This is a genomic window from Lentzea sp. NPDC055074 (assembly GCF_053608005.1).
Map to the genome: position 1 here is coordinate 170,116 of NZ_JBSGUQ010000015.1, position 57,671 is coordinate 227,786.

Here is a 57,671-nt window from a genome sequence, read left to right on the forward strand (position 1 = left end):
TGTGGTCAGTCCGCGGTGGACGGTTCCACCCCTCGCGGAGCGTCCTGCCGGGTCCGGCGCCGGTTCCGCACCACGAGGAGGATCGCGCCGGTCAGGACGGCGGCGATCGACACGACGGTCAGCACGGCCGCCAGGTCGACGTTCTCGTTGTGGGAGTCCAGGTCGCTCTCGGCGTAGGAGACGTACCTCCCCGCCTTCTGCAGCTCCTCGTCCTTCCTCGGGTCGGACTCCTCGTACTGCGACGAGGCGCGGAGCGCGTCCTGCGCCATGGCCGCGTTGCGCTCGGACCGGTCCATGGCCTCCGCGGCGATGGAGTAGTGGCTGGTGCTGACCACGGCGGCGGCGACGCCGAGGACGATCGACAGGATGCCGGTGATCAGGAGGGTTCTCACGGGTGATCGCGCTCCGGGGTCGTGGCGAGGTGGTCGAGCAGGGCGAAGTGGCGGAACCGGTAGCGGGGGCCGTCCTGGTGCAGCACGCCGCGGCGGTGCGCGTCGGCGAGGAACGCCGGCAGCGCCCAGGGAAGCCTGCCGGTGAGCGGGTACCAGAGACGGGTCAGCACGAGCCACTGCGTCCACGCGGTCATGGCCAGTGCGTTGGGGCGCGACGCCATCAGCCACACCAGTGCCGCGACACCGGCGGCGATCCCCAGCGTCACCACCACCGCGGCCTCGGTGCCGAACCCGATCCAGACCTGGAACGCGAGCTGGCGGCCGGCGACGTAGACGAACGCCGTCGCGAGGGCGATCCAGCGCAGGAAGAACACCAGCACCGCCGACACCAGTGCGACGACCGGACGGTCCGGTGACACCGTCCACACGGCCAGCCCGGCCGCGGTGGCGAGGATCCAGCCCGTTCGCACGCTGCTCGCCCGGTCGGCTCGCAGGGCGGTCTCGGCGGTGATCGCGCTGTCCGGGTCCTTGTAGGTCACCGATCCGGCCAGCACACCGGCCGCGACGCCGACGGCCCCGCCGATCGCCACCCCGGCGAAGCTCCGGGTCACCCCTCCGGCCAGCACGCCCAGCCCGAGGCCGACCAGGACGAGCTCGAGCAGGCGCCGGTTGCATCCGAAGTGGACCTGCGCGAGCACCGGTTCCGGGCCGTGGCGCGGGATTCCGACGCCCAGCGCGCAGACCGCGGCGACGATCGCGACGAAGTCCGGGCTGAACACCGGGAGCAGGACGGCGGCGCAGGCCAGCGCCACGAGCGCGACCCGGACCGCGCGGGGCACCCGGTCACGCAGCTGCCACCAGGCGAGGTGCTTGGTGTCCGTCGCGGCGACCTGGGTCGCGAGGAACGACAGCCAGCGTTGCGCGGAGGCCGGTGACCACCGGCGTGCCGCGGGCCCGGCGGTGGGGATGTCGGCGCGGTAGGCGCCCTCGACGAACCCCTCGAGCAGAACGGCGCGGGGGTCGGCGGCGGCCACCAGGTCGCCGGGATCCTCCGGAGACCCGGGCCGGTAGACGGCCTGGGCGAGTCCGATCACGAGCGGGTTGCCGAGCGCGCGGGCCAGCGGTCCGTCCTCGTCGGCGGTGATCCTCTCGGCCACCCTGTGCCAGCGGTCCGTCTCCGCGCGGCCGCCGAGGAACGTCAGCGCCGTCTCGCGCGGCACGGGTTCCAGCTCCACCACCACGGCGCCGGACACCGTGTTCTCACAGGCTTTCACGGCCTGCGCGAACTCGTCGGCACGGCACGTGATCACGACGTGCGCACGGGAGTCCGCGAGTGCCTGGTTGATCTTCCGGAGCGCGTCGGCGCGGACGGCGGGCCCGAGCTCGTCGAGGCCGTCGAGGACCGGGAGGACCCGCTGCTCGTCCACGAGCCTCGCGACGACGTCCTGGCCGAACTTCTCGACCAGCGCCGGGTGGTCTTGCGCCAGATGCCTCTGCAACCACGTGTGCAGGTGAACGGCCGGATCCCACGACGCCAGCGGCACCAGGACCGGCACGGGTTCGGCGGGGTCGCGGTCCTCCACCAGCGCCTTCGTCAGCAGCATCGCCAGCACGCTCTTGCCCGACCCGGCCTCACCGAGCACGACGAGCCGCCGGGCCGGGATCGAGCGGAACGCGGCCAGCACCCCGGTGACGTCCCCGGTCAGCCGCGGACGCGCGTTCGCGGGCAGGGAGCGCAGGCTCTCGTCCCGGAGCACCGACGCGGGGTGGTCGCTGATCTCCGCGCGCCGGGTGACGTGGAACCGGACGGGCAGGGGCGCGGGGTCGAACACCCCGCGCCGCAACGCCTCGTCCGCCCACTCACGGCGCACGGCCACGGCCAGGAACTCCTCGGCCTCGCGCAACGAGCCGGCCGAGACCGACCGCCGCGCCTTCGCGACCTCCAGCGCCACGACGGACGCGGTGAGCACGCCCAGCACGACCCAGATCGCGACCGCCCTCCACGACTCCATGTCCGGCACGGTGTCGGTGGCGACGTTGGCCGCCAGCCCCACCATGACCGTCACGACGACCGAGAGCACGAGTACCGTGTTCTGCGAGGGCCGCCAGCCCATTCAGTTCCCCCTGTGGTTCCGGATACCGCCTCTCTCCTGTCGTTCGGGTCCATGTCGGCGTTTCACGCGGTTCGACCGGCCGGGATCACGAAGTCCGCGACCCGCCGCCCGCGAGCCATTCGGCGAGCGCGGTCAGCGTGGTCTCGGCGCTCGCGGCCATGTAGTCGCGCAACCCGGCCAGGTCGGCACCGAGGACGGGGTCGGTGCGCAGCAGCCGCCACGACTGCCGCGCCACGGTGCCGCGGCCCTGGGCGCGCAGGGTCCAGCTCCACTCGACGATGCCGTCCTCGGCACCGCCGACCACGAAGGCGAAGGCGGCGCCGGGGTCGGCTCTCACGACCTGAGAGCGGCTGGTCCACTCCTTGCCGTCCTTGCGGTTGTGGCCGCTGAACCACGCGCCGACCTCGGGGCCCGCGCCCTCGTCGTAGACGACGTCGCTCGCGTTCGGGCTCCAGCGGCCGATCGCGGACACGTCGCTGACGAGCCGGTAGACGTCGTCGGGAGCGGCGTCGACCCATGCCTGACGGGTGAAGGCCAACTCGGACAGGTTCATGGTGAGGTCCTCGGGGCAGAAGTTGTTCGGCAGCACCATCCGACCGGGCGTCCGGGGCCTGAGCCATCCCCGGCTCTGCGTATCCCCGGCAGGGGCAGGTAAGGCGTCCGGATCGGGCACATACTCGAATCCATGAACGACACCGCACGCCTCGGAGAGTTCCTCAGGACGCGGCGCTCGCAGCTCCGTCCCGAGGACGTCGGCGTGCGGACGTACGACGAACGCCGCCGCGTACCCGGTCTGCGCCGCGACGAACTGGCCCGGCTCGCCGGCGTGAGCAGCTCCTACTACACGAGGCTCGAACAGGGGCACTCGACGAGCGCCTCGCCCGAGGTGCTGGACGCGCTCGCCACGGCGTTGCGGCTGGACGAGTCCGAGCGGCAGCACCTCCACGTCCTGGCCACGCCGCCGAAGCGGGCACGGGTGCGCAGAGCGCCCGAACGCGTCGACGAGGCGACCGGCCAGCTGCTCGACGCGCTGGCGGGTGTTCCCGCCGTCGTGCTGGGCCGGCGCAGCGACGTGCTGGCGTGGAACGGACTCGGGCACGCGCTGTTCGCCGGTCACCTCGACCTCGCCGCCGTGCAGGAGAAGGCGGACCGGCCCAACATGGCGCGGCTGGTGTTCCTCGACCCGCACACCCGCGAGCTGTACGCGGACTGGCCGAGCAAGGCCAGGGCGGTGGTCGGGAACCTGCGCCTCGTCGTCGGCCTGCACCCGGACGACGCCACCCTGCACGAACTGGTCGGAGAACTGAGCGCGAAGAGCACCGAGTTCGCCTCGATGTGGGCCGACCACCGCGTCAAAGCCTGCGCCACGGCCGTCTACGAGATGCGGCACCCGCTCGTCGGTCCGCTGACCGTCACGCAGCAGACCCTGACCAACGGCCTGGGCCCGAGCGTCGTCGTGGCCACCGCGCGACCGGGCTCGTCGTCGCACACCGCACTCGCACTGCTCGCCCAGGCCACGGCCTGACCCCTCGAACGCACCCAGAAGGGCGCGGCGCTGCCGCATGCCCGAAAACAGTGAGGAAAGCATGTCCGCGAAGCACGCCCGCAAGACCCTCGTCGCCGCCGTCCTGGCCGCGACCACCCTCCTCCCGCTCCCGGCGTCCGCCGCCACGTACCCGTTGTGCGCGGCGCAGATCGTCCAGCACTTCGACCTGGGCAAGGGGCAGACGCCCGAGAGCATGGTGTTCGCCCCGGACGGCACGGCCTACGTGACGTTCGCCAAGGCCCGCCAGATCGCCGAGATCACGCCGGGTGGCCGCGTCAGGATCCTCGCCACGCTGCCCGCACCCGCGGACGGCGGGGTGAACACGCCCGCGCTCGGCTTCCCGCTGACCGTCGGCATCGACCGAGCCCCCGACGGCACCCTGTACTTCGCCTACGCCACCGGCACCGCGGACCTCACCGGCGTGTGGAGCCTGCGCCCCGGCGGCACCCCGCGACGCATCGCCGCACTGCCCGCCACCAGCCTCCCGAACGGCATCGCGCTCGACCACCGCACCCTCTACGTCGCGGACTCCAGCGGCGCGGTCTGGCAGGTGCCCACGGCCGGTGGCACCGCCACGGTCTGGTCGTCGGACCAGGAGCTCGCGCCCGCCGGGTTCCTCGGCGCGAACGGCCTGCGCCTGCGGGACGGCGCGGTGTGGGTGACCAACCTCGACCGCGGGACGATCGTGCGCATCCCGGTGCGGGGCAACGGAACCGCAGGTCGTCCGAAGGTGGTCGCCACCGGCCTGGCCGGCATCGACGACTTCGCCTTCACCGGCCGCGGCACCGAGATCATCGCCGCGCTGGACACCGTCAACCAGGTGGCGCTGGTCAGGCCCGACGGCACGCACACCGTCGTGCTGACCGAGACCGACGGCCTGCAGGGACCGACCACGGTCGTCCTGCGCGGCCGCGACGTCTACGTGCCGAGCGCCGCCTACCTCACGGCGAAGGACCCGAACCTGGTGCGCGCCCGCCTGAGGTGAGCGCCGCCAAGCCACCGGCCGCAGCCGACGACCACCACCACCGCTCCGACCAGTGCTTCCGAGGTCGCCGACCCGACCACCACGACCCCTCCGCCGGCCTCCCCGCTGCCCGCCGGCCTGGTGGGCGAGTGGAGCGCGCGCACGAGCAGGTCCGGCAAGCTGGAGCTCGTGCTGGCGGCAGACGGCGGGTTTCGCCAGTTGGGAGCCACGTTCGACTGGCGCGGCACGCGGCGGTGCGGGGGTCGCGGATCACGTTCACCGGCACCGACGGCAAGTCCGCGACGGAGGACTGGTCGATCAGCGGCGGCACGCTCACCCTGGCCGGCTCGTGGATGGGCCTGGACGACATCTTCGAGACGCTGACGTTCGACGAGAACGGCACGTACCGAAGTGAGCGGGACGGCGGAGCAACGGCGAGCGGCACTTTCAAGGTGCAGGGCGACCAGCTCACAACGCACCCGTCCGGTGGCTCGGCGACGAAGGCGACTTTCTCCGTCGCCGACGCGACCCTGACCCTCAGAACGAGCGCGGGGACCGTGCAGTACGTGCGATCGTCCTGATCGTGGCGAACGGTGTCGTGCTCGGCGAGGCGGAACTGGAGGCCCGCTGGGCGACCGCGTGGCACCCCGGCGAGATCGCTCGGCGGCTCGCCGGGGTGGGCACTCCCTGGTACGTCGCGGCGGGCTGGGCGCTGGACCTGTTCCGAGGGAAGCAGTCCCGCCCGCACGATGATCTGGAGATCGCCGTGCCCGCCGCGGGGTTCGCGGAGATCCGCGACCGCTTCCCCGGCCACGTCCTCGACGTCGCGTCGGCGGGCCGCGTCTGGTTCGACGCGGACGCCGCCGTGCTGGCGGCGACGCACCAGACGTGGCTGCGCGACCCGGCGACCGGCGGCTGGGTGTGCGACGTGTTCCGCGAGCCGCACGACGGTGGCACGTGGATCTGCCGGCGGGACGAGGGCATCCGGCTGCCGTACGACGCGATCGTCGAACGCACGGCGGACCGGATCCCGTTCCTCGCACCGGAGGTGGTGCTGCTCTTCAAAGCTGCGCACGTGCGGCCCAAGGACCAGCAGGACTTCGACGGCGTGCTGCCCCTGCTCGAACCGCGGCGGCGTGCGCGGCTGGGGGAGTGGCTGCAACGCGTGCACCCGGCCACGCCTGGCTGGAGGGCCTTTAGACCGTCACCAGCCGCGGTGGCGGGTCCAGACCTCGCCGCTCACGAGGTGGTACCGGTCGTGCTGCGCGGCCGTGGCACAGGCGTGGTTCGGCAGGATCCGCAGGCGGGTGCCGATCGGCAGGTCCGGCACCGGTTCGCCGTCCCGCGTGCTCAGCACGCCGTGTTCCTGGCTGGCGCCCGTCATGACGAGTCCGGGGACCAGCCGGCCGTCGACGTCCGCGACGAGGCCGTAGCCCTGGTCGACGGCCTGCGCCTGCGTGCCGCGGTCCCGCGAGGTGGCCATCCAGCCGCCGTCGGTGATCACCTGGTTCCTGTCGGGCTGGTGGCCGATCACCGTGACCGCCACGGTGAGGGCGAGGTCGTCGGTGGTGCAGACGCCGATGCCCGCCATGACGAGGTCGAAGAACACGTAGTTGCCCGCACGGACCTCGGTGACGCCGCTCAGGTCGGTCGCCGCGTGAGCCGTGGGAGTGGAGCCGACGCTCACGATCTCGCAGCGCAGACCGGCGGCGCGCAGCGCGGTGGCGGCTGCGACGGCGACGTCGCGTTCGTTCTGGGCGGCTTGCCGCAAAGCCTCTGGCGTGTAGGCGAAGTAGGACTCGCCCGCGTGGGTGAGGACACCGGCGAGGTTGTCGCCGAGCGCCCGTCCGATCTCCGCGAGGGCGGGATCGGTGGCCGCGACACCGCCGCGGTGGCGGTCGCAGTCGATCTCGACCAACGCCGGTACGCGGAGGTTCTCCTCGCGTGCGAAAGAGGTCACGGCCTCGGCTTGTGCGAGCGAGTCGAGCAGGACGGTCAGGGTCACGCCGCGGCGCAGGAGGGCGGCGACGCGCGGGAGCTTGTGCGGGGCGATGCCGACGGCGTAGAGGACGTCCCGGTAGCCCGCGCAGGCGAAGTGCTCGGCCTCGGCGAGCGTCGACACGGTGATCGGCCCGTCCTCGTGCACGCGCCGGGCGACCTCGACGGACTTGGACGTCTTGACGTGCAACCGAAGCGGCACACCGAGCGTGGCGAGGTGGTCGCGCAGCCGGGCCGCGTTGCGGTCGAGCCGGTCGGTGTCGAGCACGGCGAACGGCGTGTCCACAGTGGTCACTCGGAGACTCCTGACGTCTTGCGGCGCAGCAGGGCGGCGGCGAGGGTGAGGTCCTGCAGGGCGAAGCCGGAGCTGTCGAAGACCGTGATCTCCTCGGGCGACGTCCGGCCGGTGGCGTCCCCGGCCAGAACGGCTCCGAGTGCGACGGGCACGGTCGAGGCGTGCTGGAACTCGCCGATCGCGCGCGACTGCTCCGGCAGGTCGCAGAACAGCGAGGCGCGCTCGTACAACTCCACGGGCAGTTCCTGCTTGCCCGGGCCGTCGGCGCCCATCGCGGAGACGTGCGTGCCCGGCGCGACCCAGCCCGCGTCGAACAGCGGCGCGCGGGAGGTGGTGGCGGTGACGAGCACGTCCGCGGCGGCGACTCCGGCCTGCGCGTCGACGGGTTCGGCGGGCAGGCCGGTCCGCTCGGTCACGGCGGCGGCGAACTCCTGTGCCGCGTCGGCACGGCGACCGACGACGAGCACGCGTTCGACCGGTCGCACCCGGCTGACGGCGCGCACCTCGTGCAGGGCCTGGTGTCCGGTGCCGATGATGGTCAGCGTGCGGGAGTCCTCGCGGGCCAGCGCGCTGACGGCCAGCGCGTCGGCGGCGGCGGTGCGGTAGGCGTTGGCGGCCGCGGCCTCGACGACGGCGCTGAGCCGTCCGGTGGCCGGGTCGAGCAGCACGATCGTCGAGCTGTGGCGGGGCAGGTCCGTGTTGCCCGGCCAGAAGCTGCCGATCTTCACGCCGGCCAGGTCGCCCGCGGAACCGGACTTCAGGGTGAACCTGTTGTGCGGCACCGAGGAGTGCCCGATCACCACGGGGAACGTCGTTCCCGTCCCGGTGGCGAGGAACGCCTCCCTCGCGGCCTCCAGGGCCAGTTCGTCGTCGACGAGCCTCGCCGATTCGGCCTCACTGATGAACGTCGTCACGGTGTGTCCTTCTTCAGTTCGGCGAGGTCGTTGTAGAGGCCGGTGCGGGAGATGCCGAGGCGCTTCGCGATGCGGGCGGGCGCGCCGCGCAAGCTGAACACCCCGGCGTCGTTCAGCGAGCGCACGAGCACCAGCCGTTCGTCGCGGCCCAGCGCGGCCACGGGGACGGCGTGCGCGCGCTCGGCCCGTGCGATCAGCGACTCGACCACCTGGTCCAGGTCGCCGGAGAAGTTCGTCGTCGCGCTGATCTCCTCGACGGGAGTCAGCCCGAGGAGGTCGGAGAGCACGCCGGTGGCCCGGTTGATGGCCGACACGTCGATGTTGATGCAGAGCGCGCCGATCAGCGTGCCGTCGACGTCGCGCAACGGCAGCGTCGTGCACTTGAGCACCCGCCCGTCCTGCGCGCGGGTGAGGTAGCCGACCTCGTTGCGGGCGTCGGCACCCGCGCCGAGCACCCGCAGCCCGATCTCGCTCATCGCGTCGCCGGGCACGCGCCCGGTGACCGACCCGGCGACCGCGACGACGGACCGTTCCTGGTCGCGGTAGTCGTGCAGCACCACCTCGCAGCTGCGCCCGAACGTCGCCACGATGCCGTCGATCACGGGGGTGAGCGCGGCGAACACGGCGTCCGCGGTGTCATTCGGCACGCTGACCTCCAGTTCTGAACGAAGTGTCAACTTCTGGACGAACTGTCTCACGGCGGTCCCGTGTTTGTCAGGGCCGTGTGGGAGGCGCCACGCCCCAGCCCCACTTCGGCACCGGCGCCCGGTGGAACGGCCTGGCGTCCGGAGCGGAGTTCGCCACCGCGAGCCGGGTGCCCCACTCCAGGTAGGACACGAACGCGGCGCGGAACTCCGGGTCGTCCGGCAACCCCACGTCGTCGGCCGCGTCCATGATCAGATCGAGCCAGCGGCGGCGCTGCGGTTCGGTGATCGCCCGCCCGAGGTGCTGGGAGAGCATGAACTCGTAACCGCCGCGTTCCTCGCTGTACGCGGCCGGTCCGCCGAACACCTCGCCGAGCCACAGAGCCACGTACCGCGCGTGGCCGGGGTCCATGCCGGCGAACACCGGCGCGAGCAGTGCGTCGTCCGCGACCTTGCGGTAGAACGCCTCGGTCAGCCGTGACAGCGCCTCCGCGCCGCCGGCCCAGGTGTAGAGAGAAGGTGTCGACTGGTCGTCGTTGATCATGGCGTCCACTCCAGCAGCGCGCGAAAAGCCCGGCAAGTACGCACTTTTTGGTGAGGAGCACCCCATGTACCACTGTCCGGTCGAGCTGGCTCTCGACGTCATCGGCGGCAAGTGGCGCACGGTGATCCTGGCCCATCTCAAGGAACGTCCGCACCACTACGGCGAACTGCGCCGCAAGGTGCCGGGCATCAGCGAGAAGATGTTCGTGCAGCGGCTCCGTGAACTGCAGGACTCGGGCCTCGTGGCGAGGACCGAGATGCCGCCGCACGTCCAGTACTCGCTGACCGAGGAGGGCCGGAGCCTAGGCCCCGCGCTCCAGGCCCTGTACGACTGGGGTGTCGAGCGCGCCGCCCGCACAGGTGCGAGCATTGTGGGGACATGATCACGACACCTTTGACCGAGGCGCTCGTCCGCGGCGCCGCCGAACTGGAGGCCGTGGCGCGCGGCGTCCGGCCGCACCGCCTGCCCGCCTGGGTGCGGGAGCGCTTCCCCGACCCGCAGCTGATGGGCGCGGAGAGCAGGCCGTCCGGGGTGCGCGTGGTGATGGCGACCGAGGCCCGGGCGATCGAGCTGGTCCTGCGCCCCGGGTCCGTCTCCTACCGCGGCGTCGCACGGCCGCGGGGCAGCGTCGACCTGGTGGTCGACGGTGAGCTGGTCGCGAGCGAGCTTCTCGACGGCGGCGACCACGCCGAGCTCGACATGATGACCGGCGAACGCGAGTTCCACGAGGGGCCGGCGTTCACCGCGCGGTTCACGTTGGCGCCCGGCGACAAGCTCGTCGAGATCTGGTTGCCCCACAACGAGATGGTGGACCTGATCGCCCTGCGCACGGACGCCCCGGTGCGGCCGGCCGACCAGAACCGGCGGATCTGGCTGCACCACGGCAGTTCGATCAGCAACGGCTCCAACGCGGCCACCCCGGCCCGCACCTGGCCCGCCGTCGCCGCCCGCCGCGGCGGGGTCGACCTGCACAACCTCGGGTTCGGCGGCAGCGCGCTGGTCGACCCGTTCGTCGCGCGGGTGATGCGGGACCTCCCCGCCGACCTCGTCAGCGTCAAGTTCGGCATCAACGTCGTGAACTTCGACGTCATGCGGCTGCGGGCGTTCGTGCCTGCCGTGCACGGCTTCCTCGACACGATCCGCGACGGCCACCCCCGCACGCCGCTGGTGCTGATGTCGCCGATCTTCTGCGGCATCTACGAGGACACGCCGGGGCCGGGCGGGATGGACCTGGACGCACTCGCGGCGGGCGAGGTCGTCTTCACCGCCACCGGACCGCACGGGGACGCGCCGCAGCTGACGTTGCGGATCATCCGCGAGGCGCTGGCGTCGCTGGCCGAACGCCGCGCGGAGGACCCGAACCTCCACTTCCTGGACGGCATCCGCCTGTACGGCGAGCAGGACGCCTTGACGCACCCGCTGCCGGACGCGCTGCACCCGGACACGGCGACGCACGAGCTGATCGGTGAGCGCTTCGCCCGGTACGCGTTCCTGCCCGGCGGACCGTTCGAGGCCGGGCAGGCGGTCACGCGGTAGGCGTCGATCATGCCCACCGCCGGCCGTCGCAGAGCCTCTCCACCTCGTCGCGCTCACCGGCGAGCTTCGAGTCGGGCGGCCGGTCGCCGTACGGGAACACCGGATCGCTGACCTCGGCGAGCAGCCGATAGCGGATGAGCCGTGTGGCCACGTCGAGCCAGGGCCTGATCTGACTGGGTTCCCTCGGCGGGAACAGGCCGAGCGCGCTCTCGAACCACGGGGGAGGGACGAGGTCCTGGGCGAGTGCGGCGACGACGCGCTCGCGGATCACCGCGCAGGCGGCCGTGTCCGCCGCCTCGGACTTCGCCTCGGCCACCGTTGCCGCCTGGTGCGCTCGTCGCGCTTCGTAGTGCCGACGGCGTGCTTGCTCTTCCTTGTCCACGGGTCGCTCACCCGCGTCGCGGAACGCGAGCCACGTCCGCACCTCCCTGCGCCACAACCGTTCCGCGCCGGCGGGCAGTTCGGTCAGCGTGCGGACAGCCGCGATCGCGGCCTCCAGCGACTTGTCCCACTGCACGCGTTGCTCCCGAGCCTTCTCCTGCTGCTCGAGCAACCGCTCGATCTCGGTCTCGGACACCGGTGTCGCCGCGAGCCTCGTGCGGATCAGCTGGATCATCTCGGGTGTGATCTCCGGCCAGGAGTCGTAGTCGGATCGGGGCAGCCCGCTGTTGAGACGCACCGTTCTGTGCAGGATGTCGACGTCCCGGCGCAGCTTGACGACCCTCGCGGACGCCTCGGCCAGCCGTGTGTCCGTCTCGGCGGCTTGCGTGCCGATCTTCTTGATCTTCTTCTGCAGTTCACCGACCGAGTGGTCGCCGACCTTGCTCTCCAGCTTCCCCAGCCGCGTGACGATTCTGTCGAGTTTCTCCGCCTTGCTCTCCAGCAAGTCGATGCGCTGCTTCTGACGACTGGTGGTCTGCGTCAGTTCGTGGATCGGGTCGTTGTTGTTCACCTCACGTACCTCCAAGCCCACCAACCGATTCCGGCGAGAACCACCACCGCCGACCAGCCGCCCACGAGCGGCGTCAGCAGCACGCCCGCCATGGCCGCGGCCCCCGCCCACGTGCGAGCACGCGGCTCCCACACACCGCGCACGGCCGGGTTCGCCAGGAGCACGACGGCGACGGCGAGCGCCAGCCCCGCCGGGAGCACGTTCCACGCGCTGAAGAAGAAGACGAGCACCGCCACCGAGGCCACCGCCGCGACCACGCCGATCACGCGGTGGAGGAGCAGGAGTGCGTCCGCCTCGGTGTCGCGCCGTGCTCGGAGGACGGCCTCGACGCCCTTGTGCAGGTTCTCGGCGAGCTCGGGCCACCGGGGGTCGTCCGGGCCGGCCTCGGTCAGGGCGTTGAGTCTGGTGAGCAGCGCGCTCTTCTCCACCGCGAGCAGGGAGTCGGGGTCATCCGCCATGGCAGAAGATGGTCGGGCGCGCCGCGGTGCCGATCCAGGGCTACCGCGCGGAATAGGCCGCTTGCCGATCAACGTCACCCGTACAGCCGGAACGGATGTCCAGTTCCGCGAGGAGAAGTGGACATCCAGTCCATTGAGGACTCAGAGTCCGTGCAGCCACTCGGTGAGCGTGACGAGGTCGGCCTCGGTGATGCCCACCTGGGAGTCGACGCGCAGCAGCAGGGCCTCTCCGGGGTGCTGGGCCTCGACCCAGATGCGGTCGAGGTTGCCGATCTCGTCGTCCACCCAGGCGAACGGGCGTCCTGCCGCGGTGTTGACGAGAGCCCGCGTCTTCCAGTGCAGTGCGGCCGGGTCGTCCTCGTCGGGTGCGTCGGGCAGGTCGGCCACCGGCAGTTCCGGCAGGCCCAGGAGCGGTGCGATCACGTCGTTGGCGTCGTGCATCCACGCGGTGGCCCAGACCAGGTCGCACGGCAGGGCGAGCAGCCTCGGGCCGTGCGCGCGAGTGATCTTGGCCAGCTGCGGGTTGGACGTGTGCTGCCAGTCGGTCCAGCGGTCGGCGGTGGTCGGCAGCTGAACCCCGCCGTAGGGCAGGAGGGTTCCGTCGACGTCCAGGAAGAGCAGTGGGCGGTCGGCCATGGGGCCTACGGTAGCGGCGCGTCAGTCCGGCGGTGGCAGGTAGTAGAAGCGGCGGCGGCTCAGCAGCAGGGAGTCCTCCGACAACGTGAAGAAGTCGGCGAAATCGAATTCACGGGGTGTGGCGCCAGGCGGGGAGTAATGCCCGACCGCCACCACGCAATACCCTTCGCCGATCACCTTGAACAGTTCGTGCGTGCCTCCGGTGGTTCCCGCGAGGCGCACTGCGTCCGTGCGGTTGTGGCAGGCCGGGGCGTCGGGTGTCCGCACCTGCATGTCCTCGTGCAGCAGTGACGCGTAGGCGTCCAGATCGCCCTCGTCCAGGTACAGATACGACAACCGGACGTGGTCCACGCCCGCGGCCAGCGTCGCCGCGCTGGGTGGCGTGTGGCCGTCTCCCGTCATGGCGAACTCCTTCGGGCGCCTTCGAAATGCAATGCCCAGAGTTCCATCTGCCGATAACCCAGGCCTATCACGGCGCTTTCCCGCCACCGGCCACTCCGCAATCCTCCCGGATGACGGGATGATCGAGCATCCGCCGGATATACAAGTACATCCGGAGCTGCATACATTGAGGAAGTCGGTCGCTGGGGGATGCACAAGGAGGGGCGGCGGACGTGAGTGCTGTGCTGCGCAGGTCCGGGGATTCCGTGTTCCGGATCCTCGGGCCGATCGAGGTCGAGGGGCCGGCCGGGCCGGTGTGGGTGACGCCTGGCCGCCAGCAGGTCGTCCTCGCGCTCCTGCTGATGGAGGCCAACCAGGTCGTCAGCACGGACCAGATCGTCGACACGCTGTGGAACCAGCTGCCTCCGGACACCGCGCGCACCCAGGTGCAGATCTGCGTGTCCCGGCTGCGCAAGAAGCTGGCCGACGCGGGTGTCGACCTGTCGATCGTCACGCGGATGCCCGGCTACCAGTTGCTGCTGGGCGACAACACGCTCGACATGCACGTGTTCGCCGGCAAGCTGGCCGAGGCCAGGGTCCTCGTCAAGGAGGGCCGCACGGCCGAGGCGGCGAACCTGCTGCGGTCGGCCGTCGCGTTGTGGCGCGGTCCGTGCCTGAGCGGGCTGGCGAACCCCGCGCTGCGCAACCGGGCGTCGCGGCTGGACGAGGACCTGCTCACCGCCACCGAGGACTACCTCGAACTGGAGCTCGAGCTCGGCCGCCACCACCAGATCGTCGGTGAGGTCACCCGGCTCGTCCACGAACACCCGATGCGCGAACGGCTGCGCGCCGTGCTGATGCTCGCGCTGCACCGCGCGGGCAGACAGGGCGAGGCGCTGGAGGCGTACCGGGCAGGCCGGCACCTGCTGGTCGAGGAACTGGGCCTGGAGCCGGGGGAACGGTTGCGGCTGCTCGAGTCGGCGATCCTCGCCGGGGACGTCGTCACCACCCAGGCCGAGCCGGGCCCGGCCGTCGTCCCGCCCGCGCCGAGCTTCGAACGTCCACGTCAGCTGCCCGCCGACACCGCCGACTTCATCGGCAACGACGCCCTGATCCGCACCGCCGAGGCCGTGCTCGTCGGCGGCGACCGAAGAGCCGTCGGCGTCGTGGTCGTCATCGGCAGACCCGGCAGCGGCAAGACGACCGTCGCCGCCCACATCGGCCACCGCATCGCCGACCGGTTCCCCGACGGCCAGCTCTACTGCGACCTGCGCGGCACGCGCGAGGAACCGGCCGCCGCCGCGGACGTGCTGGGCCGCTTCCTGCTGGCGCTGGGCATCCCGGGCACGGTCATCCCGATGGGCCTCGACGAGCGCATCGAGATGTACCGGACGTTGATGGCCGAACGGCGCACGCTCGTCGTGCTCGACGACGCGTCGGCCGAGAGCCAGGTGATCCCGTTGCTGCCGGGCAGCAACACGTGCGCCGTGCTGGTGACCAGCCGATCGCGGCTGACCGGTGTTCCGGGCGCGCGCCAGGTCGAGGTCGAGGTGTTCGACCCGGGCCAGTCACTGGACCTGCTGGGCCGGGTCATCGGCGCGGAACGGGTGGCGCGGGAACCCGAGGCCGCCGCCGCGCTCGTGCGGACCGTCGGCGGGCTGCCACTGGCGTTGCGGATCATCGCGGCCCGGCTCGCGGCCCGGCCGCACTGGTCGCTCGCCTCGATGGTGCACCGGCTGGCGAGCGAACGGCACCGGCTCGACGAGCTGGCGCACGGCGAGATGACCATCCGGGCCAGCCTGTCCCTGACGCACAACGGAATGGACCGGCGGTCGCGGACCCTGTTCGGCCTGCTCGGCCTCGCCGAGGGCCCGGAACTGCCCGGCTGGGTCGCGGGCGCGGTGCTGGACGACGACTCGCGGTACCCGTCGGACCTGCTGGAACCGTTGGTGGACGTGCAGATGCTCGACGTGACCACGGTCGAGCGCACCGGCGAGTTCCGCTACCGCTACCAGGACATCGTGCGGCTCTTCGCGCTGGAGAAGCTGAACGCCGAGGTGGCGCCGGACATGCGGCGCCGTGCCGTGGAACGGGTCCTCGGCGGCTGGCTCGCGCTCGCGGAACAGGCCCACCGCTCCGTCTACGGCGGCGACTACGCCGTGCTGCACGGCACCGCGCTGCGCTGGCTGCCCCCGGCGACGTACGTCCAGCAGGTGTCCGGCGACCCGCTGGAATGGCTGGACGGCGAGCAGGCCAACCTGTGCGCGGCGATCAGCCAGGCCGCCGACGCCGGGTTCGACGAGGCGTGCTGGGACCTCGCCGTCTCGGCCGCGACGCTGTTCGAGTCGCACGGCTACCTGGACGACTGGGAGAAGACGCACGAGAAGGCGTTGCAGGCCACCACTTCCGCCGGGAACGTGCGCGGCACGGCGGCGGTGCTGAGCTCGATGGGAACGCTGTACATCAACCGCGGCCAGACCACCCGCGCGCACGAGGCGCTGACAACGGCGCTGGCGACGTTCGAGGAGCTGGACGACCCGCGCGGCCTCGCGCTGTGCCGCCGCGACCTCGGCCTGCTCGCGCGCTGGTCGGGCGACGACGACCTGGCGCTCGACCTGTACGCCGCCGCGATGCGCGACCTCGACCGGGCGCAGGACCTCGTCGGCAGGGGCATCGTGCTGACGCACCAGACCGACGTCCTGTGCCGCCGCGGCCGGACCGACGAGGCCACGGCGCAGCTGCTCGAGGCGATGATGATCTTCGAGGGAGCGGGCTACCGCAACGGGATCCCGCACGCGCTGCGGCGGATCGGCCAGGTGCAGGTGCGGGCCGGGCAGCACCGCGACGCGCTGGCCACGTTCACGCGGGTGCTCGGGATGGTGCGCGAGAGCCGTGACGTGATCGGGGAGGGGCACCTGCTGCGCAACCTGGGCGAGGTGAGTGCCGCGCTCGGTCAGGACCGCGAGGCGCAGGCGTACTTCGAGCAGGCGCTGGCGGCGCGGGAGCGGATCATGGACCACGTGGGCGCCGCGGCGATCCGGGTGGACCTGGCGCCGGTGCTGGCCCGCCTCGGCGAGGGGAACCGGGCGTCGGAGCTCGTGCTGCACGCGGTGCAGATCTTCGGAGCCCGCGGGATGGATCGGGAACTGGCGGCGGCGGAGCAGGCGCTCACCGGTCTGTCGGCAAAGCTCTAGTTCCAGGGGTTGCTGCTCGCGGGAGCGGCGTTCCACGGGTTGCTGTCGTCCGTGCCGTTCCACGGGTTGCTGTCGCCGGCCGCACCGTTCCAGGGGTTGCTGTCGTCCTGGACCCCGTTCCACGGGTTGCTCTCCGCCGCGAGGACCGCGGCGCCGGCCTGCACGTCCGCGCCGATGATCGCCGCGCCGAGTCCGAACACGAGCGCGGCGCCGGCGACGGTGGTGGCGATCCGGGTGAACGCGGCGTGCTTCATGAGGTTTCTCCTCGCGGTTCTGGGTGGAATTTCAGCGGCTATTTCCGGCTGATGTCCAAAACGCTATTGGCCGCTGTAATCCCGCCCCTATCTCGTCGGCAATCCCGGCGCTATCACGACCGGTAGTTCCGTCCAGCGCGAGATAGTGAACGGGATATCCGCAGCTCAAAGCCCTGCGGTCGTCCCGTTTGGCGAGGTTCCGCTCGTATCTTTCGATGCGGATTGCCCTGAGATGCCGCCGAGATAGCGCGCTGTCCGAGATTGGTGCCTGTCCAGTCAACGGCAGCCCGGAAACCGCCTCGGAGGAATGATGTCCGCCAGCAGTCATCGACCGACCGCCCCCGCCGGGAACCCGCGGTGACCGCGGTGCCCGAGGTGGACGACCCCGGCGTGAAGGCCGAGGCCCCGCGCACCCTGTGGCGGGACCGCCGCGCACTGGGCTGGGCCTTCGCCACCGGCGTTTCGGCGGTCGGTGACGAGATCTGGTACGTCGCCCTGGCGTTCACCGCCGCCCAGCTCGGCAACGCCGCACTGGCTGGCCTGGTCCTGGCCTGCGCCACGATCCCGCGTTTCCTGCTGACGATCCTCGGCGGCGCGCTCACCGACCGCTTCGACGCCCGCCGCATGATGATCGGCGCGGACCTGGCGCGGATCGTCGTGCTGGCCGGCGCGTTGACCGCGCTCGCCGTGACCGGTGTGTCCGCGGGCCTGCTCATGGTCGTGGGCCTGCTGTTCGGTGTGGCGGACGCGTTCTACGGACCCGCGTCCGGCGCGTTCCCCCGGCAGCTGGTGCGCAGGACCGAACTGGTCAGGCTGTCGGCACTGCGGCAGTTGCTCGACCGGCTGGCCGGCGTGCTCGGCGCGCCTCTCGGTGGCCTCGTGCTGGTGGCGTGGGGACTGGGCGGCGCGATGTCGCTGAACCTCGTGTCGTTCGCGGTGGTCCTTCTCGTGCTCATCGCGGTCCGGCCGCGGTGGTCGCTGGCGCGCTCCAGCGGCGGCACGGTGCGTGCCGACATCGGCGACGGGATGTCCTACCTGCGGACCACGCCGAAGGTCCGCGATCTCGTGATCACGTTGTCCGGCCTCAACGTCTTCGTCAGCCCGGTGGTCGCGGTCGGTCTCGCACTGCACGCCGTGGCCAGCGGCTGGGGCGGCGTGGGCCTGGGCTGGCTGACCGCCTCGCTGGGCGCCGGCGCCGCGGTCGGCACCCTCATCGCCCTGAAGTGGCGCCCGGAACGACCGCTGCGTGCCGCCGTGCTGCTGCTGTTCGCCCAGGCCGCGTCACTCGGTCTGGTCGGCAACGCCGGCTACGCGGCGACGCTCGGCGGGATGGTCGTGGTCGGCGTCGTGGCGGGACTGGCCTCACCGATGCTGTCCGGTGCCTTCCAGGCGACCGTCGACGAGGAGTACCTCGGCAGGGTCGGCTCCGTGCTCTCGCTCACCGACGACGCGCTGATGCCCGTCACGATGGTCGGTTTCGGTTTCCTCGCCCAGCTCCTGGGCCTCGGTTTCGCCGCGCTGCTGTTCGCCGGCGGTTTCGCCGCGCTCCTCCTCTACGCCTTCTCCCGCCCACACGTGCGGGACCTGCGGATCCCGGACGAAAGGAACTCCTGATGACCACGCAGCTGAGCTCGCCCGCCACCAGCAACCCTGGCCACGGCGACGCTTTCACCGACCACATGGTCAGCCTCACCTGGAACTCCGTCGACGGCTGGCACGACCGCCGCGTCGGCCTGCTGGAGCCGTTGCCGCTGCACCCGGCGACCATCGGCCTGCACTACGCCCAGGTGATCTTCGAGGGGCTCAAGGCCCACCGCGGCCCCGACGGCTCGGTGTCGGTGTTCCGCCCGGACCGCAACGCCCTGCGGTTCCAGAGCTCCGCCCGCCGCCTCGCGATGCCGGAGCTCCCGGTCGAGGACTTCCTCACCGCGATCGACGACCTGGTGCTGCTCGACGGCGCCGGCCTGCCCGACGACCCGTCGATCAGCCTCTACCTGCGGCCGCTGATGTTCGCCACCGACCCGAACCTGATGCTGCGCCCGTCCGACGAGTACCGGTTCCTGCTGATGGCGTTCGTCGCCGGCGGGTTCTTCGGGGACAAGGCGCTGGAGCCGGTCTCGGTGCTGGTGAGCCGTGAGCACAGCCGCGCCGTGCAGGGCGGTACCGGCGACGTGAAGTGCGCCGCGAACTACGGCCCGTCGTTCGTCGCGCAGAACCTCGCCCGCCAGGCCGGCTGCCAGCAGGTCGTGTGGCTCGACGCCGCCGAGCACCGGTGGGTCGAGGAGATGGGCGGCATGAACCTGTTCTTCGTGCGCAGCACCGCTTTCGGCACCGAGGTCGTCACGCCCGGACTGACCGGCACGCTGCTGCCCGGCGTCACCCGCGAGTCGCTGATGGTGCTCGCGGACCGGCTCGGCCACACCGTCCGCGAGGAGCGGATCTCCGTCGACCAGTGGCGTGCGGAGTGCGCCTCCGGCCTCATCACCGAGGTCTTCGCCTGCGGCACGGCGGCCGTGGTCACGCCGGTCGGCACGGTGCGCGACCGCGACGGCGACTGGGTGATCGGCGACGGCACCGCCGGGCCGGTGACCCGCGAGCTGCGCCAGGCGCTGATCGACACCCAGCGCGGCGTCCTGCCCGACCCCGGCGGCTGGCGGCGCGTGATCGTCCCCGCGTCCGGCCTCTGACAAGCCCCGAACAGCGAAAACCCAAGGGTGGGAAAGAACATGGAGCACGCAACGACCGTCGCGATCGAGCCCGCCGCCGATCGCCGTCCGCCGCCGCTGGCCGAGCACCTCGACTCGGACACGACGAGGGCCGCGATGCTGATCCAGCAGGAGGTGCTCGGCGCCGCCAGGACGTTCCTGCGCGGTGAGGGCTTCGTCGAGATGCTGCCGCCGGTGATCGGCCCGGTGACCGACCCCGGCGCCCGCGGGTCCAAGCAGGTCGACGTCGACTACTACGGCCACAAGTACAAGGTCATGAGCAGCGGCATCCTCTACAAGCAGGCCTCGCTGCTGACGTTCGACAAGATCTTCTACGTCGCGCCCAACGTCCGAGCCGAACCGGTGGAGACCTGCAACACCCAGCGCCACCTCGCGGAGTTCCACCAGATCGACGTCGAGATGGCGCACGGCACCCGTGCCGACGCGATGCGCGTGGCGGAAGGGCTGCTGACCTACGTCGTGCGGCACGTGCTGACGGCGGTGCCCGAGCAGTTCGAGCTCCTCGGGCGTGACCCGCTGGCGTTCGCCTGGCTGCTGTCCGGACCGTTCGGCGTGCTCAGCCACCGCGAGGCGGTCGACGAGCTGCACCTGCTCGGCCACCCGCAGAGCCCGGACGCCGAGATCGCCTGGACGGGCGAGGAACTGCTGTCCCGCCAGAAGGACCGGCCGTTCTTCGTCACCGACTACCCGAAGGGCTCGCGCGGTTTCTACGACCGGGAGAGCACCACGGAACCGGGCCGGCTGCGCAACTTCGACCTGCTGGCGCCCGAGGGCTACGGCGAACTGGTCAGCGGCAGCGAGCGCGAGTCGGACTACGCCACGATCGTCACGCGGATGCGCGAGACGGGGGAGAACCCGGCGAAGTACCGCTGGTACCTCGACGTCATGCGCCAGGGCGTGCCGCGCAGCTCCGGGTTCGGCATGGGACTGGAGCGCCTCACCCGCTTCCTCACCGGCCTGGACGCGGTGTGGCAGGTCAACGCCTACCCGAAGGTGCCAGGGGAGCTGGCACCGTGAGGGCGGCCGGTTTCCCCGAGGAACAGGTGCGGGCGCGGGCCCTGAACGGCACCGCGGAGGCGTTCCCGCCCGTCGAGTCCTACGGCCACGAGGTGTTCGGCGCGCGGTCGTCCGGCGAGGAGGGTCCGGCCGACGAGCTCGACGCGGCCAGGCTGGTGCCGCCGGTGTTCATGCCGCTGCGGCTGGAGAAGCTGATCGACCTCGGTCGTGAGCCGCTGCAGTCCGATGTGGACCTGGCGACGACGATCGGTGGCTTCTCCTCCGCGCTGCCGGTCTTCCTGTCCGCATTCGGTTCCACGCGCATCGGCAGCTCCGAGGTGTCGGTCGCGGCCAGCAGGCAGGCGGGTGCGCTCGGCATCCCGATGGTGATCGGCGAGAACGTCGTTCCCGTCACCGGGTACCGGCGCGAGCCGGACGCCACCACCGGGATGCTGGCCCGCGTCCGGGCCTACCTCGACGAGGCGGGCCCGTCGCTGGGTGGAGTGGTGGTGCAGCAGAGCACCGAGGACGCGGACGCCGAGGTGTGGAACCTCGTCTACAGCGATCCGGCCGCGGAACCGTTGCTGGCCACCGGAAGGCTCGGCTTCGAGCTCAAGGTGGGCCAGGGCGCGAAGCCCGGGCTCGGCGGCCTGACGGTGCTCGACCGGGCCACGGCCGCGCGGGTGTCCGACCAGTTCGCGATCGACGACCTGTGGTCCGGTCCCGGGGTGCTGCGCTCGGGCAGCCCGGGCACGTTCACCGACGAGATCCTGCGGCAGCAGATCCGGTTCATGCGCAACAACTTCCCGCGCGCCCGGATCTGGGTGAAGCTGCACCCCGGCCGGGACGTGGCCCAGGCCGCGGCGTGCGCGTGGGAGGCCGGCGCGGACGCGGTGACCGTCGACGGTGCCGAGGGTGGCACCGGGTGGGCGCCCCGCGCGTTCCTCGACCACGTCGGCCTGCCGCTCGCCGAGTGCCTGCGGCGGATCGGCACGCCGTCGGGTTGCCTGCTCGCCACCGGCCGCGTCTGGGAGGGCGTGCGCGCCGTCAAGGCCTTGGCGCTCGGTGCCACCGCGGTCGGACTCGGCCGTGCCGCGCTCACCGCCGTGGACGCCGATCCCGAGCACGGTCTGCGTCGTCTCGTCGAGTGCCTCGCCTTCGAGGTGCGGCTGCTGACGAGCGCGCTGGGCAAGTACACCCCCACGGCGCTGGACGGCGAGGACGTCTGGTTCCCCGGCCGGACCGGTGCCGCCGACCCCGCACCCCGTCATCGAGAAAGCCTGACCTGACATGAACAACCTGGTCCTGTTGTCCGGAACCGCGTCGGACTCGCACACCTGGAACCTCGTCTACCTCCAGCTGCTGCTGGAGGAGGAGGGGTACCGCGTGGTCAACCTCGGGGCGTGCGTGCCGCCCGTGCTGCTCGCCGACGAGTGCGAGGCCGAACAGCCCGATCTCGTGGTGCTCAGCACGGTCAACGGGCACGGCTACCAGGACGGGCCGCGCGCGCTCGCCGAGGTGCTGAGCCGGCCCGGTCTGGCGGCGGTCCCGGTCGTCATCGGCGGCAAGCTCGGCACCGGCGGCCCGGAGCCCGCGCAGGCCGACGCGTTGCGGGCAGCGGGTTTCACCGAGGTCTTCGACGACGACACGGCCATCACGCGGTTCCGGGAGTTCATCGCCGCGTTCGTGTTGGCACGCACCGCGGACAGTGTGTCGTGACCGGGTTCGCGGACGCGGTGGCGCTGGCGGCGGCGCACGGCAGGCTCGTGGTGCAGCCGCGGATGGGCATGGCGTCCCCGCTGGAGATGCGGGCCGGGCTGCTGGCGGTGCGGGACGCCCGTGCCACCACCGTCGGCACCCTCACCGTCGACAGCTACACGAGGGTCGGTGACCACCGCGCGGCGCTGGAGGCGTTGCACGACGGCGCCCGGCTCAACGGGTACCCGATCGTCTCGCACCACCCGGACACCACGCGGGCCGTGCTGGACGGGCTCACCGGGTTCCCCGTCCAGGTGCGGCACGGTTCCGCCGACCCGCGGGCCATCTTCGCCGCACTGGCCGGGGCGGGACTGGACGCCACCGAGGGCGGCCCGGTGTCGTACTGCCTGCCGTACAGCCGGAAGCCGTTGCGCGACTCGGTCGAGCACTGGTCCGAGGCGTGCGAGGACTTCTCCGGCCACCTGGAGACGTTCGGCGGCTGCATGATGGGCCAGCTGTGCCCGCCGAGCCTGCTGGTCGCGCTCAGCGTCCTGGAAGCGATCTTCTTCCGCTTCTACGGCGTGGAGAGCATCTCCCTGAGCTACGCCCAGCAGACCAACGCGGACCAGGACGCCGAGGCGATCCACGCCCTGCGCGCGCTCGCCGCCCGCTTCCTGTCCGATGTGGACTGGCACGTCGTGGTCTACGCCTACATGGGCGTGTTCCCGCGAACGCCGTCCGGTGCCCGGTTGCTGAACGACAACGCGGCCCGGCTCGCCGTCCGGGCCGGCGCCGAACGCCTGATCGTCAAGACCGTGGCCGAGGCCCACCGCATCCCCACCGTCGCCGAGAACGTCGACGCTCTGGAGAGCGCGGACGCCGCTGCCTCGTCGGTCGCCCGGGAGAAGTCCTTCGAGGACACCGGAGTGCTCGCCGAGGCGACGGCGCTGGTCGAAGCGGTGCTCGAGCTGCCAGGCGATCCGGGCACGACGCTGCTCGCCGCGTTCCGGCGCGGACTGCTCGACGTGCCGTACTGCCTGCACCCCGACAACGCGGGCCACTCCCGCAGCCACATCGACGACTCCGGTCGGCTGCGCTGGTCGTCCGTCGGCGCCATGCCGATCCCGCGTTCCGCCGTGGACCGCTCCGGCACCACCACGAGCTCGGCGACCCTGCTCGCCGCACTGAACCGCGTCGCGCACCAGCACGACGCCCGAACCCGCTGAGGAGACGAGCCATGACCACCAACCCGTTCGAGGACGCCGACGGCGTGTACCTGGTGCTGGTCAACGAGGAGAACCAGCACTCGCTGTGGCCGGAGCGCATCCCCGTGCCCGAGGGCTGGACGACGACCTTCGGCCCCGACGGCCGCGACGCCTGCCTCAACTACGTCGAGGAGAACTGGACGGACCTGCGTCCGGCCAGCCTCATCGCCTCGATGTCCTGATCTTCCCGACACGCCAAGGGGGTGCCGCCGTGCTCGCCGATCTGAAGAACCTGCCGTCCGCGGTCGACCGAGCCGTGCGCTCGGCACCGGACGCACCCGCCGTCGAGTGCGACGGCGTGGTCCTGACGTACGCCGAACTCTCCGCCCGTGCCTCCCGCTTGGCCGTTGCGCTCAGGTCCCGGGGCGTCGGCCCGGAGGACGTGGTGGCGGTCGCGGTGCCGCGGTCGGCCGAGCTGGTCGTCGCCCTGCTGGGGATCGTCCGGGCGGGGGCGGCGTACCTGCCGCTGGACCCGGACTACCCGGCGGAGCGGACCGCGCACGTGGTGCAGGTGGCCCGGCCGGCGCTCACGCTCGGACCGGGTGAGGTGGCGGAGTGGTCATCGGCAGGGGAAGGCGGCGAGTCTCCGGCTCCGCCGCTGCCCGACCAGTCCGCGTACGTCATGTTCACCTCCGGCACCACCAACAAGCCCAAGGGCGTGGTGATCACCCACCGCGGCATCCTCCGGCGGATGGCCGACGTCCAGGCGCACTACCGCCTGGCGCCGGGCGACCGGGTGCTGCAGAAGACGCCGTCGGGCTTCGACCCGTCCGTCATCGAGGTCTTCCTGACCCTGGCCGCCGGGGCGACGCTCGTCATGGCCCGCCCCGGCGGCCATCGGGACCCCGCGTACCTCGCGAGGACGGTGCGGGCCGAGCGGATCACCATGATCCGGTTCGTCGCGTCGATGATCCCGCTGTTCCTGGACGAGTACCTGCGGGACGGGGTCGAGGGGCCGTTGCGGCTGGTGGCGTCCGAGGGCGAGGGACTGCCCATCGCGGTCGCCGACCGGTTCCGTGAGAGCCTGGACGTGGTGCTGTACAACGAGTACGGGCCCACCGAGGTGTCCGTCGGCGTCACGTGCCTGCCGTGCCGGGCGGTCGACGGCAGCGGACTCATGCCGATCGGGCAGGCGACGCCCGGCGCCGGGATCCGGGTGCTGGACGCGGAGCTGCGGCCGGTGCCCGCGGGTGAGGTCGGCGAGCTGTACCTGACCGGTGTCCAGCTCGCCCGGGGTTACCTCGGCCGGCCGGGGGAGAGCTCGGTGCGGTTCGTCGCCGATCCGTTCGGGGCGGCGGGTGCGCGCATGTACCGCACCGGTGACCTGGGGCGGGTGCGGCCGGACGGCGACATCGACTTCGCCGGGCGGACCGACGACCAGGTGAAGATCCGCGGCTTCCGGATCGAACCCGCCGAGGTGGCCGGGGTCGTCGCGGCGCATCCTCGGGTCGCGCAGGCGGCGGTGACCGTGCTGACCACTCCCGCCGGTGAGAAGACTCTGGTGGCGTACGCGGTGGCGGACGGGCCGGTACCCGGCGAGGCCGAGGTGCGGGAGCACTGCGCGTCGGTCCTTCCCGGCTACATGGTGCCTTCGGACGTGGTGTTCCTCGACGCGTTGCCGTTGACGCCCAACGGGAAGCTCGACCGGCGTGCCCTGCCGGTGCCGGTTCGCGAGCGCGTTCCCGCCGGTGGGCCGCCGCGCACGGCGGCGGAGGAGACGGTCTGCTCGTTGTTCGCCGAGGTGCTGGGCGTCGAGCCGATCGGGGTGGACGACGACTTCTTCGCGCTGGGCGGGCATTCACTCGCCGCCGCCCGGCTGGTCGGCAGGCTGCGGGCGGTGGCCGGGATCGAGGTGCCGGCGCCCGCGGTGTTCGAGGCGTCCACGCCCGCCCTGCTGGCCGAGGTGATGGCGAAGGCCGGGGCCGCGCGGACCGGTCCGGTTCCGGTCGAGCACCCCGCGCGGCCCGCGCTCTCGGCGGCCCAGCGGCGGATGTGGTTCGTGCAGCAGTCGGAGCGCGGGCCCGCCTACAACGTGCCGTGCGCGCTGCGTCTGCGCGGGCCGTTGGACGTTCCGGCGCTCACCGAGGCGCTCGCTGACGTCGTGGCGCGGCACGAGCCGTTGCGCACGATCTTCCCGGTGTTCGACGACGAGCCGTACCAACGGGTTCTCGACGCGCCGACGCTGGAACTGTCCACAGTGGATGACGTGGCGCGGCCGTTCGACCTCGAGACGGAGATCCCGATCAGGGCGGCTCTGCGAGCGGAGGGCGACGAGCACCTGCTGGTGCTGGTCGTGCACCACATCGCGGTGGACGGGTGGTCGATCACGCCGTTGTGGCGCGACCTGGCCCGGGCCTACACGGCACGGCTCGAAGGCCGAGCGCCGGACTGGGACCCGTTGCCGGTGCGGTACCTGGACTTCACGAGCTGGCACCGCGACCTGCTGGCCTCCCAGGGCGAGTCGCTGGCGTTCTGGACTGCCGAGCTCGCGGGCATGCCCGAGGAGATCGCGCTGCCCGCGGACCGGTCCGTCCGGTCCGCCGGGGTCCGGGAGGCCGGCGCGGTCGACTTCGAGGTGGACGCGCACGGTGCGCTGGTCGCGCTGGCCCGGGAGTCGCGGGCGACGCTGTTCATGGTGCTCCGCGCCGCGCTCGCCGGGCTGTACTCGCGGCTCGGCGCGGGGGAGGACGTGCCGGTCGGCGGGATCGTCGCCGGCCGCGAGGACGAGTCGCTGGCCGACCTCGTCGGGTGCTTCGTCAACACCGTCGTGCTGCGCACCGACGTGTCCGGGCGGCCCACGTTCCGGGAGCTGCTGGCCAGGGTGCGGGAACAGGACGGCGCCGCGCACTTCCACAGCGAGCTGCCGTTCGACCGGCTGGTGGAGGAGCTCCAACCCGCCCGCTCGCAGGGCCTGCACCCGCTGGTCCAGACGTTGCTCGTGCTCCAGCCGCCCGCGACCGCCCCGGAGTTCCCCGGACTGTCCTGTGCGGACGTCCCGATCGAGGTGCCGGCGGCGAAGGCCGACCTGGTGTTCGACTTCGCCGAGGGCGCCGGGCTGCGGGGCACGCTCAAGTACGCCACCGACCTGTTCGACGCCGCGACGGCCCGCGCGCTGGCCGCCCGGATGGCCCGCTTCCTGGAGGCGGTCGCCCAAGCACCGGACACGCCGATAACGGACGTGGATCTGCTCCTGCCCGGAGAAGGCGCGGTCGTCCAGACCGAGGCCACGCGAGAGCCCGCCACCCTGCACGGCCTGATCGAGCGGATCGCCGCGGCGACCCCGCACGCGACCGCGCTGATCCACCAAGCCTCCACAGTGGACTACGGCGGGCTCGACCGGCGAGCGAACCTACTGGCGCACCACCTGGTCGCCGAAGGCGTCCGCCGCGGCGACGTCGTCGGTGTGCGGCTGGAACGCGGCATCCCGCTCGTCGTCGCGATCCTGGCGGTGCTCAAGGCCGGTGCCGCGTACACGGTCCTCGACGTCGCCTTCCCCGCCGCCCGCCTGGACGCCGTCACCGCGCTCGCCGGCGTCCGCACCGTCATCACGACCGTGCCCGACGGCACCGCGGACACCCCGCCCGACGTCCCGGTGACCCCGGCGGACTCGGCGTGCGTCATGTTCACCTCCGGCTCCACCGGCAGGCCCAAGGGCGTGCTGACCTCGCACGGCGCGTTGACGAGCACCCTGACCGGCCAGGACTACGTCGAGTTCGGCGCGGACGAGGTGTGGCTGCAGTGCTCGCCGGTGTCGTGGGACGCCTTCGCGCTCGAACTGTTCGGCGCACTGCTCTCGGGCGCGACGTGCGTGCTGCAACCCGGCCAGTCGCCGGAACCCGAACGGATCGCGGACGTGATCGCCGAGCACGGCATCACGACCGTGCACGTGTCCGCGAGCCTGCTGAACTACATCCTGGACGAGCACCCGGACGCGTTCAAAGGCGTGCGGCAGCTGATGACCGGCGGCGAAGCGGCGTCCAAGGCGCACGTGCGGACGGCCCTGCAACGCCACCCGGACCTCCGGCTCGTCAACGGCTACTCACCCGTCGAGAACACCATCTTCACCCTCTGCCACCGCATCGCGCTGGAGGACACCGAGCGCCGCAGCGTCCCGGTCGGCCGGGTTCTGGCGGGCAAACAGGTCCACGTGCTGGACAGGTGGCTGCGGCCGGTCCCGCCGGGCACACCCGGTGAGCTGTACATGGCGGGCGACGGGCTCGCGCACGGCTACCTCGGGCAGTCCGCCGCCACCGCCGAACGGTTCGTTGCCGGCCCGTCCGGCGGGCGGATGTACCGCACGGGCGACCTGGCGCGGCAGGACGCGGACGGGACCGTCGAGTTCCTGGGCCGCGCGGACGACCAGGTGAAGATCCGCGGCTTCCGCGTGGAGCCCGGCGAGGTGCGCGCGGTGCTGGCCCGCCACCCGGACGTGCGGCAGGTCGAGGTCGTGGTCCGCGAGGACAAGCCGGGCGACAAGCGGCTCGTCGCCTACGTCGTCGGTGGTGCGCAAGGGCTGCGGGACCACGCACGGGCGCGGCTGCCCGAGCACCTGGTGCCGTCGGCGTTCGTCGTGCTGGACGCCCTGCCCCGCACCGACACCGGCAAGCTCGACCGGCGGGCGCTCCCGGCACCCGACGCGGTGGTCGTGGAGGGCCGAGCCCCGCGCACCGCGAACGAACGCGCGTTGTGCTCGCTGTTCGCCGAAGTCCTCGGTGTCGCGTCGGTGTCCATCGACGACGACTTCTTCCGGCTCGGCGGCCACTCGCTGCTGGTGATGCGGCTGCTCGGCCGGATCCGCCGGGAACTGCACGCCGAACTGTCCGTCGCCACCGTGTTCGACGGACCGACCGTGGCCGATCTGGCCGACCGACTCGTACTCGCGAAGAAGGCCAGACCCGCTCTGCGGGCGCGGGCCCGGCAAAAGGAGACGTTGTGAGCCCCCTGTCCTTCGCCCAGCGCCGGCTGTGGCTGCTGCACCGCCTCGACCCGGCAGGCGCGCTCTACAACGCCACCTGCACCCTGCGGTTCCGGGGAACGCTCGACGTGAACGCGCTGGAGTCCGCGCTGGCCGACGTGGCCGGCCGCCACGAAACGCTGCGCACGGTGTTCCCGGACGTCGACGGCGAACCGCACCAGCGGGTGCTCGACACCGTCCCGGCGCTCGAGAAGGTCGCGTCCGAGGATCCCTGGCACGCGATGACCGAGGCGTCGGCGCACGACTTCGACCTCGCGGCCGAACACCCGTGGCGCGCCACGCTGTACCGAGTGTCCGAACAGGACCACGTGCTGCTCTTCGTGATGCACCACATCGCCACGGACGGCTGGTCGTGGGGGCCGCTCACCCGTGACCTCTCCGCCGCCTACGCCGCACGGCTCGCCGGGGAGGCACCGGACTGGGAGCCGCTGCCCGTCCAGTACGCGGACTACACGGTGTGGCAGCAGGAGGTGCTCGGCTCGGCCGACGACCCGGACAGCGAGATGGCCGGTCAGCTGGCGTACTGGCGTGACACCCTCGCCGGCCTGCCCGAGCAGCTCGAACTGCCCACCGACCACCCCCGTCCGGCCGCGGCGACCCATCGCGGCGCGGCGGTCGAGGTCTCGCTCGACGCCGCGGTGCACGGCAGGCTCTCGGCCCTGGCCGCGGACACCGGCTCGACCCTGTTCATGTTGCTGCAGGCCGGTGTGACGGCACTGCTCTCACGACTCGGCGCCGGCACGGACATCCCTCTCGGCACGGCGGTGGCCGGCCGCACCGACGAGGCGCTCGACGACCTGGTCGGGTTCTTCGTCAACACGCTGGTCCTGCGCACCGACGTCTCCGGCGACCCGACGTTGCGGGAGCTCGTCGGCCGGATCCGCGCGACGGACCTCGCCGCCTACGCCCACCAGGACCTGCCGTTCGAACGGCTGGTGGAGGAGCTCAACCCGGAACGTTCGCGGTCGCGGCACCCGCTGTTCCAGACGATGCTCGTGCTCCAGAACGCCCCGGAGGACGCGCCGGAGTTCGCCGGCCTGACCGTGGAGACCGGTTCGGTCGAGCTGCACCCGGCCAAGTTCGACCTCACCGTCGACCTGGCCGAGACCGCCGACGGCGTGCGCGGCTGGCTCACCTACGCGCTGGACCTGTGGGACGAGCCGTCGGCGACCCTGCTGGCGCGCCGGTTCACGGCGCTGCTGGCCACGTGGTCGGAGCAGCCCGACGTGCCGCTGTCCAAGGTCGGTGTGCTGCTCCCCGAGGAACGGGCCGCGCTGGCGGAGTGGAACGCCACCGACGTCGCCTACCCGCGTGACCGGACGCTCGTGGAGCTGTTCGAGGAGCGGGTGGACACCGATCCGGAGTCCGTGGCGCTCGTCTTCGGTGATCTGGAGGTGTCGGCCGCCGAGCTGGACGCGGCGGCGAACCAGGTCGCGCACCGGCTGATCGCCCGCGGGGTCTCGCGTGGGGACCTGGTGGGCGTGCTGGTGCGGCGGTCGCCGGACTTCGTGGCCGCGCTGCTCGGGGTGGTGAAGGCGGGGGCGGCGTACGTGCCGCTCGACCCCGGGCACCCGGACGACCGGATCGCCTCGGTGGCAGGGCAGGCACGGCTGGGACTGGTGGTGACCGATGATCCCGGCCGCGCGGCCGGGGTGGCGGCGCTGGCGGGACCGGGGGATGAGGCGGCCGCATCCACCACCTGGCGTCCCGTGCCGGCGGGCCCCGGCGACGAGCCCACGACCCGTCCGTCCGTGGCGATCACCGCGGACGACGTGGCGTGCGTGCTGTTCACGTCCGGCTCCTCCGGCGTGCCCAAGGGCGCGATGTCCTCGCACCGCGCCACGGTCCGGACCTTCTTCGGCCAGTCCTACGTGCACTTCGACGGCGTCTGGCTGCAGTCCGCCCCGGTCTCCTGGGACGGCCTGACCCTCGAACTGTGGCCACCACTGCTGCACGGCGGCACGTGCGTGCTCGCCTCCGGCCAGGTACCCGACCCCGCGGTGATCGCACGGCTCGTGGCGCGGCACGACGTCACCACGTTGTGGATGTCGGCAGGGCTGTTCGCGGCCGTGCTGGACACGCACCCCGAGGTGTTCGACGTGGTGCGTGAGGTGATGACCGGCGGTGAGAGCCCCTCGGTCGCGCACCTCGCCAGGGTCGTGCGGGAGTTCCCCGCCGTACGACTGGTCCACGGCTACGGCCCGGTGGAGAGCATGGTCTTCGCGACCACGCACCAGATCACCGAGGTCGACGGGCCGGTGCCGGTCGGCGGGCCGATCGCGAACACCACCGTGCACCTGCTCGACGGCGACCTCAACCCCGTGCCACCCGGTGTGGCGGCGGAGATCTACCTCGCGGGCGACGGGCTCGCGCACGGCTACCTGAACCGGCCCGGCACCACGGCCGAGCGGTTCGTGGCACGGGCGGACGGGCGGATGTACCGCACGGGTGACGTGGGACGGTGGCGGCCGGACGGGACCGTCGAGTTCCTGGGCCGCGCGGACGACCAGGTCAAGATCCGCGGCTACCGGGTCGAGCCCGGCGAGGTCGAGGCCGCGCTGCTGGGGCACCCGGACGTCGAACGGGCCGCGGTCGAGGTGCGGGCGGACGGGAGCACCGGAAAGCGGCTGGTCGCCTACGTCGTCGGCAAAGCAGACGGGCTGCGGGAGTACCTGGCCGAACGGCTGCCCGACTACATGGTGCCGGCCGCCGTGGTGGTGCTCGACGCGTTCCCCCTGACCCCCAACGGAAAGCTCGACCGCCGCGCGTTGCCCGAGCCCGACCGCGTCCAGACCAGGGGACGGGCACCGCGGACCGCGCGGCAGGAGGTGCTCTGCGGGATCTTCGCGGACCTCCTCGGGGCCGGCGAGGTGTCGCTCGACGACGACTTCTTCGCATTGGGCGGCCATTCGCTGCTCGCGGCACGGCTGGTCGCCAAGGCGCGCACCGCGTTCGGCGTCGAGATGGCCCTGCGGGACGTGTTCGACAGGCCGACGCCGGCAGCGCTGGACGCGTTGCTCGACTCGCTCGGCCACGCGCGGCGGACCGTGGAACGCAGGCCGCGCCCGGCACGCATGCCGCTGTCCCACGCGCAGCGCAGGCTGTGGCTGCTCGAGGACGTGCACGGCCCGAGCGCCGCCTACAACGTCCCCATCGCCCTGCGCCTCAACGGGTCCCTCGACCGGGACGCGCTGCGCGTCGCGTTGGTGGACCTCGTCGAACGCCACGAGCCGCTGCGGACGATCTTCCCCGCGCACGAGGGCGAGCCGTACCAGGTCGCGCTGTCCGCGGACGTCGACCTGGTCCCGCTGGACCCCGCGCACCTCGAAGAGGCCGCGACCCGGCCGTTCGACGTGCGCACCGAACTGCCGCTGCGGGCGTATCTCGCCGAGGAGGAACCCGGCCGGTACGTGCTGTTGCTGGTCCTGCACCACATCGCCGCCGACGGCTGGTCGGTCGCACCGCTTCTGCGCGACCTGTCCACGGCGTACACCGCACGGCTTGAAGGCGTTGCACCGCAGTGGAAAGCGCTGCCGGTCGACTACGCCGACCACGTGCTGTGGCAGCACGACCAGGACTTCACCGAGCAGCTTGGCCACTGGCGCACGGCGCTGGAGGGCCTGCCCGACGAGGCGAGCCCGGCCGCCGACCACCTGCGTCCCGCGACGCCCAGTCACGAGGGCGGCCTGGTGACCGCTCACGTCGACGCCGATGTCGCCGGGCTCGCCCGGTCCGGCCAGGCGACGCAGGCGATGGTCGTGCAGGCCGCGTTCGCCGCGTTGCTGTCCCGGCTCGGCGCGGGCACGGACGTCCCGGTGGGCGTCCCGGTCGCCGGACGGGGCGACGAGGCGCTGGACGACCTCGTCGGACTCTTCGTCAACACCGTGGTGCTGCGCAACGACGTCTCCGGCGACCCGACGTTCCGCGAGCTGCTGGACCGGGTGCGGGAGACCGGCCTGGCCGGCTACGCGAACGCCGACGTGCCCTTCGACCGCGTCGTCGAGGAGCTGAACCCCACGCGCACCCTGGCCCGGCACCCGCTGTTCCAGGTGATGGTCGTGCTGCAGAACAACGCCGAGGCCGACGCCGCGTTCCCCGGCTGCGAGACCGAGCTCTTCGACGTCGACCGGCACACGGCCAAGTTCGACCTCACCCTGACGCTGCACGACACCGGTGACGGCATGACCTGCCACCTGGAGTACGCGACCGACCTGTTCACCGCCCGCACGGCCACCGCCCTCCTCGACCGGTACGTGCGGTTCCTCACCGCCGTGACGGAGAACCCGGACGCGCGAGTGTCCGAAGTGGACCTGCTGACCCCGGCCGAACGGCACACGATCGCCGTGGAGTGGAACGACACGGGCGAGCCCGAGGCCGGCGACTGCCTGCACGAGATCTTCGCGGTGCACGCCCGCAGGACTCCGGACGCGACCGCGTTGATCCACGAGAGCGGCCGCACCACCTACGCCGAGCTGGACGCCCGGGCGAACCGGCTCGCGCGGTACGTCGACGCCGACCGGGGCGCCCTCGTCGCGATCTGCCTGCCCAGGGGCCCCGAACTGGTCGCGGCCGTGCTCGCGGTGCTCAAGCTCGGCGCCGCCTACGTCCTGCTCGACCCCGACCACCCGGTGGAACGGCTGGCCGCGCTGGTCGAGCAGGCGGGTCCTGCCGCGACAGTGGTCAACGGCCCGTCGGGTCTTCCCGGACGACTGGCCGACATCAGTGCCCTCCCGGAACTGAGCGCGGAACCCTTCCACCGCCCGGTGAGCCCGGACGACGCGATGTGCGTGATGTTCACGTCGGGCTCGACCGGCAGGCCCAAGGGCGTGCTGACCTCGCACCGCGCGGTCGTCGCCACCCTGACCGGCCAGGACTACGTCGAGTTCGGTGCGGACGAGGTGTGGCTGCAGTGCGCGCCGGTCTCGTGGGACGCGTTCGCGCTCGAGCTGTTCGGCGCTCTGCTCTCGGGCGCGGCCTGCGTGCTGCAACCCGGACAGTCGCCCGAGCCCGCGCGGATCGTCGAGCTGATCGCCGAGCACGGCATCACGACCGTGCACCTATCCGCGAGCCTGCTCAACTTCGTGCTGGACGAGTACCCGGCCGCGCTCCACGGCGTCCGGCAGGTCATGACCGGCGGCGAGGCCGCGTCGAAGGCCCACGTGCGGACACTGCTCGAACGCCACCCGGACGTCCGGCTGGTCAACGGCTACTCGCCGCTCGAGAACACGATCTTCACCCTCTCCCACCGGATCCGGCCCGAGGACTCGGCACGCCGCAGCATCCCGGTCGGCCGCCCGCTCGCGGGCAAACAGGTCCACGTGCTCGACGAACACCTCCAACTCGTGCCGCCCGGCACTCCCGGCGAGCTGTACATGGCCGGCATCGGCCTGGCACACGGCTACCTCGGTCAGGCCACGGCCACCGCGGAACGGTTCGTCGCCAGCCCGTTCGGCGGGCGGATGTACCGGACCGGCGACCTGGTGCGCCAGGACGCCGAGGGCACGGTCGAGTTCCTGGGCCGCGCGGACGACCAGGTGAAGATCCGCGGCTTCCGCGTCGAGCCGGGCGAGGTGGCAGCGGTGCTGACCGCGCACCCGGACGTCCGGCAGGCCGAGGTCGTGGTGCTCGACGGGCCACGGCTGGTCGCCTACGTCGTCGGCGCGGCGGATCCGGCCGCGCTGCGCGGGTTCGCCACGACCAGGCTGCCCGACCACCTCGTGCCGTCGGCGTTCGTGGTGCTCGACGAACTTCCCCGCACCGCCAACGGCAAGCTCGACCGCGCCGCCCTGCCCGTTCCCGAGGTCACCACCACCGGACAGACGGCGAGGACACCGCGCCAGCAGATCCTCTGCGGCATCTTCGCGGGCCTGCTGGACCTGCCGGAGGTGGCGCCGGACGACGACTTCTTCGCCCTGGGCGGCCACTCGCTGCTGGCGGCCAGGCTGGTCAGCCGGGTGCGCGCGGTGCTGGGTGTGGAACTGGCGATGCGCGAGGTCTTCCGCACGCCGACCGTGCGCGGACTGGACGCCCGCGTCGACTCCCTCGCCGCGGCCAGGCCTTCCGTGCGCGCCAGGGAACGCCCCGAGCACCTCCCGTTGTCCGCGGCCCAACGCCGGCTCTGGTTCCTGAACCGCCTGCAGGGCCCGGGAACGACCTACCACGTGCCGATGGCGCAACGGCTGCGCGGACCGCTCGACGCCGCGGCACTGCAGGCGGCACTCGGTGACGTCGTCGCCCGGCACGAGGTGCTGCGCACGGTGTTCCCGGACCGCGACGGCGTGCCCGAGCAGGTCGTCCTGCCCCACGCCGAGGTGGCGCTGGAGAGGGTCCGGTGCCAGGAGGCCGGACTGGACGCCCTGCTGGCCGCCGAGTCCGCGCGGCCGTTCGACCTCGCGGCAGACCTCCCGTTGCGGGCCACTCTGGTCCGGCTGTCCGAAGAGGACAACGTCCTGCTCGTCGTGATGCACCACATCGTCACGGACGGCTGGTCGTGGGGACCGCTGCTGCGCGACCTCGGCGCCGCCTACGCCGCCCGCAGCCTCGGCACCGAGCCGGACCTGCCGCCGTTGGAGGTCCAGTACGCGGACTACGCGCTGTGGCAGCGGGAACTCGACACGAGCGCTCAGGCCGAGCACTGGCGGACGGCACTGGCCGGTCTGCCGGAGGAGATCGCGCTGCCCGCGGACCGGCCGCGCCCGGAGACCCCGAGCCACCGCGGTGAGCAGCTCGCCGTGTCGCTCGACGCCGAGGCACACCGCAGGCTGCTGGTGATCGCACGGGAGTGCGACGCGACGCTGTTCATGGTCGTGCAGGCCGCACTCGCGCTGATGCTGTCGAGGCTGGGCGCGGGCACGGACGTCCCGCTGGGCACGGCCGTCGCAGGCCGCACCGACGAGGCACTGGACGACCTGGTCGGGTTCTTCGTCAACACGCTGGTGCTGCGCACCGACCTGGCAGGCGACCCGACGTTCCGCGAGCTCGTGGGACGCGTCCGGGAGACCGACCTGGCCGCCTACGCCAACCAGGACCTGCCGTTCGACCAGGTCGTCGAGGAGCTGAACCCGGTCCGCTCACCCGCACGGCACCCGCTGTTCCAGGTGTTCGTGACGGTCCAGCCCGCCGTGCCCGGCACCGGACTGGACGGCGAACCGGTCGCGATCGAGGTGACCGCGGCCAAGTTCGACCTCGCGCTGATGCTGACCGAGACGGCCAACGAGAACGGCCCGGCGGGGATCACCGGCACGCTGGAGTACGCGGCGGACCTGTTCGACCCCGCGACGGCGCAGTCGCTGATCGCACGCTTCGAACGCGTCGCCGCCGCGATCGAGCCGGAGGCACGTCTGTCCCAAGTGGACGTGCTCTCCGCCGACGAACACGCGCGACTCGCCCGGTGGAACGACACGACCGCCGACTACCCGCGCGACCGGTCGCTCGCGGACCTGTTCGAGGAGCAGGCGCAGGCCCGTCCGGACGAGGTCGCGCTGGTCTCCGGCGACGAACGGCTGACGTTCGCCGAGGTCGACGCCTGGGCGAACCAGGTGGCGCACAAGGTCCTCGAACACGGCGTCGGCCGCGGCGACCTGGTCGGCGTGCTGGTCGAACGGTCACCGGCGTTCGTGGTGGCGCTGCTGGGAGTGCTCAAGACCGGCGCGGCGTACGTGCCGCTCGACCCGGCGCACCCGGTCCAGCGCGTCGTCGACGAGGCGGGGCTGGACCTCGTGGTCAGCCACCCGTCCGTCGCCGGCCTGCTGCCCGGACACCTGGACGTCGTGCGGGTGGACGACGTCGCGGGTGAGTCCCCGGCCCTGCCCGGGTTCCCGGTCGGCGGTGACGACGTGGCGTGCGTGATGTTCACGTCCGGCTCGTCGGGCGTGCCGAAGGGGGTCGTCACGACGCACCGCGCGGCAGTGCGGATGTTCTTCGGCCAGCGGTTCGCCAGCACGGGCGGCGTCTGGCTGCAGGCGGCACCCGTGGCCTGGGACGCGGCCGCGCTGGAGCTGTGGCAGCCCCTGCTGCACGGCACCACCTGCGTGCTCGCCCCCGGCCAGGTGCCCGACCCGGCGTTGGTCGCCGACCAGGTGGAACGCCACGGCGTCACCAGGTTGTGGCTTTCCGCGGGTCTGTTCGCCGCGCTCGTCGACACTCATCCCGAGGTCTTCGGGCAGGTCGACGAGGTGGTCACCGGTGGTGACGCCGCGTCCGGCGCCCACGTCGCCCGCGTGCTGCGCGAGTACCCGGACGTCCGGCTGGTCAACGGCTACGGGCCGGTGGAGAGCATGGTCTTCGCGACCACGCACCAGATCACCGAGGTCGACGGCCCGGTGCCGATCGGATCGCCGATCGCCCACACCACCGTGCACCTGCTCGACGGCGACCTCACCCCGGTGCCGCCCGGCGTCGCGGGGGAGATCTACGTCGGCGGTGACGGCCTCGCGCTGGGCTACCTGAACCGGCCGGGCGCGACGGCGGAACGGTTCGTCGCCTGCGCCGGCGGCCGCCTCTACCGGACCGGTGACCTGGGCCGGTGGCGTGCGGACGGGGTGATCGAGTTCCTCGGCCGCGCGGACCACCAGGTGAAGATCCGGGGCTTCCGGGTCGAGCCGGCGGAGATCGAGGTGGCGCTGACCCGCCACGACCGCATCTCGCACGCCGTCGTGGTCGTGCACGACGACCCGGCGACCGGTAAACGCCTCGTCGGCTACGTCGTGGGTCCGATCACGTCGGAGGAGGCCCGCGAGCACGTCGGCGCGCTGCTCCCGGCGTTCATGGTGCCCGCGGTCGTCGTGGTGCTGGACGCGCTTCCGCTGACGCACAACGGCAAGGTCGACCGCCGGGCCCTGCCCGCACCGGTCGTCACAGCGGGAACGGCTGCTCCGCGCACCGCCCGTCAGGAAGTGCTGTGCGGGATCTTCGCGGACCTGCTGGGCGCTCAGCAGGTCGGTCCGCACGACGACTTCTTCGCACTCGGAGGGCACTCGCTGCTCGCCGCCCGGCTGGTGGCGCGGATCCGTGCCACGTTCGACACCGAGATCGCGCTGCGCGAGGTGTTCGACGCGCCGACCGCGGCCGCACTGGAGGCACGCCTCGACACCGGGCGCCGCGCGAGAGACCGGATCGTGCCCGTCGAACGGCCGGAGAACCTGCCGCTCTCGTCCGCACAGCAACGCTTGTGGACGGTCGAACAGGTCCAGCAACCCGGCGCCGCCTACCACGTCCCGATCGCTCTGCGACTCACCGGCGACGTCGACGTGCCGGCACTCCGCGCCGCGCTCGAGGACGTCGTGCGGCGGCACGAGGCGTTGCGGACGGTGTTCCGGCAGCGCGACGGCGTGGTGTGCCAGGTGGTCCTGCCCGCGGTCGTCGACTTCGCCGAGTCGCACAGCACCGTCGAGGAGGAGTCGCGCAGGCCGTTCGACCTCACCCGGAGCCCGTTGCGGGTACGGCTGACCAAGGTCGCTGAACGCGAACACGTGCTGCTGGTCGTCGTGCACCACATCGCGGCCGACGGCTGGTCGATGCGGCCGTTGCTGACCGACCTCGCCGCCGCCTACACGGCCCGGATCAGCGGTGACGCTCCACAGTGGACGCCGCTGCCCGTCCAGTACGCGGACTACACCCTGTGGCAGCAGCGGTCACCGGTCGACGACCAGCTCGCGCACTGGCGGCAGGCCCTCGCCGGCCTGCCCGAGAAGGCGACGCTGCCGGCCGATCGGCCCCGTCCCGCCCGGCCCGCCCACCAGGGCGACGTCGTGCCGTTCTCCATCGGCGCGGACGTCCACCGGGGCCTCACGGCTCTGGCGCGGGCCGCCGGTGCCACGCCGTTCATGGTGCTGCGCGCCGCGTTCGCCGCCCTGCTGTCCCGGCTCGGCGCGGGCACGGACGTCCCGCTCGGCACGCCGGTCGCGGGACGATCGGACGAGGCGCTCGACGACCTGGTCGGGTTCTTCGTGAACACGCTCGTGCTGCGGACCGACCTGTCCGGCGACCCCACGTTCGTCGAGCTCCTCGTCCGCGTCCGCGACGCCGACCTGGCCGCCTACGACCACCAAGACCTGCCGTTCGAACGACTGGTGGAGGTGCTGAACCCGGCCCGCACGACGGCCAGGCACCCGCTGTTCCAGGTGATGGTCGTGCTGCAGAACAACGCCGAGGGCGAGCTGACCCTGCCGGGCCTCGAGGTCGAGACGCTGCCCGCGTCGACAGGCGCGGCGAAGTTCGACCTCACCCTCGGCCTGCGGGAGTCGTTCGGCGAAGACGGCGCACCGGCCGGACTGACCGGTGAACTGGAGTACGCCACCGAGCTCTACGACCGCGCGACGGCCGAGGCGGTCGTGACCCGGCTGGCCCGGTTGCTCGCCGCGGTGGCCGAGAACCCCGGCGCGCCGCTGTCCACAGTGGACGTCATGGGTGCGGACGAGCTGCGCACCGTCACGGGGGAGTGGAACGCCTCCGAGGAGAACCCGCACCGGGACGCCACGCTGCCGCAACTGATGACCGGACGGCCGGACGCCATCGCGTTGGTCGACGACCGCGAGGCCGTCACGTACGCCGAGCTGCACGCCCGCGCGAACCGGCTCGCCCGGCGGATCGTGGCGCAAGGAGCGAACCCGGGGGACACGGTCGCGGTGTGCCTGCCGCGCGGGGTGGATCTCGTCGTCGCGATCCTCGCGGTGCTGAAGGCCGGCGCCGCGTACGTCCTGCTCGATCCCGACCACCCGGCCGAACGCCGGCAGGCGCTGCTCGACCAGGCCGGACCGGTGTTCGTGCTGGAGGACGTCGAAGGCGGCCACCACCCGTCGGACGACTTCACCCGCGTGATCAGCGCGGACAACCCGGCGTGCGTCATGTTCACCTCCGGCTCCACGGGCACGCCCAAGGGCGTCGTCGTGTCGCACCGCGCGCTGGTCACGACGCTGACCGGCCAGGACTACGCCGGCTTCACGCCGGACGCGGTCTGGCTGCAGTGCTCGCCGGTGTCCTGGGACGCGTTCGCCCTGGAGCTCTTCGGTCCGCTCCTGTCCGGCGCGACCTGCGTGCTGCAACCCGGTCAGACCCCGGAGCCCGCGCAGATCGCGCGGCTGGTCGCACGGCACGGCGTCACCACGCTGCACGTGTCGGCCAGCCTCCTCAACTTCCTGGTCGACGAGATGCCCGAGGTGTTCGACGGCGTCCGCGAGGTGATGACCGGCGGCGAACCCGCCTCGATCCCGCACCTGCGCGCGCTGCTCGACCGGCATCCGTTCCTGCGGGTCGTGAACGGCTACTCGCCGCTGGAGAACACCGTCTTCACGCTCTGCCACGCCGTCGAGCCGCGGGACCTGGAGCGCGTGAGCATCCCGGTCGGACGTCCGCTCGCGGGCAAGCAGGTGTACGTGCTCGACCGGTGGCTGCGGCCGGTGCCGCCCGGTACGCCGGGGGAGCTGTACATGGCCGGCGACGGCCTGGCGCACGGGTACCTCGGTCAGCCCGCCGCCACGGCACAACGGTTCGTCGCGAACCCGTTCGGCGGGCGCATGTACCGCACCGGCGACCTGGTGCGCCAGGACCGCGAGGGCGTCGTGCACTTCCTCGGCCGCGCCGACGACCAGGTCAAGATCCGCGGCTTCCGCGTGGAGCCCGGCGAGGTGCGCGCGGTGCTCGCCCGTCATCCGGGTGTGCGGCAGGTCGAGGTCGTGGTCCGCGAGGACAGCCCCGGCGACAAGAGGCTCGTCGCGTACGTCGTCGGCACCGCGGACGGCGTGCGGGAGTTCGCCGCGCAGCACCTGCCCGACTACCTCGTGCCGGCCGCGGTCGTCGCACTGGAGTCGGTGCCGCGCACGCCCAACGGCAAGCTCGACCGCGCCGCACTGCCCGTCCCCGACGCCCAGCGTGCCGCCGGTCGTGCGCCGCAGACCCCGCACGAGGAACTGCTCTGCGGTCTGTTCGCCGACCTGCTGAACGTGCCCGAGGTGACCGTCGACGACGACTTCTTCGCGCTGGGCGGCCATTCGATTCTGGTGATGCGCCTGGTCAGCCGCGTGCGGTCGGTCTTCGGCGCGGAACTGGGCGTGCGGACCGTGTTCGAGAACCCGACGGTCGCGGGCCTGGCGGGGCATCTGCCGGTCGCCGCCCGCCCCGCCCCACGGCCCGTGCTCCGGGCCCGTCCGAGGTCCAAGGAGACGTTGTGATCCCCCTGTCGTTCGCCCAGCAACGGTTGTGGTTCCTCGATCGGCACGAGGGAACCGGCGCCGCCTACAACATCCCGCTCGCCGTCCGGCTGCGCGGCGTCCTCGACGCCGAGGCCCTCGAACTCGCCCTCACCGACGTGGTCGTGCGGCACGAGGCGCTGCGCACCACGTTCCCGAGCCGCGACGGCGAGCCCTACCAGGAGGTCCTGGACGACGCGAAGGTCGTCCTCGCCGTGCTCGAACCGGGCGACCCGGCCGTCGTGCTGGGCCGCGCGGCACGGGAGGCGTTCGACCTCGCCGCCGACCCGCCGTTCCGGGCCCACCTGCTCGAGCAGGGGCCGCAGGACCACGTGCTGCTGCTGGTGATGCACCACATCGTCAGCGACGGTTGGTCGCTCGGACCGTTGTTGCGCGACCTCACCGCCGCTTACACCGCGCGGCTGGAGGGCGAGGCACCGGACTGGGAGCCGCTGCCCGTCCAGTACGCCGACTACACGTTGTGGCAGCAGGACGTCCTCGGCTCCGCGGACGACCCGGGCAGCGTGCTCAGCGCCCAGCTGGCTTACTGGCGGGCGAAGCTGGCCGGTCTGCCCGAGGAGATCCCGCTCCCGGTCGACCGTCCGCGAGACGGCGACACCGGCACCGCGGGCGCGTCCGTGACCACGCTGCTCGACGCCCGCACCGCGGGTGGACTGGCCGTGCTGGCGGAGGAGTCCGGCGCGACGCTGTTCATGGTCGCCCAGACCGCCTTCGCCGCGTTGCTGGCACGCAGCGGCTCGGGCGAGGACGTCCCGATCGGCACTGTCGTGACCGGCCGCGGCGAGGAGGCACTGGAAGACCTCGTCGGCTTCTTCGTCAACACACTGGTGCTGCGGGTGGACGTGTCCGGCGACCCGTCGTTCCGCGGGCTGCTGGCCAGGGTGCGGGAGGAGTCGCTGGACGCTTATGGGCGCCAGGACCTGCCGTTCGACCGGTTGGTGGAGGAGCTGAACCCGGTGCGGGCAGCGGGCAGGCACCCGCTGTTCCAGGTCATGGTGCTCGTGGACGCGGACTCCGACGACACCCTCGAACTGCCCGGCCTCAGCGCCGCGGTGGAGCCTTTCGGGGCGGGCTCGGCGAAGTTCGACCTCACCCTGTCGCTGCGGGAGGGACGGGACGGGGTGGCGTGCTCGCTGGAGTACCTCACCGACCTCTTCGACGACGCGACCGCCGAGATGCTGCTGGAGCGGCTGGTCCGGTTGCTGGACCAGGCCGCGGCCGACCCCGACCGGCCGTTGTGGGACCTGGACGTGCTGTCCGCGGAGGAACGCGCCGCGGTGCTCGCCACCACGGAGACACCCGAACCCGCCGCCACCGTGCACGAGCTGTTCGCACGTCAGGCCGCGCGCACCCCGCAGGCCGTCGCCCTCGTGTCGGGTGACACCGAGGTCACCTACGCGCGGCTGGACGCCGATTCCGACAGTCTCGCCGGTTTCCTGGCCTCGCAGGGCATCCGGCGTGGTGACGTGGTGGGTGTCCACATCGGACGCGGAGTGGAGATGGCCTGCGCGTTGCTGGCCGTTCTGAAGGCCGGCGCGGCCTACCTCGTGCTCGACGTCGACTTCCCGGCCGCGCGGCTGGCGTCGATGGTCGCGTCGCTGCCCGTACGGCTCGTGCTGACCGACCGGCCGTTCGACGTGGACGTGCCCGTGGTCGCGCTCGACTACGTCCGGCCGATGCCCTTCACCGCACCGGAGACCGGTCCCGACGACCTGGCGTGCGTCATGTTCACGTCGGGCTCCACCGGTGCCGCGAAGGCCGCCGGCACCCCGCACCGCGCGCTGACCGGCACACTCGTCGGCCAGCGGTACGCGGGATTCGGTCCCGGCGAGGTGTGGCTGCAGTGCGCGTCGGTGTCGTGGGACGCCTTCGCGACCCAGCTGTTCGGTCCTTTGCTGTCCGGCGGCACATCGGTGCTGTATCCCGGACAGCGTCCCGAGCCCGCGGTCATCGCACGGCTCGTGGAGCAGTACGGGGTGACGGTGCTGGACGCGTCGGCCAGCCTGTTCAACCACCTCTGGGACACCTACCCGGAGATCTTCACCGGCCTGCGCTGGGCGTTGACCGGCGGTGAGGCCGCCTCCGCCGGGCACGTCCGCTCGGTGCTGGCCGCCGTGCCGGGCATCGGCGTCGTCAACGGCTACGGACCGGTCGAGAGCATGGGCTTCACCACCTCGTTCACCGTGCCGCAGGACTGGGACGGCACGGTCGTTCCGATCGGTTCTCCCTTGCGGGGCAAGAGCGCCGTGGTGCTCGACCACCGGCTGTCGCCCGTGCCGACCGGCGCCGTGGGGGAGTTGTACGTCGGCGGGGAGGGCCTCGCGCACGGCTACCTCGGCCGGCCGGGACTGACCGCCGAACGGTTCGTCGCCTCGCCGTTCACCGCCGGGGCCCGGTTGTACCGGACCGGGGACCTGGTGCGGCGCAGGGCGGACGGCACGCTGACCTACCTGGGCCGCGCCGACGACCAGGTGAAGATCCGCGGGTTCCGGGTCGAGCCCGCGGAGGTCGAGGCGGTGCTCACCGCGCATCCGGACGTGACAGCCGCGGCCGTGGTGGCGCGCGAGGACGGGCCCGGCGGCAAGCGGCTCGTCGCCTACGTGGTCGGCGACGCCGACCCGCGGCTCCTCCGGGAGCACCTGGTGGAGCGGCTGCCCGAGCACATGGTGCCCGCCGCCTTCGTCACGCTCGACGCGTTCCCCCTGACGCCCAACGGAAAGCTGGACCGCCGCGCGTTGCCCGCGCCGTCGTACGTCGTGGGCAGCAGCCAGCCGCGCACGCCCCGTCAGGAGATCCTGTGCGGGCTGTTCGCCAAGGTGCTGGGGCTCGAGGCGGTCGGTCTCGACGACGGGTTCTTCGACCTCGGAGGGCATTCGCTGCTCGCGGCCAGGCTGCTCGCGTCGATCCGCACGGTGTTCGGCGTCGAGCTGGGCATCCGCGTCCTGTTCCGCGACCCCACTCCGCGTGGCCTCGACGGTCACCTGGACTCCACGGCACCGGTGCGCACCGCGCCCCGCCCGGAACACCGGCCGGATCGGGTGCCGCTGTCGTCGGCACAGCTCGGTGTGCGGCTCGCGATGGAGGTCGCCGACCACGCCTACACCGCGCCGCACGCGATGCGGCTGCACGGCGATCTGGACCTGAACGCTCTGCGGACCGCGTTGCTCGACGTCGTCGAACGGCACGAGGCCCTGCGGACGGTGTTCCCCGAGGACGCCTCCGGGTGGCACCAGGTCGTGCTCCCGGCGGACGAGCTGGTGTTCGAGGTCGAGGACTGCGCCGAAGCCGAGCTGGAAGCCACCGTGGCCGCGCTGGTGGCGCGCCCGTTCGACCTCGCCGCCGACATCCCGCTGCGAGTCCACGTGCTGCGCATCGGTGCACGTGACCACATGGTGTTGCTGGCGCTGCACCACATCGCCACGGACGGTTGGTCGACCGGCGTGCTGTTGCGCGACCTCGCCGAGGCGTACCGGGCTCGTGTCGCCGGCGCAGCACCGGACTGGAAGCCGTTGCCGATCCAGTACCCGGACCACAGTCTGCGGCAGGAACTGTCCGGCGGGTCGCTCGAGTTCTGGGCCGAGACGCTGAACGGGGTCCCGGACGAGCTGCGGCTGCCCGTCGACCGCCCGCGTCCGGTGGTGCCGGGCAACGTCGGTGACGAGGTCCGCGCCCAGGTCGACGCCGGCACGCACCAGAAGCTCGTCGCACTGGCACGGGCGAACAACGCCACGGTGTTCATGGCACTGCACGCGGCCGTGGCGACGATGCTGGCCAAACTGGGCGCCGGCACGGACATCGTGCTCGGCACCGTGGTCGCCGGCCGCGGCCCCGAGGACCTGGACGACCTGGTCGGCCTCTTCGTGAACACCCTCGCGTTGCGCGTCGACCTGTCCGGCGACCCGGACTTCACCACGATCCTGGGCCGGGTCCGCGAGGCCGACCTGGCCGCGTACACGCATCAGGACGTGCCGTTCGACCGCGTCGTGGAGCGGGTCAACCCGGAGCGTTCCAGCGCGAGGCACCCGTTGTTCCAGGTGTCGCTCGCGTTGCAGGACGGGGTGGACGGCGTCGAGGACGACGCGCTCGGTCTGCCCGGCCTGGACGTGCGAACCGTCCGCACCACGACCGGCGGCGCGAAGCTCGACCTGTCCCTGGGCTTCGGACAGAGCGAGGCGGGGCTGCAGGTGTGCCTGGAGTACGCCGTCGACCTCTGGGACCGCGCCAGTGCCGAGAAGCTGCTGGCCCGGCTGGTCGGTCTCGTCGAAACGCTCGTCACGGACCCGTCGGCGCCGCTGAGCCGGATCGAGGTGCTGACCGCGGCCGAGCGGGAAGCCGTGCTGCGCCAATGGAACGGCACGGCGGTCGCGCACGATCTCGAGACGCCCGTGCACGCGCGGGTCGCCGATGTCGCTGCGCGCACCCCCGACGCGCCCGCGGTCGTCGCGCACGACGGCATGCTCACCTACCGCGAGCTGGACGAGCGGGCCAACCGGCTGGCGCACCACCTGATCGCACTCGGCGCGGGCCGCGGCACCGTCGTCGGTGTCTGCACGGACCGGGACACCAGCAGCGTCGTGGCGTTGCTGGCCGTGCTCAGGACCGGTGCGGCCTACCTGCCGGTCGACCCCACCTACCCGGCGGAGCGGCTGGTCTACATGCTGGCCGACGCGGGTGCGCCGGTCGTGGTGACGCAACGGGCGCTGGCGCACCTGGTCGCGTCCAGCGACGCGGCGAAGGTGCTGCTGGACGGGGAGGTTCCGGAGTGTCCGGCCACCGCGCCGGTGGTCGCGGGCGACTCTCGCGACGCCGCGTACGTGATCTACACGTCCGGTTCCACCGGCCGTCCCAAGGGCGTGGTGGTCGAGCACCGCGCGCTCGCCAACCAGACGGCGTGGCTGGTGCCTGCGCTCGGGCTCGTGCCGTCCGACCGCTCCAGCCACCTGTCCGCGCAGGGCTTCGACGCGGCGGTCGCGGAGATCTGGCCGACGCTCGTGTCGGGCGCCGCCCTGCACCTGCCGTCGCAGCAGGTGCTGGAGGACACCGAGGCGCTGGCCGAGTGGATCGCGGAGAGCGCGATCACGGTGTCGTCACTGGCCACCCCGCGGTTGGAGGCCATGCTCGACGAACCGGCGCTGGCCGCGTCCTCGGTGCGCGTCATGCACACCGGAGGGGACGTGCTGCGCCGTCGCCCGCCCGCCGGCATGCCGTTCGAGCTGTACAACACCTACGGCCCAACAGAATGCACGGTCAACTCGACGTGCGACCTGGTGCGGCCGGGCACGGACGCGGACCTGCCGCCGATCGGCACGCCGATCGACAACTACCTGGCGCTGGTGCTGGACGAGCACCTGCGGCCCGTCCTGCCGGGTGTGGTCGGCGAGCTGTACGTGGCGGGCGCGGGTCTCGCGCGTGGTTACCTGGGCAACCCCGGCCTGACCGCGACCCGGTTCGTGGCCTCGCCCACCGGCGGACGGATGTACCGGACCGGCGACCTGGTGCGCTGGCTCCCGGACGGGCGGCTCGCGTTCCACGGCCGCGCCGACCAGCAGGTGCAGATCCGCGGCCTGCGCATCGAGACCGGCGAGGTCGAGGCCGCGTTGTGCGCCCTGCCGGAGGTCGCCCAGGCGGCCGTGGTCGTCCGCGAGGACCGGCTGATCGCGTACCTCGTCGCACCGGACGGGATCGACCCGGCCGCGGTGCGGCGCCGGCTCGCCGAGTTCCTGCCCCGGTACATGGTGCCCGAGGCGTTCGTCGTGCTGGCCGCCTTGCCACTGACCCCCAACGAGAAGCTGGACCGGCGAGCTCTGCCCGCGCCGGAGGTGGTGACGGCGGAGGCCCGCCCGCCCGCGACGGCACTGGAAGCGACTCTCTGCACGTTGTTCGCCGAGGTGCTCGGCCGCGAGTCGGTCGGGCCGGACGACGGGTTCTTCGCCCTGGGCGGCCACTCGCTGCTGGCGGCCAAACTCGTCTCCCGGATCAGGGCGGAACTGGGCGTGCGTCCCGAACTGCGCCTGCTGTTCGACGCCCCGACCCCGGCAGCCCTGGCCGAACGGCTCGGCAGCAAGGCCGCCGGTGATCCGCTGGACGTGCTGATCGCCTTGCGCGCCGGCGGAGACCTCGCGCCGTTGTTCTGCGTCCATCCCGGCGCCGGCATCGGCTGGGAGTACTACGGCCTGCTGCGCCACCTCGACCCGCGCCGCCCGGTGTACGCGCTGCAGGCGCGCGGTCTGACCGACCCGGCCTCGATGCCCGCGAGTCTCGCCGAGATGGCCGCCGACTACCTGGACCTGGTCCGGACCGTCCAGCCGGAGGGGCCGTACCACCTGCTCGGCTGGTCGTTCGGCGCGGTCGTGGCGCACGAGATGGCGACCCTGCTGGACCCGTCCGACATCGGCCTCCTGGCCCTGCTGGACGGCTACCCCGAAACCGAGGAACACCCGCCGGTCTCCCCGGACGACCCGGACCTGCTCACCCCGTTGCTGCTGTCCCTCGGCTACCAGCTGGACGAGCCCGTCCGCTCCCGGGCCGAGTTCGACGAGGCGATCCGCGACCAGGCCGGTCCACTCGCGGGCTTCAGCGGGGCCGCGCTGCCCGAGGTGTTCGCGGCGAACGTCAACCTCCACAACCGCCACAGGCCATCACCGCTGGCCGCGGGCGCCCACATCTTCGAGGCCACGCAGGGCAAGTCCCCGGACGACCCCACCCCGGCCTCGTGGCTGCCGCACCTCTCCGGCCACGTCGAGGTCCACCAGGTGCACAGCACCCACGGCGGCCTGACCGCCCCGCAACCCCTGGCGTCCATCGGCGCCGTCCTGTCCGCCCACCTGTCCCGCGAGGAGTCCCGCTCATGACCGCCACCCTGAACACCGGCCACGTCACCTCCGTCCACCGCTACTACGAGCTCGTCGACGCAGGCGACGTCACCGGTCTGGTGAACATGTTCAGCCCGGACGCCACCTACCGCCGCCCCGGCTACGCCCCGATGGTCGGCCACGAGGAGATGAGCGCCTTCTACGGCGGCGCACGCGTGATCCGCGAGGGCCGCCACACCGTCGACAAGGTCGTCGAGAGCTCGGAGGAGGTCGCGGTCTACGGGACGTTCAACGGCGTCCTGCACGACGGCCGCCAGGTGGACCTGAGGTTCTCGGACTTCTTCGAGTTCACCGAGGACGGCCACTTCGCCCGCCGCGACACGTTCTTCTTCGCCCCGCTGGTCTGACGCGGTGACGGCCCGCCTCGGCGGGCCGTTCCGCTCACCTGTGAGTGCCGGTTCGACTACGCTGTGTTGCAGGCTGCGAGCAGAACCGCTCGGCCGAGGGGGATGACGATGTCCGGTGGAAAGAGGTCGATCAGCGCTGCGCTCGTGCTGGCCGCCGCTGTTCTGGGAAGCGTGTTCGTGGCACCGCAGGCCGCCACCGCGGCGGCCGCACCGGTCGCGCGCAACGGCAAGTGCGAGACGGGCGAGTTCTGCCTGTTCCCGATGTTCGACTGGCAGGGCTCGGTCTCGGACTTCGCCGTCTCGGTCCCGAACTACGGGACCACCCAGCCCACCTGCTTCGACTTCAAGGGGCCGGGCACGGGCCAGGGCAGGTGCGTGAAGAACGCCGCCCTCTCGGGATACAACCTGAGCAAGCGCACGGTCCGGCTGTACTACAACAGCGGTTACGGCGGCAGGTACATCGACTTCCCGCCGGACAACGGACTGGACGGCGGCCTGGGCCCGCTCGACGGGAACAACGCCTCGCACAAGTTCCTCTAGTCGCGGGACCGGCCGTCCAAGCGGGCGAGTCCGCCGAGCCGCTTCGGCGAGCCCTCACAGGTCGCCGGGCGGCATCGGCCGGCCCAGCAGGAACCCCTGCGCCTGGTCACATCCGAGGGCCCGCAGGATGTCCAGCTGCTCCACCTGCTCGACGCCCTCCGCGATCACCGTCATGTCGACCGCGTGGGCCATGGCGATGATGCTCGTGACGATCGCCTCCGCCTCGTCCGACCGCCCCAGCCCCATCGTGAAGGACCGGTCGATCTTGAGCGTGTCCAGCGGCAGGGTGAGCAGCTGCGCGAGTGACGAGTAGCCGGTGCCGAAGTCGTCGATCGCCAGCCGCACGCCCAGGTCGCGCAACGCGGCGAGGGTGCGGGCGGCCAGGGCCGGGTCGCGGGTCAGGGCGCTCTCGGTGATCTCCAGGCACAGCGAGCTGGGGTCCAGGTCCGCCTTGTGGGTGGCGTGCCGGACCGCGGACACGAGCCACGGGTCGTCGAGCTGGCGGGCCGACAGGTTCACCGTCAGCTCCAGACTGGGCGCCAGCTCGGCGATCTCGCGGGTCGCGGTGTGCAGCATGTGCGCACCGATGATGTTGATGAGATCGCTCTCCTCCGCGAGCGTGATGAACTCCGCCGGCGAGATCAGGCCGTAGCGCGGGTGCGTCCAGCGCAGCAGGCCCTCGACGGCGGTGCGCTCGTCCGTGCGGAGGTCGACGATCGGCTGGTAGGCGACCCAGAGCTGGTCCGCCAGCGGCGCCGAGCGGAGGTCCTGCTCCAGCTGCAGGCGGCGCTGGATGCGTTCGCGCAGCTCCACGTCGAAGAACGCGACACGGCCGCGGCCCCTGGTCTTCGCGTGGTACATCGCCACGTCGGCGTCGCGCAGCAGGTCGGCGCCGTCGCGGGGGTCGCCCGGCTCGGCGAGCACGATGCCGACGCTCGCGTCGACGTGCAGCTGCCGGCCGTCCACGGTGATCGGGCGGTTGAGCTCGGAGCGGACGTGGTCCGCGATCGCCTCCGCCTCGTCCGGGCTGGTCACGCCGTACGCGATGACGGTGAACTCGTCGCCGCCGAGCCTGCCCACGACGTCGCCGCGCCGCGAGCCGCGGCTGAGCCTCGACCCGACCACCCGCAGCACCTCGTCGCCGGTGCTGTGGCCGAGGGAGTCGTTGATGACCTTGAACTTGTCGAGGTCGATGAACAGCACCGCGGTGAGCCCGGACCGGTGGGCGCGCGCGGCCGGGCTGAGCCGGTTGATCGTCACCGTGCGGTTGCACAGGCCGGTCAACGCGTCGTGCGTCGCCTCGTGCTCCAGCTGGCTGTCGATCATGCGGCGCTCGGTGATGTCGGTGAACGAGATGACCGTCGCCGAGGGCGTCACCCCGTCCTGGGTCAGCGCGCGGGCGCTGAGCGACAGCCACACGTGGGTGCCGTCGGGCCGCAACGATCGCAGGATCCGGCCGTGCTGCGCCCTGCCGGTGGCGCGGGTGATGGCCGACGCGTACTGGTCCTGCGGGACCGGCTGGCCGGACTCGTCGTACAGCTCCGCCAGGGACGCCGGCTGGCCGATCACCTCCTGCGCGCGCACGCCGAGGATCCGTTCGGCCGCGGGGTTGACGGACTCCACCAGCCCGGTGGGGCCGACGACCAGCACGCCCTCCTCGATGGCCGCGACCACCGACGTGAAGTGGTGCTCAGCGCGGCGGCGCGCGGTCTCGTCCGCGCAGATCAGCACGTAGCCTGCGTCCATCCGGGCGACCGACACCCGCACCGCCAGCGTCGCGCCGTCCGAGCGCCGGTGCACGGCGTGGACCACACCGCCCGCGTCCAGCACCTCCATCGGGTCGAGCGGTGCTCCCACCACCTCGCCGATGGGCTGCCCGATCGCCTCGGCCGCACGACGGCCGTAGACGTTCTCGGCGCTGCGGTTCCAGCTCGTGACGACGCCGTCGGAGGTGGTCGCGATGAGCGCGTCGCTGACGTGCGCGGCGAGCGCGGCCTGGTAGCGCAGGGCCGCCGCGGCCGCCTTCTGCTCGGTGACGTCCCGCATGATCACCTGGAACGCCGGCCTGCCCTCCCAGGTCGTGCGCACCGACACCGACTCGATGTCGGTGGTGCCGCCGTCGAACCGGACCAGCACGGCGTCCGCGGGGTCGCTCGTCGCGCCCGGCTCGGTCAGCTTCGAGATCCGCTGCAGCATGTCGGTCTGGGAGTCCGGGTGCACGAAGTCGGTGATCGGCCGCCCGAGCAGGTCGGACTCGGACCTCGCCCGCACGAACTGGACCGCCGCCGGGTTCGCGTACACGAGCAGACCGGCCTCGTGCACCACGATCGCCTCGGGCGCCAGGTCGACCAGCAGCCGGTAGCGGTCGGCCAGGTCCGCGAGCTCCTGCTGCTGGCTGTGCCGCCGGGTCACGTCGGCGACGACCCCGACCAGGGCCCGCGCGGAGTCGTGGGTCGAGACGCGGGCGCGGAACTGCAGCCAGCGCGTGCCCAGCTGCGTCTCGAGCGGTTGTTCCAGCTCGAAGTCCTGCCACGCCGCCGTCTCGACGGCCACGATCAGCGGCGCGGCCAGCTCGCCCAGCCGGGCCCGCACCGCGTCCTCGTCGGCGCCGGGCACGCCGATGATCGCGTCGAGCCCCGGCATCCAGCCGAGCCGGCCGGTGCCGAGGTCGAGCCACCAGACGACGGCGGCGCCGACCGAGAGCGCGAGCTCGACCAGCAGTTCCTGGTCGAACCCCGCGTCGCCGATCAGGCCGCTCACGTCTCGGCCCCCAGATCCGGGTGTTGGCACTGTGAAGTCCTACTACACACTCGACCAGAGCCGCATCCGTCTGGCGTGAACATGGTGAGCCGTTATATCCGGTCGCTCCGATCGCCCGATGATCAGGGTTCGCTTCTCACTGTCCACTGTGGACGCACAGGTGTCGTTCCGCAAGACGGTTTACACCGTTATCCTTTCGGGTGACGAGGTGTCGGCCCTCGGTGTGGGGGAGCTGGATTATGGTCGCGCGAAGTATGGGTATCTGCGGAATCGGCGTGGTCAGCGCGTACGGGTGGAACCGCCGGTCGCTCTGGGAGGGACTGACGAGCGGCGAACCCGCCGCGTCGATCGTCCCGGAACTGGGCCGTTTCCCCGGTGACACGGTCTGGGCGGCGTACGTCGCCGAGGGTGGTGATCCGGTCGACGGGCCGAGCCGGTTCGCGCGTGCCATGCGGGCCGCGGCCAGGGAGGCCATCGAGGACGCGGGCGCGCGGGGCTGGCGTCCCGGCCGGAGAGTCGGCCTGCTGCACGCCGTCGTGCTGGGCGAGGTGGACCTCTGGCGCGACTTCTACGTCACGCGCGGTGGCCAGTTACCCGTGCACGACTACCTCGCCTTAATGCCTTCCACTCCGATGTCGACGTTCATGCAGGAATACGGTTTCCACGGCCCGGCGATGAACGTGTCGGCCATGTGCGCCTCCGGCAACGCCGGACTGATCACGGCGAAAGCGTGGCTGGACGCGGGAATCGTCGACGACGTGGTGTTCGTCGCCACCGATCTCTCCCTCACCCCCGAGAACGTCTCCCACTTCGTCCGGCTGGGAGTCGCGATCGTGGACGCCGAGCCGCTCGACGCGTGCCGCCCGTTCCAGCAGGGCAGCAGGGGTTTCGTGATGGGCGAGGCGTCCGTCGCGTTCGTCCTCTCCCGCAACGCCACGAACCCGTACGCCCTCACGCTCGGCGGCGCGATGTCCCACGACGCGTACCACGTGACGTCCATCGACCCGCGGCTCGACCAGGTCACCGCGTGCTTCACCGACGCCCTGGACAACGCCGGGGTGAGCGCGGCCGACGTGCGCTACCTCAACGCGCACGGACCGGGAACGGCCCAATGCGACACCGCCGAGGCCGCCGTGCTGGAGCAGCTTTTCGGTCCGGAGACCGGGATTTTTTCCGTGAAGCCGTTGACCGGCCACTGCCAGGGGGCGGCGTCGGCCATCGAGGTGGCGGTGACCGCGATGGGGTACGACACCGGGATGATCCCGGCGCCACCTGTCGTCGCGCCCGGGCATCCGTTGCTGCTGGACGGACCGACTCGGATGCGGGACGGGTTGACGATCAAGTCGTCGCTGGGGATGGGCGGGCACAACTCGGTGGTGGTGCTCGCGCCACCGGCCTGAGCTGCGGTCAGTCACCTTCCAGCGTTGATCTCAGGTTCCGCAAGACTCTGTCAAGCCGCCGGGCGACGCTTCTGGTGGGTATGTCGAGGACGTTGCCGATCTCCGCGAGGCTCATGTCCTCGACGTAGCGGAGCGAGAGAACGACGAGGTCTCTTTCGGAGAGCCTTGTGATCGACCGGGCCAGCTGTTGCCTTCTCGATCGCTCCTCCGCTATCTGCTCGGGGTCACCGGCCAGATCCTCGGACGCCGCCAAGTGATTCAGCAGACTCGCCCTGAGTTCGCTCAGATCCGCTCTGAGCGGCGTCCCGGACGCTGGACTGTCCAGGTCTTCCATCACCGTTTCGACGGTGCGCGCCCAGAGTGAGACCAAGCCGAAAACGCCGCGAGCCTCCATGATCGCGTTCCGGATGTGCTGCCGGGCGTACACCTCGAATTGGAGGCCTCCGTGCGCGGCGTTGAAAGTCTCGACCGCCTCCACCAGACCCAGAACCCCGGATTTGGCGACGTCGAGCGGGTTCGCGTGCGCGAGCACGCCGTGTCTCAGAAGTTTGATCTCTGCCACCACGAGGGGCGTGTAGTGCGACACGAGCTCGCTCTGGGAGTGCTTGCTGCGGGTGGTGGCGTACCTGTGCCACACCGAGGCGACCGCCGGATCGATGTCGGGCGGATTTGCCTGGTCCAGCAGAGCGCTGGCGTGGTCGAAGGAGACGTACTCGTCGTCGAACAAGGCGTTTGTCGCCACGCGCCGCATCGTCCGGAGCACCCCATCTCCGCGATCTTCTTCCTGCTCACGCCACTGCCGGCACAGGTTCAACTCGTGCTGCAGCACACGGGTGGTGGCGTGCGTCGAGCCCAGGACCACTTTCGCGCGCTCACAAGCGGTTTCGAGAACTCCGAGTGCGTCGACCTCCGCTTCCCCGGCCCGAGCCAGCTCGAACGACGCGGTCGCGAAGTTGGCGTACGCGGCCATCGCATGGGGGTGGTTCTCGCCGAGGTGCAGCGATGCGTTCTCGGCTGCTTCCCGCATCGCCGCCAACGCGGGCAACGCCGCCTTCACGGACTTCGCGAGCCGGGCATGTTCGAACAACGCCGAAGCAAGGGTTCCCGCGGCGACCAGAGCCAACGGATGGCTTGGTCCCATCACCTCCGTGATCTGGCGGGCGGTCGCGGAGAGCGGCGCGAGCGCACGGCTCGTCTCCGAGGGCAGGCGGGAGGAGCGGGCCAGGGTGAAATCGGCTGTGGCGAGGTTGAGCCGGACAGCCAAGGTGTCCGGGTGATCGGCTCCGAGTGCGGCGGCGATCCGTTGCCGGAAGAGTTCCAGTCGCTCTACCAGTACCTCCGCGCGATCCGTCGCGCCTTGGCGCATCGCGTTGGTGAACCGGGCCGCAACAGTCGCCGCAGAGGCCACGAGTGCGGTTGGCGCTCCCGAACCGGTCGTCGCACGGTAGGCGATCTCTGCTTCGCAAAGATGGGTGACGGAGATCAGCATCTGCTCGCGGCTCGCACGAAGTTGCGCGTCGGCGGTGTGGAGCGTCGCCGTGATCATCGAGATGGTGGCGTCGGAATCTCCTGAACGTTCGATCAAGGAGAGCCATCGGCGCGCTGCCGTGACGTCGCCGCTGGCGAATGCGACGGAGGCGAGGTTCACACGGATCACGTCGATCCACTGCGAACCGGTGCGGCCGGCGTCGATGTGCGCGTCGTCCAGGATGGCGCGGGCTGCTTCGTGCTCCCCGCCGTTTGCCGCCAGCACACCCAGTTGGTTGCGCAGCCTGATCGACTCGTCCGACTCGATGTCCAGCACGCCCAGCGCGAGCGCCAGCAGTCGTTCGGCGACGTTCCTCTGTTGTCTCGCGACGATGCTGACGAAGAGGTCCAGGTTGACCTCGATCAACGACGACGTGACGTTCCCCGCGAAGAGAGCGCTTTCACGTTCCGGGCTCCACCCGTGTTCCGCCAGCGCCTCCAAAGGCTCCCAGCCGGTGCTCACGCCGACCCTCGCGGGATGAACTCCTCGACCACGCTCCGGGCGACCTCGAGCCGGATCATGCTCACCTCGCTGGGACCCAGCAGGCCTCGCGCCAGCCAGTCGGCGGCGTGTTCCAGGGTCGAGGTGAGATGGTCGAGTTCTTTCCGGGGCGGAGGCGGTGAGGTGGCCGTCCTGGAAGTGACCTGGTCGAAGTAGTCGTCGAACGCTTCGAGCGCCTCGCGCATGGTCACGGCGAAGAGCACGTTCGTCGCGCCCAGGTCGCGGTCGTGGCGGTTGCCGTACTGCTCCTGCAGAACGCCGGCGAGCGCGGGCTCCGGACCCGTGCGTTCGACGGCGCTGCCGGAGTACCCCTTGTAGCTGCCCAGCGTCACGTCAGTGCGCAGTTGCAGCGCCTCCAACTGAGCGCCGCCCTCGCAGTCATATTTCACGCTCGGCTCGTCGACGGCGCCGTGGAGGTGCGGGTCGGACGGCGTCGGCCGGTTCGGGGTGCGCCAGCGGTCGCCCTTGGCGCACACCTGGGTGGTCGGCGGGCGCACCACCGGCCTTCCGACCAGCCTGATCAGGGCGAGGTCGACGTCCACTCGCCGTTCGCACACCTGGCCGGGCGTCTCGGTGCCGTCGGCGTGCACCAGCACCACGTCGTTCTCGGACTCGCGCAGGGGCCGCAGGCAGTGGTCGGCGGTCATCACGTAGCGGCGGGTGACGTAGAAACCGGCGCCGAGCACCCCTCCGTCGGTGAGGCGCAGCTCGACCCAGTAGTCCGTCGGGTTCATGGTGCGGTCAGACGCGCTCGATGGTCATCGTCACCTCGAGCGACGCCTCGCCCGACGCCTTCGTGATGATGACGCCCGCCTCCGCGGACACGGTGAGGCCGAACGTCGCCTCGACGCTGGACACCCGCCAGCCGTCCTTCTCCTCCGCCGACGCCATCGACGAGCGCACGATGTCCGCGGCCGTCGCTATACCCGCCTCGATCTCGGCCCTGCGCTCCTGCAGGGCCGACGCGGTGCGCTCGGTGTTCGAGATCTGCCGTCCGCCACGGCTGTCGAACCGCACGGTCTCGATCCGGACCACCGGTTCGGAGAATTCACTCATGCTGCCAGTGTCGAGCATTGTCGACGAGGCGTTACCCATTTTCTCCGAAGCGTGACTATTCCACTTGTTCATGAAATAACGAGAAAAACAATGCATTTCGAGAGCAGGGGACGGGCCGGGGTATTGCGGTGTGCCGCAATGGGTGTCGCCCGAGCCGCCGGGTCCCTACCGTCGGCCGGATGTGGAAGCTGACAACGGCGGTGCTGACGATGCTGGCCGTGGTGCTCCCCGCGCCGAACGCGGCGGCGGCCGAACGGTTCTGGGAGCTCCAGCTGAATCTCTGCAACAGCGGGATAGCGGGCTGCTACCAGCAGGGACGGTCGGTTCCGGAGGCCGCGGACCTGATCGTCCGCCTGAAGCCGAACCTCGTGACGGTCAACGAGATCTGCCGCGACGACGTGCCGGACCGCCTGGCTCCGGCGCTGGCGACGGCCTGGCCGGGGGACAGGACCTACCAGTTCTTCGCCCCCGCGCTGCGCAAGGACACGGGCGCGCCGGTGAAGTGCACCAACGGTCAGGACTACGGCAACGCCGTGATCGGCCGGGTGTCGGCGGCGAGCTATCAGGGCGTGAAGACGTGGACCGCGAAATACGCCGATCAGGACAGCGGTAACGAACAACGCACCTATGCGTGCGTGTACGCGATCGGTGACCATCTGGGGTGCACGACGCATCTGTCGGCCTCCAGCGAGCCCGTCGCGCTCGCCCAGTGCCGGTCCCTGCTGTTCGGCGTGATCCCGCAGATCAGGGCCGCGGAGGGCTTCAGCGGGAAGACCGTCGTCGGCGGTGACCTCAACCTGGAGTACGACACCTCCGACCCGGAGAACGCCCAGAACTGCGTGCCGCCCGGCCACGTCCGCAAGGGCGACAACAGCGTGCAGCACGTGGTGTTCTCGAACGACATCGCGTTCGTCAGCACCCAGAAGTACAGCCTGCGCTACACAGACCACCCCGGCTTCCTGGTCCGCCTGACCAAGCCCTGAGGCCCGGTCAGGCGGAGGTCGGCTAGTAGACCTCGAACTCGTAGATCCGCGCGGCGGTGTTTCCGTTGTTGGTGGGCGTGGTGACGTTCAGCTTCACGTACCGCGCCTGCCGCTGGGTGAACGTGTGGTGCGAGCGGCTCGCCCTCACCGACGACACGTTCGCGACCGTGGTCCAGTTCGTGCCGTCGACCGAGGTCTGGACGGTGTAGGCGCCGGTGTTCAGCCCGGTGCTCTCCCCGCCCAGGCCGGCGTGCTTCAGCACGACCGAGCTGACGTTCTGCGTCGAACCCAGGTCCACCTGGAGGAACTTCGTCCCGGTGGCCAGCGAGCACCACTTGCCGGACAGGCTGCCGTCGAACGCCTTGGCGGCGGCCTCGGCGGCGTTGCAGGGCGTCGAGGCCGTGGCCGGTTTGCCCAGCGCGAGGTTCGCACCCAAAGCCGGAGCCGGAGCAGGGGGAGTGAAGCCGTCGTTGTAGGACGGCGGCACGTCCGCCGCGTTCGTCCCCCACGCGCTGGGCGACGACCCCATGCCGAAGTTCAGCGTCGCGTTGCCGGAGATGTCCCCGTAGCGCAACCAGGTCCGGTTCGTGGCGACGCCGTTGCGGTTGAAGCTCTGCACGTACTGCGCGTTCGGTCCCGCGCCGGTGCCGTTGATCTGCAGCACGCCCGACGGCCTGGTGATCGTGATGGACGGGAACAGCGGCCCGTGCAACGCGAGCACGTCCGCACCCGGCGTGGGCGGGTACAGGCCCATCGCGGACCAGACGTACCAGGCCGAGGTGGCGCCGAGGTCGTCGTTGCCGGGCAGCCCGCCGGCGGCCGTCGTGAACGACTCCGTCATCACCCGGCGCACCGCCGCGCTCGTGCCCTGCGGGTGGGCGGCGTAGTGGTAGGCCCACGGCACGCCGTGCTCCGGCTCGTTGCCGATGTAGAAGTACGGCTGGCTCAGTCCTCCGTTGAGCTGCGTGAAGTGGTGGTCGAGGCGCTGCACCGCGG

37 protein-coding genes and 1 pseudogene (1 of these 38 running past the window's edge) are annotated in these 57,671 nt (G+C 71.8%); 21 read left to right on the forward strand and 17 right to left on the reverse strand.

Annotation, left to right across the window (positions count from 1 at the left end):
• Positions 1–5 precede the first annotated feature (5 nt).
• From ACWF7A_RS30180 to ACWF7A_RS30190, 3 genes are all read right to left on the reverse strand, one after another.
• Positions 6–392, reverse strand: a complete 387-nt coding sequence (locus ACWF7A_RS30180) for a hypothetical protein (protein WP_452253883.1) — start codon at positions 390–392, stop codon at positions 6–8.
• Positions 389–2,506, reverse strand: coding sequence for an NACHT domain-containing protein (locus ACWF7A_RS30185; RefSeq protein WP_452253884.1), 2,118 nt, complete (start codon positions 2,504–2,506; stop codon positions 389–391). The genes ACWF7A_RS30180 and ACWF7A_RS30185 overlap by 4 nt, the downstream gene beginning before the upstream one ends.
• Before the next feature lie 85 nt (positions 2,507–2,591).
• Entirely contained in the window at positions 2,592–3,098 is a 507-nt protein-coding gene (locus ACWF7A_RS30190) for an SRPBCC family protein (RefSeq protein ID WP_452253885.1), read from the reverse strand.
• Positions 3,099–3,191: 93 nt separating this feature from the next.
• Here ACWF7A_RS30190 and ACWF7A_RS30195 point away from each other — a divergent pair, with 93 nt between their 5' ends.
• The 4 genes and pseudogenes from ACWF7A_RS30195 to ACWF7A_RS30210 all read left to right on the forward strand — a co-directional run.
• Positions 3,192–4,031 (forward strand): helix-turn-helix domain-containing protein, encoded by an 840-nt coding sequence (locus tag ACWF7A_RS30195; protein ID WP_452253886.1) that lies wholly within the window; start codon positions 3,192–3,194, stop codon positions 4,029–4,031.
• Between the two features lie 61 nt (positions 4,032–4,092).
• Positions 4,093–5,037: an SMP-30/gluconolactonase/LRE family protein gene (locus tag ACWF7A_RS30200; protein WP_452253887.1), complete on the forward strand. Its 945-nt coding sequence runs from the start codon at positions 4,093–4,095 to the stop codon at positions 5,035–5,037.
• Positions 5,038–5,270: 233 nt separating this feature from the next.
• Positions 5,271–5,597 carry a DUF5640 domain-containing protein gene (locus ACWF7A_RS30205; protein WP_452253888.1) on the forward strand — a complete coding sequence of 109 codons (327 nt, stop codon included), beginning with the start codon at positions 5,271–5,273 and terminating at the stop codon, positions 5,595–5,597.
• 95 nt (positions 5,598–5,692) lie between these two features.
• A pseudogene (locus tag ACWF7A_RS30210) lies at positions 5,693–5,782 on the forward strand (nucleotidyltransferase domain-containing protein); the annotation flags it as partial.
• A 438-nt stretch (positions 5,783–6,220) separates the two neighbouring features.
• Here ACWF7A_RS30210 and ACWF7A_RS30215 read toward each other — a convergent pair.
• The 4 genes from ACWF7A_RS30215 to ACWF7A_RS30230 form a co-directional block, all read right to left on the reverse strand.
• The gene (locus ACWF7A_RS30215; protein WP_452253889.1) at positions 6,221–7,309 is read right to left on the reverse strand and encodes an alanine racemase; all 1,089 of its coding nucleotides are present in this window, start codon (positions 7,307–7,309) and stop codon (positions 6,221–6,223) included.
• Positions 7,306–8,223 (reverse strand): ornithine cyclodeaminase family protein, encoded by a 918-nt coding sequence (locus tag ACWF7A_RS30220; RefSeq protein WP_452253890.1) that lies wholly within the window; start codon positions 8,221–8,223, stop codon positions 7,306–7,308. The genes ACWF7A_RS30215 and ACWF7A_RS30220 overlap by 4 nt, the downstream gene beginning before the upstream one ends.
• Positions 8,220–8,870, reverse strand: a complete 651-nt coding sequence (locus ACWF7A_RS30225) for a helix-turn-helix transcriptional regulator (RefSeq protein WP_452253891.1) — start codon at positions 8,868–8,870, stop codon at positions 8,220–8,222. The genes ACWF7A_RS30220 and ACWF7A_RS30225 overlap by 4 nt, the downstream gene beginning before the upstream one ends.
• Positions 8,871–8,937: 67 nt before the next feature.
• A complete protein-coding gene (locus ACWF7A_RS30230) occupies positions 8,938–9,411 on the reverse strand; it encodes a group II truncated hemoglobin (protein WP_452253892.1) in 474 nt (157 codons plus the stop codon).
• A 64-nt stretch (positions 9,412–9,475) separates the two neighbouring features.
• Between ACWF7A_RS30230 and ACWF7A_RS30235 the strand changes: the two genes are divergently transcribed.
• Positions 9,476–9,793, forward strand: coding sequence for a winged helix-turn-helix transcriptional regulator (locus tag ACWF7A_RS30235; protein WP_452253893.1), 318 nt, complete (start codon positions 9,476–9,478; stop codon positions 9,791–9,793).
• Positions 9,790–10,947, forward strand: a complete 1,158-nt coding sequence (locus tag ACWF7A_RS30240; RefSeq protein WP_452253894.1) for a GDSL-type esterase/lipase family protein — start codon at positions 9,790–9,792, stop codon at positions 10,945–10,947. The genes ACWF7A_RS30235 and ACWF7A_RS30240 overlap by 4 nt, the downstream gene beginning before the upstream one ends.
• Before the next feature lie 7 nt (positions 10,948–10,954).
• Here the strand turns inward: ACWF7A_RS30240 and ACWF7A_RS30245 are convergent, their stop codons facing one another.
• The 4 genes from ACWF7A_RS30245 to ACWF7A_RS30260 all read right to left on the reverse strand — a co-directional run bounded on the left by ACWF7A_RS30245 (position 10,955) and on the right by ACWF7A_RS30260 (position 13,395).
• Entirely contained in the window at positions 10,955–11,899 is a 945-nt protein-coding gene (locus ACWF7A_RS30245) for a hypothetical protein (protein ID WP_452253895.1), read from the reverse strand.
• Positions 11,896–12,357, reverse strand: coding sequence for a hypothetical protein (locus tag ACWF7A_RS30250; protein ID WP_452253896.1), 462 nt, complete (start codon positions 12,355–12,357; stop codon positions 11,896–11,898). The genes ACWF7A_RS30245 and ACWF7A_RS30250 overlap by 4 nt, the downstream gene beginning before the upstream one ends.
• 141 nt (positions 12,358–12,498) lie before the next feature.
• On the reverse strand, positions 12,499–12,993 hold the full coding sequence (locus ACWF7A_RS30255) for an HAD domain-containing protein (protein ID WP_452253897.1): 495 nt from the start codon (positions 12,991–12,993) through the stop codon (positions 12,499–12,501).
• Positions 12,994–13,014: 21 nt separating this feature from the next.
• Positions 13,015–13,395: a nuclear transport factor 2 family protein gene (locus ACWF7A_RS30260; protein ID WP_452253898.1), complete on the reverse strand. Its 381-nt coding sequence runs from the start codon at positions 13,393–13,395 to the stop codon at positions 13,015–13,017.
• Positions 13,396–13,607: 212 nt separating this feature from the next.
• Here ACWF7A_RS30260 and ACWF7A_RS30265 point away from each other — a divergent pair, with 212 nt between their 5' ends.
• On the forward strand, positions 13,608–16,568 hold the full coding sequence (locus tag ACWF7A_RS30265; protein ID WP_452253899.1) for an AfsR/SARP family transcriptional regulator: 2,961 nt from the start codon (positions 13,608–13,610) through the stop codon (positions 16,566–16,568).
• On the opposite strand, the gene ACWF7A_RS30270 is transcribed toward ACWF7A_RS30265, so the two are convergent.
• Positions 16,565–16,822 carry a hypothetical protein gene (locus ACWF7A_RS30270; RefSeq protein ID WP_452253900.1) on the reverse strand — a complete coding sequence of 86 codons (258 nt, stop codon included), beginning with the start codon at positions 16,820–16,822 and terminating at the stop codon, positions 16,565–16,567. The two genes, ACWF7A_RS30265 and ACWF7A_RS30270, sit on opposite strands and share 4 nt — an antisense overlap.
• Positions 16,823–17,179: 357 nt before the next feature.
• Between ACWF7A_RS30270 and ACWF7A_RS30275 the strand changes: the two genes are divergently transcribed.
• The 12 genes from ACWF7A_RS30275 to ACWF7A_RS30330 all read left to right on the forward strand — a co-directional run bounded on the left by ACWF7A_RS30275 (position 17,180) and on the right by ACWF7A_RS30330 (position 48,447).
• Positions 17,180–18,436, forward strand: coding sequence for an MFS transporter (locus ACWF7A_RS30275; RefSeq protein ID WP_452253901.1), 1,257 nt, complete (start codon positions 17,180–17,182; stop codon positions 18,434–18,436).
• Complete coding sequence (locus tag ACWF7A_RS30280; protein ID WP_452253902.1) at positions 18,436–19,509, forward strand: branched-chain amino acid aminotransferase; 1,074 nt, start codon at positions 18,436–18,438, stop codon at positions 19,507–19,509. Before ACWF7A_RS30275 ends, ACWF7A_RS30280 begins: the two co-directional genes overlap by 1 nt.
• 39 nt (positions 19,510–19,548) lie before the next feature.
• A complete protein-coding gene (locus ACWF7A_RS30285) occupies positions 19,549–20,565 on the forward strand; it encodes an asparagine synthetase A (protein WP_452253903.1) in 1,017 nt (338 codons plus the stop codon).
• Positions 20,562–21,833 (forward strand): glutamate synthase-related protein, encoded by a 1,272-nt coding sequence (locus ACWF7A_RS30290; protein ID WP_452253904.1) that lies wholly within the window; start codon positions 20,562–20,564, stop codon positions 21,831–21,833. Before ACWF7A_RS30285 ends, ACWF7A_RS30290 begins: the two co-directional genes overlap by 4 nt.
• A gap of 1 nt (position 21,834) precedes the next feature.
• Positions 21,835–22,263: a cobalamin B12-binding domain-containing protein gene (locus ACWF7A_RS30295; protein WP_452253905.1), complete on the forward strand. Its 429-nt coding sequence runs from the start codon at positions 21,835–21,837 to the stop codon at positions 22,261–22,263.
• Positions 22,260–23,468: a methylaspartate mutase gene (locus ACWF7A_RS30300; RefSeq protein ID WP_452253906.1), complete on the forward strand. Its 1,209-nt coding sequence runs from the start codon at positions 22,260–22,262 to the stop codon at positions 23,466–23,468. The genes ACWF7A_RS30295 and ACWF7A_RS30300 overlap by 4 nt, the downstream gene beginning before the upstream one ends.
• An 11-nt stretch (positions 23,469–23,479) precedes the next feature.
• Positions 23,480–23,689 (forward strand): MbtH family protein, encoded by a 210-nt coding sequence (locus ACWF7A_RS30305; RefSeq protein WP_452253907.1) that lies wholly within the window; start codon positions 23,480–23,482, stop codon positions 23,687–23,689.
• Positions 23,690–23,718: 29 nt separating this feature from the next.
• The gene (locus tag ACWF7A_RS30310) at positions 23,719–28,443 is read left to right on the forward strand and encodes an amino acid adenylation domain-containing protein (RefSeq protein WP_452253908.1); all 4,725 of its coding nucleotides are present in this window, start codon (positions 23,719–23,721) and stop codon (positions 28,441–28,443) included.
• Positions 28,440–40,649, forward strand: a complete 12,210-nt coding sequence (locus tag ACWF7A_RS30315; protein ID WP_452253909.1) for an amino acid adenylation domain-containing protein — start codon at positions 28,440–28,442, stop codon at positions 40,647–40,649. Before ACWF7A_RS30310 ends, ACWF7A_RS30315 begins: the two co-directional genes overlap by 4 nt.
• A complete protein-coding gene (locus ACWF7A_RS30320; RefSeq protein WP_452253910.1) occupies positions 40,646–47,539 on the forward strand; it encodes an amino acid adenylation domain-containing protein in 6,894 nt (2,297 codons plus the stop codon). Before ACWF7A_RS30315 ends, ACWF7A_RS30320 begins: the two co-directional genes overlap by 4 nt.
• Positions 47,536–47,907, forward strand: a complete 372-nt coding sequence (locus tag ACWF7A_RS30325; protein WP_452253911.1) for a nuclear transport factor 2 family protein — start codon at positions 47,536–47,538, stop codon at positions 47,905–47,907. The genes ACWF7A_RS30320 and ACWF7A_RS30325 overlap by 4 nt, the downstream gene beginning before the upstream one ends.
• Positions 47,908–48,015: 108 nt before the next feature.
• Entirely contained in the window at positions 48,016–48,447 is a 432-nt protein-coding gene (locus ACWF7A_RS30330; RefSeq protein WP_452253912.1) for a peptidase inhibitor family I36 protein, read from the forward strand.
• Between the two features lie 54 nt (positions 48,448–48,501).
• Here the strand turns inward: ACWF7A_RS30330 and ACWF7A_RS30335 are convergent, their stop codons facing one another.
• Complete coding sequence (locus ACWF7A_RS30335) at positions 48,502–51,207, reverse strand: sensor domain-containing protein (RefSeq protein ID WP_452253913.1); 2,706 nt, start codon at positions 51,205–51,207, stop codon at positions 48,502–48,504.
• Between the two features lie 254 nt (positions 51,208–51,461).
• Here ACWF7A_RS30335 and ACWF7A_RS30340 point away from each other — a divergent pair, with 254 nt between their 5' ends.
• Entirely contained in the window at positions 51,462–52,607 is a 1,146-nt protein-coding gene (locus ACWF7A_RS30340; RefSeq protein WP_452253914.1) for a beta-ketoacyl synthase N-terminal-like domain-containing protein, read from the forward strand.
• 7 nt (positions 52,608–52,614) lie between these two features.
• Here ACWF7A_RS30340 and ACWF7A_RS30345 read toward each other — a convergent pair whose 3' ends face one another.
• From ACWF7A_RS30345 to ACWF7A_RS30355, 3 genes are read right to left on the reverse strand one after another with little or no spacing between them, the layout of a single operon-like run.
• On the reverse strand, positions 52,615–54,597 hold the full coding sequence (locus ACWF7A_RS30345) for a sigma-70 family RNA polymerase sigma factor (protein WP_452253915.1): 1,983 nt from the start codon (positions 54,595–54,597) through the stop codon (positions 52,615–52,617).
• Positions 54,594–55,370, reverse strand: coding sequence for a trypsin-like peptidase domain-containing protein (locus tag ACWF7A_RS30350; RefSeq protein ID WP_452253916.1), 777 nt, complete (start codon positions 55,368–55,370; stop codon positions 54,594–54,596). The genes ACWF7A_RS30345 and ACWF7A_RS30350 overlap by 4 nt, the downstream gene beginning before the upstream one ends.
• 7 nt (positions 55,371–55,377) lie before the next feature.
• The gene (locus tag ACWF7A_RS30355) at positions 55,378–55,692 is read right to left on the reverse strand and encodes a CU044_2847 family protein (RefSeq protein WP_452253917.1); all 315 of its coding nucleotides are present in this window, start codon (positions 55,690–55,692) and stop codon (positions 55,378–55,380) included.
• 179 nt (positions 55,693–55,871) lie between these two features.
• Between ACWF7A_RS30355 and ACWF7A_RS30360 the strand changes: the two genes are divergently transcribed.
• Complete coding sequence (locus tag ACWF7A_RS30360) at positions 55,872–56,675, forward strand: hypothetical protein (RefSeq protein WP_452253918.1); 804 nt, start codon at positions 55,872–55,874, stop codon at positions 56,673–56,675.
• A 22-nt stretch (positions 56,676–56,697) separates the two neighbouring features.
• Here the strand turns inward: ACWF7A_RS30360 and ACWF7A_RS30365 are convergent, their stop codons facing one another.
• On the reverse strand, positions 56,698–57,671 hold the 3' end of the coding sequence (locus ACWF7A_RS30365; RefSeq protein WP_452253919.1) for a GH92 family glycosyl hydrolase. It continues 1,732 nt past the right edge of the window; only the last 974 of its 2,706 coding nucleotides appear in the window; its start codon lies off the right edge, out of view; the stop codon is at positions 56,698–56,700.

Coding starts and splice junctions, on each gene's coding strand:
- ACWF7A_RS30280 (WP_452253902.1), top strand. CDS start 18,436: ATGACCACGCAGCTGAGCTCGCCCGCCACCAGCAACCCTGGCCACGGC.
- ACWF7A_RS30355 (WP_452253917.1), bottom strand. CDS start 55,692: ATGAGTGAATTCTCCGAACCGGTGGTCCGGATCGAGACCGTGCGGTTC.
- ACWF7A_RS30325 (WP_452253911.1), top strand. CDS start 47,536: ATGACCGCCACCCTGAACACCGGCCACGTCACCTCCGTCCACCGCTAC.
- ACWF7A_RS30295 (WP_452253905.1), top strand. CDS start 21,835: ATGAACAACCTGGTCCTGTTGTCCGGAACCGCGTCGGACTCGCACACC.
- ACWF7A_RS30240 (WP_452253894.1), top strand. CDS start 9,790: ATGATCACGACACCTTTGACCGAGGCGCTCGTCCGCGGCGCCGCCGAA.
- ACWF7A_RS30330 (WP_452253912.1), top strand. CDS start 48,016: ATGTCCGGTGGAAAGAGGTCGATCAGCGCTGCGCTCGTGCTGGCCGCC.
- ACWF7A_RS30305 (WP_452253907.1), top strand. CDS start 23,480: ATGACCACCAACCCGTTCGAGGACGCCGACGGCGTGTACCTGGTGCTG.
- ACWF7A_RS30270 (WP_452253900.1), bottom strand. CDS start 16,822: ATGAAGCACGCCGCGTTCACCCGGATCGCCACCACCGTCGCCGGCGCC.
- ACWF7A_RS30230 (WP_452253892.1), bottom strand. CDS start 9,411: ATGATCAACGACGACCAGTCGACACCTTCTCTCTACACCTGGGCCGGC.
- ACWF7A_RS30285 (WP_452253903.1), top strand. CDS start 19,549: ATGGAGCACGCAACGACCGTCGCGATCGAGCCCGCCGCCGATCGCCGT.
- ACWF7A_RS30340 (WP_452253914.1), top strand. CDS start 51,462: ATGGGTATCTGCGGAATCGGCGTGGTCAGCGCGTACGGGTGGAACCGC.
- ACWF7A_RS30200 (WP_452253887.1), top strand. CDS start 4,093: ATGTCCGCGAAGCACGCCCGCAAGACCCTCGTCGCCGCCGTCCTGGCC.
- ACWF7A_RS30250 (WP_452253896.1), bottom strand. CDS start 12,357: ATGGCGGATGACCCCGACTCCCTGCTCGCGGTGGAGAAGAGCGCGCTG.
- ACWF7A_RS30360 (WP_452253918.1), top strand. CDS start 55,872: ATGTGGAAGCTGACAACGGCGGTGCTGACGATGCTGGCCGTGGTGCTC.
- ACWF7A_RS30235 (WP_452253893.1), top strand. CDS start 9,476: ATGTACCACTGTCCGGTCGAGCTGGCTCTCGACGTCATCGGCGGCAAG.
- ACWF7A_RS30350 (WP_452253916.1), bottom strand. CDS start 55,370: ATGAACCCGACGGACTACTGGGTCGAGCTGCGCCTCACCGACGGAGGG.
- ACWF7A_RS30190 (WP_452253885.1), bottom strand. CDS start 3,098: ATGGTGCTGCCGAACAACTTCTGCCCCGAGGACCTCACCATGAACCTG.
- ACWF7A_RS30195 (WP_452253886.1), top strand. CDS start 3,192: ATGAACGACACCGCACGCCTCGGAGAGTTCCTCAGGACGCGGCGCTCG.
- ACWF7A_RS30185 (WP_452253884.1), bottom strand. CDS start 2,506: ATGGGCTGGCGGCCCTCGCAGAACACGGTACTCGTGCTCTCGGTCGTC.
- ACWF7A_RS30255 (WP_452253897.1), bottom strand. CDS start 12,993: ATGGCCGACCGCCCACTGCTCTTCCTGGACGTCGACGGAACCCTCCTG.
- ACWF7A_RS30260 (WP_452253898.1), bottom strand. CDS start 13,395: ATGACGGGAGACGGCCACACGCCACCCAGCGCGGCGACGCTGGCCGCG.